The sequence below is a fragment of the Tardiphaga alba genome (assembly GCF_018279705.1).
Classification (GTDB): Bacteria; Pseudomonadota; Alphaproteobacteria; order Rhizobiales; family Xanthobacteraceae; genus Tardiphaga; species Tardiphaga alba.
This window is the reverse complement of the sequence record NZ_CP036498.1, coordinates 4185152-4242822: the sequence shown is the minus strand read 5'-3', so window position 1 is coordinate 4242822 and position 57671 is coordinate 4185152. Positions and strand designations below refer to the sequence as shown.

The following is a 57671-nucleotide window of genomic DNA, read 5'->3' as shown; positions in this document are numbered from 1 at the left end:
CTCGAGGCGCGCGCCTATGCGGTGGCGCGGGCGTTCTCGCCGCTGCTGGTGAACAGCGTGGTCGGCTTCATCGGCCCCGAATATCTCTATGACGGCAAGGAGATCATCCGCGCCGGACTCGAGGATCATTTCTGCGGGAAACTGCTCGGCCTGCCGCTTGGGGTGGACGTCTGTTACACCAACCATGCCGAAGCCGATCAGGACGACATGGACAATCTGCTGACGCTGCTGGCGGCTGCCGGCGTCAATTTCATCATGGGCGTGCCCGGCGCCGATGACGTGATGCTGAATTACCAATCGACCTCCTTCCACGACGCGCTCTATGTCCGCGACCTCTTCGGGCTCAAACGCGCACCGGAATTTGATGCCTGGCTGGTGCAGGCCGGGATCGCGGGAAGCGACCTGCGTGTCCGCGAGCGCAATGACCTGTTGCCGGGCATCGCCGCGCAACTGATTGCCTGAGCGGCGGAGCGCGCCGGCATCACGTCCGCGTCACCGCGCGTCACAATATTGAAGAATTTCTGGCCCAGATTCGCCCCGCGTGGTTAGATCGCGCCGAGGCATTGCGACGGAGTGGAACGGATTTATCTCGGCGACGTTATTACGGGTTCAGCGAGGGGACCGCTGATGCATTCGCAGAGGTTTTTTTAATGAGATCTGAGGGCAGGCAGACGGTTCGGCGCATCCTGTGCGTCTTCCCGCGATACACCTCGTCATTCGGCACGTTCGAATATTCCTATCCCCTGACCGACGGCGTCCAGGCCTTCATGCCACCGCAGGGCTTGCTCCTGATCGCGGCCTATATGCCGGAGAATTGGGAGGTCCGGTTCATCGACGAAAATATCCGCGACGCGACGCCTAATGATTTTCTTTGGGCCGAGGCGGTGCTTGTCAGCGGCATGCACATCCAGCGCGCGCAGATGAACGACATCTGCCACCGCTCGCATTCCTATGATCTTCCGGTCGCCATCGGCGGTCCGTCGGTGTCGTCCTGCCCGGATTACTATCCCGCTTTCGATTATCTCCATATCGGCGAACTCGGCGACGCCACCGACCAGCTGATCGACATTCTGGAGAAGGACACCAAGCGTCCCGCGCGGCAGGTCGTGCTCAAGACCGCCGATCGTCTGGACATGACCGAATTTCCGATCCCGGCCTATGAGCTGGCGGATATCCCGCGCTATTTCCTCGGCTCCATCCAGTATTCGTCGGGCTGCCCGTATCAGTGCGAGTTCTGCGATATTCCGGGCCTCTACGGGCGCAATCCGCGTTTGAAGTCGCCGCAGCAGATTACCGCCGAGCTCGACAAGCTGCTGGAATGCGGCATCAACGGCTCCGTCTATTTCGTCGATGACAACTTCATCGGCAACCGCAAGGCTGCGCTTGATCTGCTGCCGCATCTGGTCGAATGGCAGAAGAAGACCGGTTATGTGTTGCGCCTATCCTGCGAGGCCACGCTGAACATTGCCAAGCGGCCGGAGATCCTCGCGCTGATGCGCGATGCCTGGTTCGGCACCATCTTCTGCGGGATCGAGACGCCGGATCCCGTCGCTTTGAAGGCGATGAAGAAGGACCACAATATGGTCCTTCCGATCATGGAATCCATCGAGGTGCTGAACAGCTTTGGCATGGAGGTGGTGTCCGGCATCATTCTCGGCCTCGACACGGATCGTCCGGAAACCGGGCAGGCGCTGCTTGATTTCGTCGATGCGTCGCAAATCCCGCTTTTGACGATCAATCTGCTGCAGGCATTGCCGCAGACGCCGCTCTGGGATCGGCTGAAGAAGGAAGGGCGGCTCAACGAGGAAGAGGGACGCGATTCCAACGTCGATTTCCTGCTGCCTTACGAAGACGTCGTCCGCAGCTGGCGCCGCGCCATGGGGGCAGCCTATGTGCCCGAGAAACTGCTGGAGCGTTTCGAGTATCAGATCACGCATACCTATCCGCACCGCATCAAGCCGCCGGTCGGCGCCATGCTGACGGCGAAAAACATCCGCCTTGGTCTGGTGATGCTGCGCAACATCTTCTGGAAGGTCGGCGTGCTCGGCGATTACAAGAAGGCGTTCTGGAAATTCGCGTTCAAGCGCATTTCGCGCGGCGAGATCGAATATCTGATCTCGTCGATCATGGTCGCGCATCACCTGATCAACTTCGCCCGGGACGCCTCGGGCGGCGTGACCAATGCATCCTACTATTCCGTCAAGCTGCAGGATGCGGTCGTGCCTGCGGTGCCGGCAGAATAGAATGGTTCATGACGTCACGGGCGATCGCAGCGACATGACGTCACCTTCGATTGGTGGGCTGGCCGATTTGCGTCGGCTCACTCCTGCACGCGTCGGGCTTGGCCGCGCCGGTGCCAGCCTGAGGACGCAGGCGCTGCTCGATTTCACACTCGATCACGCCCGTGCCCGCGACGCCGTCCATGCACCTTTTGAAGCCGCAGCCATCGCAGCAGCATTGAACGCGCTGGGGCGATCGGCGGTGGTCGTATCGAGCCTGGTTGCCGATCGTGCTGACTACCTGAAGCGGCCGGATCTCGGTCGCAAGCTTGCGGCGGAATCGCGAAGCGCTCTCGACCGGGTGGGCGAGAACTGCGATGTGGCGCTTGTGATCGCCGATGGCTTGTCGCCGGCCGCTGTCAATGCGCATGCCATCTCGCTGGTCGCGGCGTTGTTGCCGCGGCTGGATGGATTGACGGTCGGTCCGCCGGTGGTTGCGACGGGCGCGCGGGTCGCGCTGGGCGACGAGATCGGCGCTCTTCTTAACGCGCGCATGACGATCATGGTGATCGGCGAGCGCCCCGGCCTCTCGGCGCCGCAAAGCCTCGGCGCCTATCTCACCGTCGCGCCGCAGCCGGGGCGGAGTGACGCGGAGCGCAATTGCGTGTCGAATATCCAGGTGGCGGGCCTCGGTTTCGACGAAGCGGCGATCAAGATTGCGTGGCTTGCACGTGAAGGCCTCCGGCGCGGCGTCACCGGTATCGCCTTGAAGGACGAAAGCGGTCTGCAACTGGCGGGGCCTGCGAATGCTGACTAAGACAGCTATTGCACCCTGATTTGTCGCGATGGCGAGGCGGGCGTGCGTCCGCGTCGCCTTGCGAGTCATTGTCGAGAACTGCTACACCTCGCGGGAAAATTTACTGCGTATTTTCAAAGGGTAGGGCGGCAGGGCTCTGCTGGTTCCCCCGCAATTGCGATCCGCGACGAAAGCCAGGCTGCGGCCTGTGACAGGACTGGACAAGGCATGGACGACATCAGCTCCCACGACGCCGATATCAAGAAATTGGGGCGTGGGCCGTCCAGCATCGCTTTTGGCCTGGAGCGCATCGGTCTGATCGCGGTCAAGGCTCCGATCCTGTCCTGCATCATCCTTCTGGTGCTGGTGATTGGCGCCGTGTTTGGCATCCAGCGCATCAAGATCGACGATTCGTTGAGCCAGCTGTTTCGCTCCGACAGCAAGGAATACAAGCAGTATGAGGAAGTGACGAAGCGCTTCCCGTCCACCGAATTCGACGTGCTGGTGGTGATCGAGGGCAAGACGCTGCTGGCCCGCGAGAATCTCGAAAAGATGCGCGACCTGGTCACCGACATGCAGCTGGTCGATGGCGTCCGTGGCCTGATCTCGATCTTCTCGGCGCGACAGACGCCTGCGCCCGGCAAGTTGCCGGCGGCTCTGTTCCCCAATGAGCTGCCCGAAGGCGCCGCCTATGACCAGTTCATCGAGACGGTGAAGCAGAACGAGCTGATCCGCGGCAAGCTGCTGTCGGAAGACGGGACGCTGGCGCTGGTGGTGCTGTCGCTCGATCCGGCCGTGGTCAGCAACAACAAGCTGTCAGGCGTCATTGCCGAGATCCGCAAGACCATGAACGAGGATCTGGCCAATTCCGGTCTCACCAAGGAATTGTCCGGCGTGCCGGTGATGCAGCTCGAAATCCGCAACGCGGTCGAGCGCGACGGCCTGATGTACAACATCATCGGCATTCTCGCCGGCTGCGTCATCGCCATCATCTTCTTCCGCAAGATCTCCTTCATGATCATCGCGGCCTTCCCGCCGCTGCTGGCGATCCTGCTGTCGCTCGGCGCCCTCGGCTGGGCTGGTTTCAGCCTCAACATGTTCCTGAATGTGATGACGCCGCTGATCATGGTGATCAGTTTTGCGGACTCCATGCAGCTCACCTTTGCCGCGCGCGATCGTCTGATCGCCGGCGAGGACAAGTATTCGGCCTTCACCAATGCGGTACGCGTGGTCGGCCCGGCCTGCGTGCTCACCCATGGCACCGCGAGCATTTCATTCCTGGCGCTGCAGTTCTCGGATTCCGATCTGATCCGCACTTTCGGCGAAGCCGGTCTCGCCGCGACCATCATCGCGCTGCTGGCGGTGCTGTCGCTGGTGCCGGTGTTCGGCGTCCTCCTGGTGCGCAACGAGAAGACCTTTGCCGCCAAATTCCAGACGGCCGATGCCGGCGTGCAGGCGCTGCGCGCCTTCTGCTACTGGATCGCGGTGCGCATGGTCGGCCGTCCCGGCCTGTTCAGCCTGATCTCGCTGATCGTCGTGGTCGGGCTCGGTGCGGTCTATGCCAATCTCGAACCGCGCTACCGTCTCGCCGATCAGGTGCCGGACAAGGAGCAGGCGGTGGCCGCGAGCGGCCGTCTCGACGCCAAGCTCACCGGCGCCAATCCCATCGACGTGCTGATCGAATTTCCCAAGGGGCAGGACCTGTATTCGGCGGAGACGCTGAAGACCATCGCCGAGGTGCATGCGATGGTGGAGAAGACGTCGGGTGTCGGCAATGTGTGGTCGCTGGAAACGCTGCGCCGTTGGCTGGCGGAGAAGGCGGGCTCCACCGATGTGGCGACGCTGAAGGAATATGTCGATGTGATCCCGGAGCATCTGGTGCGCCGGTTCATCTCGGCGGATAAGACGGCGGTGGTGGTGTCCGGCCGCGTGCCGGACAGCGATGCCAGCCAGATCCTGCCGGTGGTCGACAAGCTCGATGATGCGCTCAACAGCGTGCGCAAGGAGCATCCCGGTTACGAGATCGCAGTGACGGGTCTGTCGGCTATCGCCGCGCGTAACAGCGCCTCGATGATCAGCAAGCTCAATCACGGCCTCACCATTGAATTCGGCCTGGTGGCCGTGTTCATGGGCCTCGCTTTCCGGTCTTGGGTCGTGATGCTGGCCTGCATCCTGCCGGGTATTTTCCCGGTGGTGCTGTCGGGCTTCGTGCTGTGGCTGCTCGGGGAGGGGCTGCAATTCGCCAGCGTGGTGGCGCTCACCATTTCCTTCGGCCTCGGCCTGTCCGCGACCATTCACTTCCTGAATCGTCTGCGGCTGGAAGATACACCCGGCACCGACCCCGCCGTTGCCGTCGAGCGCGCCACCGTACTGGTCGGCCCAGCGCTGATCCTCACCACCGTGGTGCTGGCCTGCGGCCTCGTCGTGACGGTGTTCTCGGATCTGCCGTCGCTGCGCCTGTTCGGCTGGCTCAGCGCCTTCTCGATGGTGGCGGCATTGGCCGCCGACCTCTTCATCCTGCGCCCGACCTCCATGTGGCTCATCCAGCTGCAACAGAAGCTGACGGGCAAATCGACGCTGGCGAAAGAATAGAGATAGTCCGCAGCTGCGAAAGCAAGATGTACAAAAAAAGCCCCCGGAAAATCCGGGGGCTTTTTATTTGAATGATCGGTAAACGGGTCAGCCTTTGGTCATGCTGATTGCCACGCCGCGGATTTCGCCTTTCGAGGTGATCGAGACGTTCTGCTTGTTGCCCTTGGTGGTCAGCGTGATGTTGGCGGCGAAGCCGGCTGCTTCGACGAACACATCGATCTGGCCGCCACCGGCCTTGCCGTTGAGGTTGCCATAGACATTGCGACTCGCTTCGCTCCAGCTGCCGGAGACGTTGTTGCCCTGGCTGGTCACGTTCGCTGCGAGATCGAATTTGTAGCTGTCGCTGGCGCAGCGGAGGCTCTGATCAAGGGCGCTGCCGCCGCCGCCGACCTTGTAGCTCGCCCGGCAGCGAATGCGCTCCGTCGATCCGTCCGACATGGTCACGGTTCCGGTCCCGGTCCAGTTACCGTCAAAGCCCGCAAATGGGCCGGATTGGGCGTGGGATGCGGAAACGGACAGCATCAGCAATGCGCCGGCGCCTGCAGCCTTGAGGGCGTGTCCGAGCAGTTGGGCAGAATGAAACGTCATATATCGTGTCCCCAAGGGTTATGCGTCGTGGGTTATGCGTCGTGCCGGCAATATGGTGCCGTCATCTATCGATTGTGAGTGTTTCAGCCGTCAGATCAGGTTCAATTCCGCAGTCCGACCGTTGGTGGATCGCGTGCCGCGCCCCAACTCCGTTTTGGAGTTCCTCCTTGAAACATATCCGTAATCGATCGGCTGTGAATACAGTAGCAGTGCGACAAGCCTACACGCGCTACGGCATCCACAGGCCAATGCGCGGCCGTCCATCGACGCGATCACGCAGATTTCGGCGGTACCGCTGCAACGTTTGGCCGCATTCTCCAGCTTTGTGGGTTACCGCCCTGTGTCTCGCTTGCATCCCTTCGAATGAATGTGAGGAGAGAACTGTCCGTCTGGATCGCTCCGCAGGTGCGAACGTTAATGATTGTGCTATTGACCCTGCGGGCTGACTCCCGTTCGCTATATTGAAGGAAGACAATGCGTAAATTTCTCCTGGCTTTGACCGTGATCACCGCATCTGCCTCGACCGGCGCATTGGCCCAGCAAATGCAAGGCCGCGGCGGTACCGAAGCCGAACAGAAGGCTTGCTCGCGCGATGTGCAGAAGCTCTGCCGCAACGTGATGGATCAGGGCGATCTGGTGATTCTGTCCTGCCTGAAGGAAAATCGTCCCAAGATCAGCAAGGCTTGCAATGCCGTGCTGGTCAGCCACGGCCAGTAAGCGTTCTTCCTGCGCATAAGGCCTGTGGCTGATGCCGCAGGCCTCCCGGAAAGGTGTTCCGGCCCGGCGTCTGCCGCGGCCGCAGCTGGCACATTGGCATTGGTTTTGCTGGCCGATTTGGCCTATATGAGGCGCAGCGGCGTCTCGCTGCCGGTATTCCCGGACCGTGGCGGCCCCCAGTTTTCACCCCAGTCCTGATTGAACGAAGCCCAGATTGATGACCCCTGCGAGCGAGCTGCGATCCGGCAAGACCGATCGCGACGAGAATTTTCCGGTCGCGTCCTGGATCATCCACAAGCGCCACCGGGCGCTGATTCTGGCGTTCTATAATTTCGTCCGGACGGCGGACGATATCGCCGACCATGCGCTGCTCGATGCATCGACGAAGCTGAGCATGCTGGACGAGCTCGAGACCGGTCTGCTCGGCCAGCACGATGAGCAGGTTGAGGCGAACACCCTGCGCGCTGCCTTTGCCGAGCGCGGTATGGCCCCGCGCCATGCGCTGGATCTGCTGACGGCGTTCCGGATGGACGTCACCAAGCTGCGCTATGCCGATTGGGACGAACTGATCCACTACTGCTCGTTCTCGGCCATGCCTGTCGGCCGTTTCATGCTCGAAGTGCATGGCGAGGACAAAGCGACCTGGCCGGCTTCCGATGCGATCTGCGCGGCACTGCAGATCAACAATCACCTACAGGATTGCGCCAAGGATTATCGCGATCTCGATCGCGTCTATCTTCCGCAGGACATCATGCGACGTCACGGCGTCAGCGTCGAAGCGCTGGACAAGCCGAAGTCTTCGCCGGAATTGCTGGCCTGTCTGCGCGACCTCGTTGCCCGCAACGAGGCTTTGCTGCGCGAGGGCGACAGCCTGACCGTGCACATGGCAGACACACGCTTCGCCTGCAATATCGCGGTGATCGAGAAGTTCGCCTGGGAAATCTCCAAGCTGCTGCGGGTGCACGATCCGCTGAGCGAGAAGGTGCATCTCTCGAAAGGCAGCATGGCCGGTTACGCGCTTGCCGCCATGGCGGGCTGCCTGTGGCGCCGCGCCACCACTTCTGCGCCACTCTCACGCCCGGCGGCAGGCAAATGAATCAGATGAACACCCAGACCGAGACATCAGAAGTTCAGGGCGTTGCCGCGAGCTCGTCGTTCTATTCGGCGATGCGCATCCTGCCGCGCGAACAGCGCGACGCCATGTTCCAGATCTACAGCTTCTGCCGTCAGGTCGATGACATCGCCGACTCCTTCGAAGCGCGCGACCTGCGTCTCAGCCAGATGCAGCAGTGGCGCGAGGACATCGAGGCGCTCTATGCCGGCAATCCGCCGCCGCGCGTGCGCGACTATGTGGAGCCGATCAAGCGCTTCGGCATGCTGAAGGAAGACTATCTCGCCGTCATCGACGGCATGGAGATGGACATTCCCGCTGACATCCGCGCGCCGGATGAAGCGACTTTCGATCTTTATTGCGATCGCGTGGCGAGCGCCGTGGGCCGGCTGTCGGTGAAGGTGTTCGGCATGCCCGACGAAGATGGCGTGCTGCTCGCGCATCATCTCGGCCGCGCGCTGCAGATCACGAATATTCTCCGCGACATCGATGAAGACGCGACGCTCGGCCGTCTCTATCTGCCACGCGAGCTGCTCTATCACGCCGGCATCACCTCCAGCGATCCGCAGGTGGTGATCAAGGAGAAGGCGCTGCCGAAAGTCGCTGCGCCGCTGGTGCGTCGCGCGCAGGAGCATTTCAAAGAGTCCGACAAGATCATGGCCCGTAACAAGCGCCGCGCCGTGCGCGCGCCGCGGATCATGTCGAAATACTACCACGCCATCCTGGAATTGCTGGTGAAACGCGGCTTTGCTCTGCCGCGCGATCCCGTTCGTCTCGGCAAGGCCTCCAAGATAGCGATCCTGCTGCGATACGCGATCATCTGATGTCCAAAACCGCTCATATCATTGGCGCCGGTGTGTCCGGCCTCGCCGCTGCCGTTCGTCTTAGCGATGCCGGCTATCAGGTCCATGTGCATGAAGCCACGCAGCAGGCCGGTGGTCGCTGTCGCTCCTATTTCGATGCGCAGACCGGGCTGACCATCGACAACGGCAATCATCTTGTCCTGTCGGGCAACAGCCATGTCATCAATTACGCGAAATCGATCGGGACCGAAGCAGGTCTCGTCGGTCCAGCGCGTGCGCAGTTTGCCTTCGCCGATGTGAAGACGGGCAAGCACTGGCAGCTCGATCTCGGCGATGGCCGGATCCCGACCTGGCTGTTCGATGCCTCGCGTCGCGTGCCCGACACGTCGGTCGGCGATTACTTTGCGCTGACGCCGTTGATCTGGGCCGGCAATGACAAACTCGTCGGCGACACCATCAAATGCGAAGGTGTTCTGTATGATCGCCTCGTGCAGCCGCTGCTGCTGGCCGCGCTCAATGTCGATCCGCCGGAAGGTTCGGCCGGTCTTGCCGGCGCCATCGTGCGCGAAACGCTGCTGGCTGGCGGGCAGGCATGCCGTCCGCTGATTGCGCGCTCCGGCCTCAGCGACGTGCTGGTCGAGCCCGCCATCGAGCTGCTGCGCAAGAAGGGCGCCGGCGTTCATTTCGGCCACGAGCTGCGCGGCTACACGATGGCCGGCGAGCGCGTCAGCGAATTGAAGTTCGGCGAGGGCGATGTAATCGCGCTCGGCGCCGATGACGTCGTGGTGATGGCTGTGCCGGCGTGGTCGGCGAAGAACCTGCTGCCCGGCGTGAAGACGCCGACGGAAATGCGCGCCATCGTCAATGCGCATTTCAATTACGTTCCGCCCGCCGGCCATGCGCCGCTCATCGGTGTCGTCGGCGGCATCGTGGAATGGCTGTTCGCCTTCCACAATCGCCTGTCGATCACCATCAGCAATGCCGACCGTTTTGTAAACGTGCCGCGTGAAGAGTTCGCGCAACAGATCTGGGACGAGATCTGCAAGGTCTCGAATATCAAGGCGCCGCTGCCCGCCTGGCAGATCGTCCGCGAGCGTCGCGCGACATTCGCGGCCACGCCCGCGCAGAACGCTTTGCGCGCGGGCACGCGCACTGAATTCAAGAACCTGTTCCTGGCTGGCGACTGGACCGATACCGGTCTGCCCGCCACCATCGAAGGCTCGATCCGCTCCGGCGATCGCGCCGCCGACATGGCACTCGGAAAGGCCTGAACCAAAGCGCGGTTCAGGCACCCCAAGTGTCACGAGTTACGGAGATCAAGCAAACATCATGTCATCGATTACTTCTGAGATCACCATCGACAAGGCGAAGCTGGAAAGCAGCATCGCATCGGCCAAGCAGAGCCTGCAGAGCTTCCAGCAGAGCGATGGCCACTGGGTGTTCGAGCTCGAAGCCGATGCCACGATTCCGGCTGAATATGTGCTGATGCGGCACTTCCTGGCGGAGCCGGTCGATGCCGAGCTCGAAGGCAAGATCGCCAACTATCTCCGCCGCATCCAGGGCGAGCACGGCGGCTGGCCGCTGGTGCATGACGGCCCGTTCGACATGAGCGCGACGGTGAAGGCCTATTTCGCGCTGAAAATGATTGGCGACGATGTCGATGCGCCGCATATGAAACGTGCGCGCGAGGCGGCGCTGTCGCGCGGCGGTGCGATCAATGCCAACGTCTTCACGCGTTTCCTGCTGTCGATGTTCGGCGTGACCACCTGGAAGAGCGTTCCCGTGCTGCCGGTGGAAATCATGCATCTGCCGGCGTGGTTTCCGTTCCACCTCAACAAGATGTCCTACTGGGCGCGCACGACTGTCGTGACCTTGGTGGTGCTTGCGGCCAAGAAGGCGCGCGCCAAGAACCCCAAGGGGATCAGCGTCGATGAACTGTTCCTGCAGGATCCGAAAACGATCGGCACGCTGGCCCGTGCGCCGCATCAGAACCGCGGATGGTTTGCGTTTTTCTCAGGCGTCGATTGGCTGCTCCGTGTCGCCGAGCCGTATTTTCCGAAGAAGTTTCGCCAGGGCGCCATAGACAAGGCCGTCGCTTTCTTCGAAGAGCGCCTGAACGGCGAAGACGGCATCGGCGCCATCTTCCCGCCGATGGCCAATGCCGTGATGATCTATGACATCCTCGGCTATCCCGAGGACCATCCGAAGCGCGCGATCCAGCGCCGCGGCATCGACAAGCTGCTCGTGATCAAGGAGCACGAAGCTTACTGCCAGCCTTGTGTCTCTCCGGTGTGGGACACCGCGCTGACCGCGCATGCGATGCTGGAAGCCGGCGGCGAGGACACGTTTGCTCAGGCCAAGCGCGGCCTTGATTGGCTGGTGCCGCGCCAGGAGTTAGAGGTGAAGGGCGACTGGGCTGACAAGCGCCCGGATCTCCGACCCGGCGGCTGGGCGTTCCAGTACAACAACGCGCATTACCCCGATCTCGACGACACCGCCGTCGTGATGATGGCGATGGATCGTGCGCGTCGGCAGACCGGCAGCAAGGACTATGATGAGGCCATCGCGCGCGGCAAGGAGTGGATCCTTGGCATGCAGAGCAGCGACGGCGGCTTCGCGGCTTTCGACGTCGACAACCATCACTACTATCTCAACAACATCCCGTTCTCGGACCACGGCGCGCTGCTCGATCCGCCGACCGAGGACGTGACCGCACGCTGCGTCTCGATGCTGGCGCAGCTCGGCGATACCGTTCAGACCTCGAAGCCACTGGCCGATGCCGTGGAATATCTCCGCCGCACCCAGCTCGCCGAGGGCTCATGGTATGGCCGCTGGGGCCTCAACTACATCTACGGAACCTGGTCGGTTCTGTGCGGGCTGAACATGGCCGGCGTCAGCCATCAGGATCCTGCGTTCCGCAAGGCGGTCGCCTGGCTCTATTCGATTCAGAACGAGGATGGTGGCTGGGGCGAGGATGCCGTCAGTTACCGTCTCGACTACCAGGGCTTCGAGGCAGCCCCGTCCACGGCGTCGCAATCGGCATGGGCCTTGCTTGCATTGATGGCAGCGGGTGAAGCTGACAACCCGGCAGTGGAACGCGGAATGCGATACCTAATGGCCACACAGAACGAAAAAGGACTGTGGGACGAGGCGCGATACACTGCCACCGGCTTCCCGCGGGTGTTTTATCTGCGATATCATGGCTACTCGAAATTCTTCCCGCTCTGGGCTTTGGCGCGGTTCCGGAATTTGCAGAGCACCAATAGCAGGACGGTCGGAGTCGGAATGTGATTTTGGCGACTGGGGGCATTTCAGCTGCGGCGACGGCTTCTTCAGGCATGTCGCTCGATCCGCGGCCGGTATTGATCGTGACGGGACTGGTTCAGGAAGCGAAGATCGCAGCCGGGCCGGGGATGACCGTCATCTGTTCCTCCAGCGATCCCGTCCAGCTTCGCAGCCTGCTCGCCGATATCGATTCGACCAGCATCCGTGGCGTCATCTCCTTCGGCGTTGCCGGTGGCCTCGATCCCGCGCTCAAGACCGGCACCGTCGTGCTGGCGACCGAAGTGGTCGCTGCCGGGCAGGTCTGGCCGGCCTCCGAACAGCTCAGCGCCGAATTGCTGGCAGGCTCCAATGTCGGCAATCAGACCGTCGTGCGCGGTGGTCTCGTCGGCGTGGAGAAGGTCATCACCGGGCAGGCGGGTAAAGCCGCGCTGCGCTCGGAATTCGGCGCATCCGCCGTCGATATGGAAAGCCATATCGCTGCTGAATTCGCCGCCCTGGCCGGCCTGCCCTTCGCCGCTCTGCGCGTCGTCAGCGATCCCGCCACCCGCGCGCTGCCGGAAATCGCCACAACGGCGATCAAGCCGAATGGCGATGTGGATCTCGGCAAGGTTCTGCGCGGCATCGCCCGCAATCCCATGGTGATCCGCGCATTGGTCTCCACCGGTCGCGACTTCAATCGCGCCCTGCGCAGCCTGAAGGATTGCCGCAGCTATTTGCTGAGCCGGATCGGCATGGCGCAAGCCGAAGCGTGAGTTTTCGTAGCCCGGATGAAGCGTAGCGCAATCCGGGGACCGGCGTTTCATCTGCCTCTATAGTTCCCGGATTACGCTTCGTTTCATCCGGGCTACAGACAACAAAAAGGGCGCGATCTGCATCGCGCCCTTTTTGCTATCCATGTGCGATCGCCTTAGGCGGCGGTCGATGCCGATGCGGCGGCTTCGGCCTTGGCGGCCTTTGCAGCAGCCTTCTCGGCGGCAGCGGCGGCTTCTTCCTTGCGGATGTCCGATAGGCGCTTCTGCACTTCCGATGAGAACACATACTGCGCCGGGCGCTGCTTGCTCAGGTCGATTTCCGGCGCCATCGGGCCTTCGGTCTTCACGCCGCGGATGGCGACCCACATCGCCTTCAGCGGGTTGGCGAGGGCTGCGTCGGCCGCGGTCGGCTCGTAGCCGCAATGGGCCATACAGTCGGCGCACTTCTCGTACTTGCCGGTGCCGTAGGTGTCCCAATCGGTGGTGTCCATCAGCTCCTTGAAGGTCTTGGTATAGCCTTCACCGAGGAGATAGCAGGGCTTCTGCCAGCCGAAGATGTTGCGGGCAGGCATGCCCCATGGCTTGCACTCGTATTCCTGGTTGCCGGCGAGGAAGTCCAGGAACAGGCCGGAATGCATGAAGTTCCACTTCTTGCCCTTGCCGAGGGCGAAGACGTCGCGGAACAGCTTTTTGGTCTTCTTGCGGTTCAGGAAGTGCTCCTGATCCGGCGCGCGCTCATAGGCGTAGCCGGGCGACATCGAAACGCCGACGCCGAGCTCGGTGGTGAAGTCGAGATACTTTGCGATTTCTTCGGCCGAGTGGCCATCGAAGATGGTGGCGTTGACATTGACCGAGAAGCCGCGGGCCTTGGCGGCCTTGATCGCGGACACCGCCTTGTCGAACACGCCTTCCTGCGACACGGCCTTGTCGTGGTGGTCCTTGAGGCCGTCGAGATGCACCGAGAAGAACAGGTAGGGCGAGGGCTCGAACAGATCGAGCTTCTTTTCCAGCAGCAGCGCGTTGGTGCAGAGCGACACGAACTTCTTGCGCTCGACCAGGCCGCGCACAATCTCGCCGATCTCCTTGTGGATCAGCGGTTCGCCACCCGGGATCGCCACCATCGGCGCACCGCACTCTTCAGCGGCGTCCCAGCACTCCTGCGCGCTCATGCGGCGATTCAGGATCGCGTTGGGATAGTCGATCTTGCCGCAGCCGACGCAGGCCAGGTTGCAGCGGAACAAAGGCTCGAGCATCAGCACGAGCGGGTAGCGCTTCCGGCCCAGCAGCTTCTGCTTCATCAGATAGCCGCCGATTTTGATTTCTTTGAAGAACGGAATTGCCATTACAAGTTTCTCTCTGAGCAGCTTCGTTAAAGGCGAAGTGCGAAGGTGGATCAAACCGCGGTCAGTTCAGCGGGCAGTCGAAATTCAATCGTCTCTTCCAGGCCCGGCAATACCGAGACCGAGACCGGTCCGATCCGCCGCAGGGTTTCAATCACGTCGTCTACAAGCACTTCTGGCGCTGAAGCGCCAGCAGTTATGCCGACAGTGCGCGCGCCCCTCAACCATTCAGGGTCCAGCTGGCTGCCATCGGCGATGAGGTAACTCGCGACACCAACCTCCGTCCCGATCTCTCGGAGGCGGTTGGAATTGGAACTGTTGGCCGCCCCCACGACCAGGATCACGTCCACGAGCCGGCTGAGGTCTCTGACCGCAGATTGGCGGTTTTGTGTCGCATAGCATATATCCCGGGTATCGGGGCCCTGAATATCGCTAAATCTTGCGTGAAGAGCCGAAATGATGTCGCGTGTGTCATCCACGCTCAGGGTGGTCTGGGTAATATATGCCACCGGCTGGTCCATCGGGATGGTCAGCGCGGCAACATCGGCGATGCTCTGGACGATATGGATCGGGCCGGGAACCTGTCCCAGGGTACCATCGACCTCCGGATGTCCGGCGTGACCGATCAGGATCACGGTCCGGCCTTTGGCCACATAGCGCCTGCCTTGATTGTGAACCTTGGTCACCAGCGGGCAGGTGGCGTCGAGAACCGGCAATCCGCGGGCTTCGGCCTCTTCCTCGACGGTGCGGGCCACGCCATGGGCGCTGAACACCGTCATGGCCCCATCGGGCACTTCGGAGAGTTCTTCGACGAAAATGGCGCCTTTTGCCTTCAGGGTTTCGACCACATGCTTGTTGTGCACGATTTCGTGGCGGACATAGACCGGCGCCCCGTAGCGTTCGAGTGCCCGTTCCACGATCTCGATGGCCCGGATCACGCCCGCACAGAAACCGCGAGGCTGAGCCAGGTAGATTTCCAGGGGACGGGGGCGATCAAGCACGAGATACAAAATCCATTTCAAAGTCTGACAAACGATAAATGTGTACCATAATCAGGGACATATCCAGCCCGGCAAGGAATTTGAGCCGCTCTGTGTGACAAAAATCACTCAGTGGGCAATCACGAAGCGGGAACGCGGTTTCAGTCCGCGGGTTATGCTCTAAGCCTTTACGATATCTCGGATTTAGGCCAAAGAATGCTGCGAAATCTCACTGGTTCGTCATTTTACCCAATGCCTTGGCACGGGTAACAGGACGGTCGTCGTTTCCTTCAAGTTCCACTTTGCGTTTTGTGCCATCACGTCACGTTGCTGACTGCGGAGCCTGTCAGCTACGACACCACCGATTGCGCAACCCTCTGAAGCGCGCCGCATTCAGTGCGAGCCTCGTCCAGATAGAAAGATAAAGCGTGCTGACAAGACTAGTCGTCTCGATCGTGAATTTCTGCACCCGGTTCGCGCTTGCGACCGTCATCGTCGGTGTGCTGCTGTCGATCGGATCGGCCTATTACACCGCGCAGAATTTCTCCATCAACACTGACATCAACAAGCTGATCTCGCCGAATCTGGATTGGCGTCAGCGCGATATGGCGTTCGACAAGGCGTTCGATCAGGAGCGCCTGATCATCGCCGTGGTCGAGGCACCGACCCCGGAATTCGCCAATGCCGCGGCGAATGCGCTCGAGAAGAAGCTCTTACCGAACAAGAAGGACTTCGATTCGGTCCGCCGTCTCGATGGCGGTGAATTCTTTGAAAAGAATGGATTGCTGTTCCTGCCGACCAAGGAAGTGCAGGGCATGACGGCGCAATTCCAGCAGGCGGCGCCGCTTCTGGAAATCATGGCGGGGGATCCGAGCCTGCGGGGACTCACCGGCGCGCTGGAAACCGGCCTGACGGGTATTCGTCGCGGTCAGCTCCAACTCGACAATGCTGCGGTCACCTTCAATACCGTCGCAGGCACCATCGAAGATGTGCTGAAGAACGGCAAAGGCAGCTTCTCCTGGCGTGGGCTGGTCAACGACAAGCCGCTGACCGATTCCGACAAGCGCGCCTTCATCGAAGTGAAGCCGGTGCTGGACTTTACGGCACTGGAGCCTGGCAAGAACGCGACCGACGCGATCCGTCAGGCCGCCGTCGATCTCAACATCGCCGGCGAATATGGCGCACGTGTTCGCCTGACCGGTCCGGTGCCGATCGCCAATGAAGAATTTTCCACAGTGCAGGACGGTGCGGTGCTGCACGGCGTCGCCACTGTCGTCGCGGTGCTGCTCATCCTCTGGATGGCGCTGCACTCCGCCAAGATCATCGGCGCCGTGTTCATCAACCTGTTTGTCGGTCTCGCGCTCACGACAGCGCTCGGCCTGATGATGGTCGGCTCGCTGAACCTGCTGTCGATTGCCTTCGCCGTTCTGTTCATTGGACTCGGCGTTGATTTCGGCATCCAGTTCAGCGTGCGGTACCGTTCGGAACGCTACAAGCACGACGATCTGCGCGAGGCCCTGAGCCGGGCCGCACGATATTGCGCCGTGCCGATTTCGCTCGCAGCCTTCGGCACCGCGGCTGGCTTCCTGTCGTTCCTGCCCACCGACTACAAAGGCGTGTCGGAGCTCGGCAAGATTGCCGGTCTCGGCATGGTAATCGCGTTCCTGTCGAGCATCACCGTTTTGCCGGCGCTGCTCGATCTGTTCAATCCAGCCGGCGAGAAGGAGCCGGTCGGTTACGCCTTCCTGGCACCAGTCGATCGTTTTCTGGAAGAAAAACGGTTCTGGATCATCGGCGTGACGATGGCGCTGACCATTGCAGGTCTGCCGCTGCTCTATCACCTCCGCTTCGATTTCAATCCGATCAATCTGCGCAATCCCAATGTGGAGTCGATCGCGACCTTCCTCGATCTGCGCCGCGATCCGAATACGGGTGCCAACGCCGTCAACGTCATGGCTCCGAATGAAGCCGGTGCTAAACTGATCGAGGAGCGCCTGTCCAAGGTGCCCGAAGTCGCGCGCACCATTTCGCTCAACAGCTTCGTACCGGAAGACCAACAGGCGAAACTCGCTGCGATCCAGGCCGGTGCCAAGGTGCTTGAGCCGGCGCTTAATCCGGAGTCGGTCGATCAGGCGCCGACGGATGCCGAGAACGTGACGTCGTTGAAGGACTCCGCTGCCAGCCTGCGCAAGCTTGCGGGCAATCAGACTGGTCCGGGCGCTGTTGCCGCCAAGCGCCTGGCCGATGCGCTCGCCAAAACGGCCGATGCCAGCGAGACCGTGCGCAATCAGGTGCAGGCCACCTTCGTGGTGCCGCTAAAGATCGCGCTCGCGCAGCTCCGTAATCTGATGCAGGCATCTCCGGTCACGCTGGAAAATCTGCCGCCGGAGCTCGTCAATTCGTGGAAGACCAAGGATGGTCAGATCCGCGTCGAGGCACAGCCAAACGGCGATCCGAATGACAATGATACGCTGCGCAAGTTCGCGGACGCCGTGTTGAAGTCAGAGCCGCTTGCGGTTGGCGGTCCCGTATCGATCCTGAAGTCGGGCGATACCATCGTGACGGCCTTTATCCATGCCGGATTCTGGGCGCTGATCTCGATCTCGCTATTGCTGTGGCTGGCTTTGCGTCGCTTCACCGACGTGTTGATGACGCTGGTGCCACTGCTTGTCGCGGGCGCGGTGACGCTGGAGATCTGTGTATTGATCGGTCTGCCGCTCAACTTCGCCAATATCATCGCGCTGCCGCTGCTGCTCGGCGTCGGTGTGGCCTTCAAGATCTACTATGTGGTGGCGTGGCGCGCCGGCCATAAGAACCTCCTGCAGTCGTCGCTGACGCGCGCGATTTTCTTCAGCGCACTGGCGACGGCGACGGCATTCGGCAGCCTTTGGCTCTCGAACCATCCGGGTACGGCGAGCATGGGCAAGCTGCTGGCGATGTCATTTGTGGTGACGCTCGCGGCGGTGCTGCTGTTCCAGCCGGCGCTGATGGGCAAGCCGCGCGAGGACAGCAAGTAAGTTGCGGGCCACTCAAACGAAAAAAAGGCGACCCGGTTGGGTCGCCTTTTTGATTCCGAGGCGGACGCCTTAATCAGTGCGTTGCCTTGTTGATCTCCGGCAGCAGGCAGATATCGCCAATATCGGCGCTGGCGACGGCGCCGCCGGCTGGAGCTGCCTTCTGACCCGCAGGTGCTTTGGCGCCGGTGGTCGGAGCAGGGGCGGTCTTCGCCATCGTATTGCTGCCCGGCGCGGGAGCTGGCGCCATCTTGCCGCCGGCTGCACCCTTGGCGCCGCTCGCGATGGCGTTCTTCGCCGTGGCATTCGACGGGCTCGACGGGATCGAAGGCCCGACGCGCGTCCAGGTCTGGCCGCCGCACAGGAAGCCGAGAACACAACCTTCGATCTCAAGTTCGTCCGGCGTGTCGCCCAGCTTGAGGCTCGACTTGTAGAACTTGCCGTCCTTGGCGTTGTAAACCTGACCCGACCACTTGTCCTTCGCGGCATTGGGCTTCATGTCGAGCATCATGGCATGGGCAAGCGTTGGCCTGGATTTCTTCGACGCGTCAGGGTTGTTCTTGTCTGTACCGCCTGGGGTCTTTTCCCACGAAATGGCGCCCCACATGCTGCCGCCGCATTCAGCGACGCGGACATGTGCGACACCGTCTTCGACCTTCCAGTCGCCGGTTGGATCAGCTGCAAATGCGGGAGCCAGCCCTGCTGAAAACAAGCCTGCCGAAAAAAGGATTCCGCAATATGTGAGAGTGCGCGTAGGAATGCGTGGGCGCTGCAACATGTTCAGACCTATGCTTAAGTAGCGTTTCTCGGCGAATGACTTTGCGTGAAAGGTCAAATCGCCGCATTTTCCGTTTTCAGTTGACGAAGCGACCACCAACCGACGTATGTAACTCATGGTATATCCGAATCTAGATGTTTCCGAGATGTTTGTCGAAAGGGAGGCGCAGCGTAGCTCGATGCATACGCGCCACCTTAACGAGCAGATGGTCCGCGTCCTCAAGACCATCGGATACGACGTTGGCTTCCAGAAGGGCACCGGCCAGTATCTGTTTGATCGGGAAGGCGCCCGTTACCTCGATCTACTGAGCGGATTTGGCGTTTTTGCGATTGGTCGCAATCATCCTGTCATGCGGGATGCGATAAAGTCTGTACTGGATGCGGACCTGCCAAATCTGGTGCAGATGGACGTCTCGACACTCGCCGGTATTCTCTCCGAAAAATTGCTCGAAAATGTCCCTTACATGGACAAGGTGTTTTTCGCGAATTCGGGCGCGGAGACCGTCGAGGCGGCGATCAAATTTGCACGCAACGCGACGGGCCGCAACGAGATCATCTATTGCGATCACGCCTATCACGGCCTGACTTATGGCGCATTGTCGCTGACCGACGATACCAATTTCCGCTCCGGTTTCGGCCCGCTGTTGCAGGGATGCTCGGTGGTGCCGTTCAACGATCTCGAAGCGCTGGAGAAGGCGCTTTCGTCGAAGCAGGTAGCGGCGTTCATTGTCGAGCCTATTCAGGGCAAGGGCGTCAATCTGCCGTCCGATGATTTCCTGTCCGGCGCATTGGCGCTGTGCCGCAAATACGGCACGCTGTTCATTGCCGATGAAATCCAGACCGGCCTCGGCCGTACCGGCAAGTTCCTGGCGATCGAACACTGGAACATCGAGCCGGATATGATCCTGCTCGCCAAGGCGCTGTCAGGCGGTCATGTGCCGGTCGGTGCGCTGCTGACGCGCAAATCGATCTTCGACAAGATCTTCAACCGCATGGATCGCTCGCTGGTCCATGGCTCGACCTTCGGCAAGAACGATCTCGCAATGGCTGCGGGCATCGCCACGCTGGAGATTATGAAGCACGAGAAGCTGGTCGAGAACGCGGCCAAGCGCGGGGCCGAGATTCGTCTGGCGCTACAGAACATGATTCCGGATTTCGAGCTGCTCAAGGAAGTGCGCGGCAAGGGGCTGATGCTCGGCGTCGAATTCGGCCCGCCGAAGTCGCTGCGCCTGAAAGCGTCGTGGAACATCCTTGAATCGGCGAACAAGGGTCTGTTCTGCCAGTTGATCACGGTGCCGCTGTTCAAAGATCAGAAAATCCTGACCCAGGTGTCCGGCCATGGTAGCCACACCATCAAGCTGCTGCCGCCGCTGACGATCACTGAGGATGATACCAAGTGGATCGCGGATTCCTTCCGCACGGTGATCGCCGACAGCCACAAGGTTCCCGGTGCCATCTGGTCGCTCGGCAAGACACTGGTCGATAACGCGGTGCGCAAGTCGGCTTAGCTTTCTAGCCCTATACTAAACCGTCATCCTGAGGTGCTGCCGCGTAGCGGCAGCCTCGAAGGATGGCCACATGCGCCGTCGCTCGCGGCCATCCTTCGAGGCTCGCCGAAGTCGGCGAGCAACTCACAGCCAGAACGCTATTGCGTTCTGGCGGGGATGACGGAGAGTTCGCGGCGGTGTTATTTCCCATCCGCGACGATCATCGACGCACCCTTTTCCGCGATCATCGCGGTGGGCGTATTCGTGTTGCCCGACGTGATCGTCGGCATCACCGATGCATCGACGATGCGCAATCCATCGATACCGTAGAAGCGCAGGCGCTCATCGACCACCGCGCCTGGATCCGACGCCGCGCCCATTTTCGCGGTGCCGACGGGATGGAAGATCGTGGTGCCGATATCGCCCGCGGCCTTGGCCAGCGCTTCCGCATCGTCGCCGACCAACGGGCCCGGCAGATACTCTTCCGGCCGGTAAGCGCCGAGTGCCTTCTGCTTCATCAGTTTTCGCGTCACGCGGATTGCATCCGCTGCGACCTGGCGATCTTCATCCGTCGATAGATAATGCGGCGCGATGGCTGGCGCTTCATCGGGCTTGCCGGAGCGCAGCTTGATCTCGCCGCGCGAGGTTGGCCGCAAATTGCAGGCGCTGACGGTAATGGCCGGGAAACGGTGCAGGGGATCGCCGAACTTGTCGAGCGACAGCGGCTGCACGTGAAACTGGATATTGGCGCGCTCGCGATGCGGATCGGAGCGCGTGAAGATGCCGAGCTGGGATGGGGCCATGGTGAGCGGGCCTCGGCGGCGCAATGCGTAGTCGATACCCATCCAGCCGCGGCGGAACAGGTTGTAATAGGTTTCGTTCAGCGTGCGCACGCCCGAGACCTTGTAGATCGCGCGCTGCTGCAGATGGTCCTGCAGATTGCGCCCGACGCCCTGCTTGTCGAGCACGACATCGACGCCGGCGTCGGCAAGCCATTCGGCGGGCCCGATGCCTGAGCGTTGCAGCAGATGCGGCGAGCCCACGGCGCCCGCGCACAGCACGACCTCGCCCTTGGCACGCGCTTCCATCTGTTGGCCGTTCTGCCTGAACTGCACGCCAACGGCGCGGCCGTTCTCGACAATCAGTCGATCGACCATGACACCTGTTTCGAGCCGAAGATTGGAGCGGTTCAGCACCGGCTTGAGAAAGCCCCGCGCCGACGACCAGCGACGGCCGCGCTTCTGGTTGACGTGGAAATAGCCGATGCCTTCATTGTCGCCGGTGTTGAAATCATCGGTGCGGCGGATGCCCATTTCGGACGCTGCATTGGCAACGGCATCAAGCACGTCCCATGACAGCCGCGGCGCTTCGATGCGCCAGCCACCGCCGACGCCGTGATGTTCGCTCCTGCCGAGGAAATGATCTTCCAGCTTGAGGAAGGATTTGAGCACATCGTCATAGCCCCAGCCGGTGAGGCCGAGCTGGCGCCAGTGATCGTAATCCGCGGCCTGGCCGCGCATGGAGATCATGGCATTGATGGCGGAAGAGCCGCCGATCACCTTGCCGCGCGGATAGGCCAGCGAACGGCCATTGAGGCCCGGCTCCGGCTCGGTGCGAAACATCCAGTCGGAGCGGGGATTGCCGATGGCGAAGAGATAGCCCACCGGAATGTGAAACCAGATCCAGTTGTCGCGGCCGCCGGCTTCCAGCAGCAGCACGCGCTTCTTTGGATCGGCAGAGAGACGGTTGGCCACGATGCAACCTGCGGTGCCTGCGCCCACCACGATATAGTCAAAGTCGCCTTCGAGCCGCGTCATCGTTCCCCGCCAGTCACGGTTCATTGCCGTATTATGACGACTTAGCGGCCGGTTGCTGCGATGTACAGACGACCATTGCATGGGGGGGCGGGGTTGCCGGCTTGGGCAGTTGGCACGTCGCGTGCTAGGCTCCGGCCAGCTAATTTCATTGCCAGCGAGTTGACCTATGTCGATCATTGACCGCATCGCCGAATTGCAGCCCGAGATCACGGCCTGGCGCCGTGACCTGCATCAGCATCCGGAGCTGCTCTACGACGTGCACCGCACCGCGGCCTTCGTGGCGGAGAAGCTGAAGGCGTTCGGCTGCGACGAGGTGGTCGAGGGCATCGGCCGCACCGGCGTTGTCGGCGTGATCAAGGGTAAAAAAGGAACGGGCAGTGTCATCGGCCTGCGCGCCGACATGGACGCGCTGCCCATCGAGGAGCAGACCAACCTGCCTTATGCCTCGAAGACCCCCGGCAAGATGCATGCCTGCGGCCATGACGGCCACACCTCGATGCTGCTCGGCGCCGCGCAATATCTTGCCGAGACCCGCAACTTCGCCGGCGATGCGGTGGTGATCTTCCAGCCCGCCGAAGAGGGCGGCGCCGGTGCCGATGCCATGATCAAGGACGGGCTGATGGATCGCTTCGGCATCCAGAAGGTCTATGGCATGCACAACAATCCGGGCATGCCGATCGGCTCGTTCTCCATGCGCACCGGCCCGATCATGGCCGCAATGGATCGTATTTCGATTACTATCGAAGGCGTCGGTGGCCACGCCGCCTATCCGCACAAGACCATCGATCCCGTGATGGCCGGCTCGCAGCTCATCGTGGCGTTCCAGTCGATCGTGTCGCGCACCGTCAGCCCGCTGGATTCCGCGGTGATCTCGATCTGCGAATTCCACGCCGGCCATGCCAGCAATGTCATCCCGGCCTCGGCCGAGCTGCGCGGCACGGTGCGCACGCTCCGCAAGGAGGTCCGCGATCTCGTCGAGAAGCGCATGAACGAGGTCTGCGCCGGCATCGCGCTGCAGACCGGCGCGCGGATCGCGCTCAACTACGATCGCGGCTATCCGGTCGTGGTCAATCATCCCGCGGAAACCGAACTGGCAGCGAAGATCGCCGGCGAAGTCGGCGGCGCCACCAATGTCGCGACCGACATGGAGCCGGTGATGGGCGCCGAGGACTTCGCCTATATGCTGGAAGCGCGGCCCGGCGCCTTCATCTTCATGGGCAATGGCGACAGTGCCGGCCTGCATCACCCCGCTTATAACTTCAATGACGACGCCATCGTCTATGGCTCGTCCTATTGGGTGAAGCTGGTGGAGACGTCGCTGGCGGCCTAACGGCCCCAGCAGGTTTGAACGCGATCGGCCTTCGATCCGACCAAATGGGTGGAGACACCCATGGAAGCGCTCGAAGGCCTGCTGCACCTCATCGCATTTCTGTTTCGATGCGTCGCCGTGCTGTTCGACGTCGTGGATATCCTGCAGATTCTGCACGGCATCATCAGTTTTATCTGGGAGGTGATCTTCCGGGCCGTGACGGGCGTTCAATGGATGCTCGGTCGCGTGTCGGACTGCATTCTCCAGCGGCTGCGCGGACAGACATTTGAGGGCCCGGCCGCTCCGACGCCGGAACAAGAAAACAAAGGTCACGTTGAGCAGCGGGAAACAACCCGCTACCGCCAACGGAGTGCGTCATGGCCAAAGACAAAGATCTGAACGATCTCTTCCTCGATACGCTCAAGGACATCTACTTCGCCGAAAAGCAGATACTGAAGGCTCTGCCGAAAATGGCCAAGGCCGCAACTTCGGACAAGCTGCGCGCCGCCTTCGAAAAACACCACGACGAAACCGAAGGCCAGATCGATCGTCTCGAACAGATTTTCGAGCTGCTCGAAAAGCCCGCGCGCGGCAAGACCTGCGATGCCATCGTCGGCATTCTCGACGAAGGCAAGGAAATCATGGACGAGTACAAGGGTACGAGCTCGCTCGATGCCGGCCTGCTCGCCGCCGCCCAGGCGGTCGAGCATTATGAGATCTCGCGCTACGGCACGCTGAAGACCTGGGCCACAGAGCTCGGCATGAAAGATGCCGCCAAGTTGCTCGACCAGACGCTGAGCGAGGAAAAGAAGACCGACGACTCTCTCACTGTATTGGCGAAGTCGGCGGTGAATCTGGCTGCTGCTGCCTAGTCAAACTCACTTGTCACCACCCGCGAAAGCGGGTGGTCCAGTAATCGCAGGTTTTGCGACATTCATCGATAGCGGTGCGTACTGGGTCGCCCGGTCAAGCCGGGCGACGACAGTCGATTCTACTCCGCCGCCTGTGCGTAGTCCTCCATCGGCGGGCACGAGCAGACGAGGTTGCGGTCGCCATAGACATTATCGACGCGGCCGACCGGGCACCAGTATTTGTCGGTGCGCGACGTGCCGGCGGGGAAGCAACCTTCGGCGCGTGTATAGGCGCGCGTCCAGTCGTCTTCGGCGATGTCATGCACCGTATGCGGCGCATGACGCAGCGGCGAGGCTTCGATCTTGAAGCGACCGCCTTCCACGTCGGCGATTTCCTTGCGGATCGCGATCATTGCATCGCAGAAGCGATCCAGCTCCGCCTTCGATTCCGATTCCGTCGGTTCGATCATCAGCGTGCCCGCGACGGGGAAGCTCATGGTCGGCGCGTGGAAGCCGTAATCGATCAACCGTTTGGCGATGTCGTCCACGGTGACGCCCGATGTCGCCTTCAGCGGACGCGGATCGATGATGCATTCATGCGCCACGCGGCCATTGTGATTGCGATAGAGCACGGGGAAATGCGGATCGAGCCGGGCTGCCACGTAGTTCGCGTTCAGGATCGCGACTTCGGTGGCCGAGGTGAGGCCGGCGCCGCCCATCATCAGGATGTAGATATAGGAGATGGTCAGGATCGACGCCGAGCCGTAAGGCGCAGCCGAGACCGGACCGACCGGCGCATCCGCCTTGGTTGCGGGATGGCCGGGCAGGTAAGGCGCGAGATGCGCCTTGACGCCGATCGGGCCCATGCCGGGGCCGCCGCCGCCATGCGGGATGCAGAAAGTCTTGTGCAGGTTGAGATGGCTGACATCGGCGCCATATTCGCCGGGGCGCGAGAGGCCAACCTGTGCATTCATGTTGGCGCCGTCGAGATAGACCTGACCGCCATGTTCATGGACGATGTCGCAGATGTCGCGGATATGCTCCTCGAACACGCCATGGGTCGACGGATAGGTGATCATGATCGCCGCGAGATTGGCCGAATGCTTCTCGGCTTTCGCGCGCAGGTCGTTCACATCGACATTGCCATCCTTGTCGCAGGCCACGACGACGACGCTCATGCCGACCATCGCGGCGGAGGCCGGGTTGGTGCCGTGGGCGGAGGAGGGGATCAGGCAGATCGTGCGCTGATGATCGCCGCGCGCCGCATGATAGCCGCGGATGGCGAGCAGGCCGGCATATTCGCCCTGCGCGCCGGAGTTCGGCTGCAGCGACACGGCATCATAGCCGGTGATGTCGCACAGCCACTTCTCCAGCGTGGTGAAGAGCTGATGATAACCCTTGGCCTGATCGGCCGGCACGAACGGGTGCAGCGAGCCCCAGGCGGGCCAGGTCAGCGGCATCATTTCGGTGGTGGCGTTCAGCTTCATGGTGCAGGAGCCGAGCGGGATCATCGCGCGATCGAGCGCAAGATCGCGGTCCGAAAGTTTGCGCATGTAACGGAGCAGTTCGGTTTCCGAGCGGTGGCTGTGGAAGACCGGATGCGTCATGAACGGCGACGAGCGCTTCAGCGCAGCCGGCAGGCCATCGCTGACACCGTGTTCGACATCGCTATAGCCGAGCTTGCCGCCGAAGGCGCGCCAGATGGCTTCCACCGTTTCGGGCGTCGTCGTCTCGTCGAGCGCGATGCCGATGGTGCCGTTACCGATGTGCAGATTGATCTTCTCGGCCTGCGCGAGAGCGATGATGCCGGCCTGCTTGTCGCCGACCTTGAGCGTGATCGTGTCGAAGAAGGCTTCGCTTTCCGGTACGAAGCCGAGCTGTTTGAGGCCGGCCGCCAGCGTCAGCGCGCGACGATGCGTGGTGCGGGCGATGTGCTTGAGGCCTTCGGGCCATGATAGACCGCATACATGGAGGCGATGACGGCGAGCAGCACCTGCGCGGTGCAGATATTCGACGTCGCCTTTTCGCGGCGGATATGCTGTTCGCGGGTCTGCAGCGCTAGCCGATAGGCCGGCTCGCCGCGCGAATCGATGGACAGGCCGACGAGGCGGCCGGGAATCGAGCGCTTGATGGCATCGCGCACCGACATATAGCCGGCATGCGGACCGCCATAGCCCATCGGCACGCCAAAACGCTGCGCAGAACCGACGGCGATGTCGGCACCGAGATCGCCGGGCGACGCGAGCAGCGTGAGTGCCAGCAGATCAGCAGCAACAACAGCAAGCGCGCCCTTGGCCTTCAGCGTGGCGATCGCCGGCTTGAGATCGCGCACGACGCCCGTCGTGCCGGGATATTGCAGCAGCGCGCCGAACACATCGGCGCTGTCGAGATCGGTGAGGGGATTGCCCACCTGCAGTGACCAGCCGAGCGGCTCGGCGCGGGTCCGCAGCACCGCCAGCGTCTGCGGATGCACTTCGTGATCGACGAAGAAGGTCTTGGTCTGCACCGAGGACGCACGCTCGGCCAGCGCCATCGCTTCGGCGGCGGCAGTGCCTTCATCGAGCAGCGACGCGTTGGCGACATCGAGGCCGGTGAGGTCGCAGATCATGGTCTGGAAGTTGAACAGCGCTTCCAGGCGGCCCTGGCTGATCTCCGGCTGATACGGCGTATAGGCCGTGTACCAGGCCGGATTTTCCAGGATGTTGCGCTGGATCACGGTCGGCAGCACCGTGCCATGATAGCCTTGGCCGATCAGTGAGGTGAAGACCTTGTTGCCCTGTGCCAGCTCCGTCATATGCGCCAGTGCTTCGGTCTCGCTGAGCGCGCGGCCGGTGTCGAGCGGCGCCTTCTGGCGGATCGAGCCCGGCAGCGTCTCGCTCATCAGGCCGGACAGGCTCTTGGCGCTCACCGTCTCCAGCATCGCCTGGATATCGGACGGCGAGGGACCGAGATGGCGGCGCACGAAATCGGTGGCAACGTCAGCAGATGTGCTCGGGGTCATCAAATGTTCCTCGAATATCGTAGGGTGGGCAAAGGTGCGAAGCGACGTGCCCACCTTCAAGTGCAGTGCAGGTGAAGGTGGGCACGCTACGCTTTGCCCACCCTACGGATCACCGATCAGGCGCTGTGCGCCTTATAGGCTTCGGCATCCATCAGGCCGTCGAGTTCGCTCTTGTCGGCGAGCTTCAGCTTGAAGAACCAGGCCTTGCTTTCGGCATCGGAATTCACCAGCGCCGGTTCGGCCGCGAGGCCGTCATTGATCTCCACCACTTCGCCGGAGATCGGCGCATAGACGTCGGAGGCAGCCTTCACCGATTCCACCACGGCGGCGGCTTCGGCCTTCTTCAGCGTGCGGCCGATCTTGGGCAGTTCGACAAAGACGACATCGCCGAGCTGCGACTGCGCGAAATCGGTGATGCCGACGGTGACGATGTCGCCATCGATCTGCAGCCATTCGTGGTCTTCGGTGTAGAGGGTGGTCATGGGTCAGTTCCTCAACGCTTGTAGTTGTTCGGGACGAAAGGCATGGGGGCGACGGTCATCGGCATGCGTTGGCCGCGCAATTCGGCAAATACCGTAGTCCCCTCTTTGGCGTGTGACGTGGGCAGATAACCCATGGCGATCGGCGCCGAGATGCTCGGGCCGAAACCGCCGGACGTGACCTTGCCGATGGGATCGCTGGAGGTCGCATCCGCAAATAGCAGCACGCCTTCGCGGACCGGTGCGCGACCCTCGGGCTTCAACCCAACGCGCTGGCGCGACGCGCCGCCATCGAGCTGTGCGAGAATCGCCTCGCTGCCGAAAAAACCGCCGGCCCGCGCGCCGCCGGTGCGGCGGCTCTTCTGGATCGACCAGATCAGATTGCCTTCGACGGGCGTTGTCGTCGTATCGATGTCATGGCCGTAAAGGCACATGCCGGCTTCCAGCCGCAGGCTGTCGCGGGCGCCGAGGCCAATCGGCAGCACGTCGGGATGGTCGAGCAAAGCGGCGGTGAGCGCTTCGGCCTGATCATTCGGGATCGAGATTTCGTAGCCGTCCTCGCCCGTGTAGCCAGAGCGGGACACAAAGCAGGCGATTCCGTTCACCTGATGCGGACCGGCATCCATGAACTTCATGTCAGGCGCTTCCGGGCAGAATCTTGCGAGTACATCCGCAGCCTTCGGCCCCTGCAGCGCGATCAGTGCGCGGTCGGGCAGGGGCTCGATGATGCAGGTATCGGCGAGATGCTTGCGCAGATGCGCTTCGTCTTCCGATTTGCAGGCGGCGTTGACCACGAGAAACAGGTGATCGCCGAAATTCGCCACCATCAGGTCGTCGAGAATGCCGCCGGTCTCATTGGTGAACTGCGCATAGCGCTGGCGGCCCGGCGCGAGAGACAGGATGTCCATCGGCACCAGTTTTTCCAGCGCCAGCGCGGCATCCTCGACCTTGCCGGATTTGGCCCGCAGCACGATCTGTCCCATATGGGACACGTCGAACAGGCCTGCCGCTGTGCGGGTGTGGAGATGTTCCTTGAGCACGCCGGTGGCATATTGCACCGGCATGTCGTAGCCGGCGAAGGGCACCATCTTGCCGCCGCGCGCCACATGCAGCGCGTGGAGCGGCGTTTGTTTCAAAGTTGAATTTTTGTCGGTTGCAAGCATCGAATAGGGGCCCTCGCGGTTCCCCCGGGCAGATTCCCGGCGGGTGTCGCAGAAGCCCCATCTGTCGCTGTGCCTGAGAGTATTATCCCGTCGGCGGGCGCTCACGGGTCACCCGCAGCGCCTCTTTCCAGATGCTTAGTCCGTCACACGGTCCTTTTGCCTGAGAGTTTCCGGGGCGGTTGCTCCTTCGGCGCCGATCCCTCTCAGGATCGGTCTCTCCCGACGTGACGTCGTTCAACGTCGGCACAAGACCACACGTTCCCGGAAACTGTCAACGCGGTTGCAGCATCCATCCACGGCCCTGTGCTAGCGCGGCAACCCCATGATTCACCTGCACAGTTTCTGGACAGGCGTGTGCCCCCCGGTCTAAAAGCGACCGGTTGTGGCACGAGGCCGCGGGATTTGCCGCGGCCGTTTTCAGGCGTGATTGGACGGGTATGAGCGGCGTTAACGAGATCAGGTCGGCATTTCTGAATTACTTCGCCAAGAACGGCCACGACATCGTGTCGTCGTCGCCGCTGGTGCCGCGCAACGACCCCACGCTGATGTTCACCAATGCCGGCATGGTGCAGTTCAAGAACGTTTTTACCGGCATCGAAAAGCGGCCCTATCAGCGCGCCACCACCTCGCAGAAATGCGTGCGCGCCGGCGGCAAGCATAACGACCTCGACAATGTCGGCTATACCGCGCGCCATCACACCTTCTTCGAGATGCTCGGCAACTTCTCGTTCGGCGATTACTTCAAGGAACGCGCCATCGAGCTCGCCTGGAATCTGATCACCAAGGAATACGGCCTCCCGAAGGACAAGCTGCTCGTCACCGTCTATTCGGAAGACGATGAAGCCTTCGGCCTTTGGAAGAAGGTGGCTGGCCTTTCTGAATCGAAGATCATCCGCATCCCGACCTCGGACAACTTTTGGCAGATGGGCGATACCGGCCCCTGCGGTCCGTGCTCGGAAATCTTCTTCGATCATGGCGACAAGATCCCCGGTGGTCCTCCCGGCTCGCCCGATGAAGATGGTGACCGCTTCATCGAGATATGGAATCTCGTTTTCATGCAGTTCGAGCAGATCGCGCCGGGCAATCGCCTCGCACTGCCGAAGCCATCGATCGATACGGGCATGGGCCTCGAGCGCATCGCCGCGGTGCTGCAGGGCAAGCACGACAATTACGACATCGACCTGTTCGTCGCATTGATCCGCGCTATCGCCGATCTGACCGGCGCCGATCCGCAGGGCCCGATGAAGGCCTCGCTGCGCGTGATCGCCGACCATCTGCGTGCATCGTCCTTCCTCATCGCCGATGGCGTGCTGCCGTCCAATGAAGGCCGCGGCTACGTGCTCCGCCGCATTATGCGCCGCGCCATGCGCCACGGCCAGCTGCTGGGCGCACGCGAGCCCATCATGTGGAAGCTCGTCGCCACGCTGGTGCGCGAGATGGGTGAAGCCTATCCGGAGCTGCAGCGCGCGCGCTCGCTGATCGAGGAGACGCTGCGCCTCGAAGAGACCCGCTTCCGCCGCACGCTGGAAAAGGGCCTCGGCATTCTCGACACCAAGAGCGCCACGCTGAAGCAGGGCGACATGTTCGACGGCGAGACCGCCTTCACGCTCTACGACACCTTCGGCTTCCCGCTCGACCTCACCCAGGATGCGCTGCGCAATCGCGGCATCTCCGTCGATATCGCCTCCTTCACCGATGCGATGGAGCGGCAGAAGCAGAAGGCGCGTGCCTCTTGGTCTGGTTCAGGCGAAGCTGCCACCGAGACCGTGTGGTTCGGCCTGCGCGAAAAGCTCGGTGCAACTGAATTCCTCGGCTACGAGACCGAGAGCGCCGAAGGTGCTGTCACCGCGCTGGTGAAGGACGGCAACGAAGTCGAGAGCCTCAAGGCCGGCGAGACCGGCGCCATCGTGCTGAACCAGACGCCGTTCTATGCGGAGTCCGGTGGCCAGGTCGGCGATCTCGGCGTGCTCACCGGCGAGGGCGTCACCTTCCGCGTCACCGACACCCAGAAGCGTGCTGGCGACCTGTTCGTGCATCTCGGCACGGTCGAGAGCGGCGAACTCAAGCTCGGCACCGCGCTGGCGCTCGATGTCGATCACACCCGCCGCTCGGCGATCCGCGCCAATCACTCGGCAACGCATCTGTTGCATGAAGCGCTGCGTCAGGTTCTGGGCGATCACATCGCGCAAAAAGGCTCGTCGGTGGACGACAAGCGCCTGCGTTTCGACTTTGTGCATCAGAAGCCGATCACGCCCGAAGAGCTGCGTCAGGTCGAGGACATCGCCAACAATGTCGTGCTCGAAAACGACGAAGTGACCACGCGCCTGATGGCGGTGGACGATGCCCGCGAGGCTGGTGCGCGTGCGCTGTTCGGCGAAAAATATGGCGATGAAGTCCGTGTCGTCTCCATGGGCAAGATGCCGCGTGACTCAGGCACCAACGCACTCGGCTGGTCGGTCGAACTCTGCGGTGGCACCCATGTGAAGCGCACCGGCGATATCGGCATGATCTCGGTCACGGCCGAAAGCGCTGTCGCCTCCGGCGTACGCCGTATCGAGGCGCTGACCGGCACCCAGGCCCGTCATCACGCCAACGACACCATGGCGCTTGCCAAGAGCGCAGCGAATGAGCTGCGCACCACGCTCGACGACATGCCGGCGCGAATCGCAGCCCTGATGGAAGAGCGCAAGAAGCTCGAGCGCGAACTGTCGGAAGCCAAGAAGACCATCGCCATGGGCGGCAGCGCCGGCGCTGCGGCCGGCGCAGGTGGCGGCGATGTCCGCGATGTCGGCGGCACCAAGCTGATGGCGAAGTCCGTCTCGGGCATCGAGATGAAAGATCTCAAGAGCCTTGCGGATGCCGGCAAGAAGCAGCTCGGCTCCGGCGTGGTCGCGATCATCAATGTCGGTGAAGACGGCAAGGCTGGCGTCGTGGTCGGCGTCACCGAAGATCTGACCAAGCGCTTCAGCGCCGTCGATCTGGTGAAGATTGCGTCCGAGGCGCTGGGCGGCAAGGGCGGCGGTGGCCGGCCGGATATGGCGCAGGCCGGTGGTCCCGATGGCGGCAAGGCCGACGATGCGCTGAAGGCGATCGAGGCGAAGATCGCGGGCTAAAGGTCGTCATTGCGAGGAGCGCAGCGACGAAGCAATCCAGAAAGCCGCAAGAAGGCTGGATTGCTTCGCTGCGCTCGCAATGACGCTGAGAATTGAATGCCCTAACAGAGATAGTTAGGTATTCGGCCCCGCCATCACAACCATTCGCCGCGATAACGACATCGTTTGAGGCTGCGACCATGAGTAGCCTCATTTGACTCTGGCATCCCACGCTCCCATGCGGCAAAAAGCGGCATGGAGCACAATACCCCTCTGATTTCGACCGTCGTCGTCGGCCTCGTGCTGGCTTTCATTCTCGGTGTGGTTGCACAGCGCATACGCATCTCGCCGCTGGTTGGTTATCTCCTTGCCGGCGTGCTGATGGGGCCGTTCACTCCGGGCTATGTCGCGGATCAGGGGCTCGCCAACGAACTCGCTGAAATCGGCATCATTCTCCTGATGTTCGGTGTCGGCCTGCATTTCTCGTTGAAGGATCTGCTCTCGGTCAAGAACATCGCCATCCCCGGCGCGGTCGTGCAGATTGCGGTGGCGACGGTGCTCGGCATCGCGCTCGGCGAAGTGATGGGCTGGGGCCTCGGCGGCGGCCTCGTCTTCGGCCTCGCGCTGTCGGTCGCATCGACCGTCGTGCTGCTCCGCGCGCTGCAGGAGCGCCGCCTGCTCGATAGCGAGCGTGGACGCATCGCCATCGGCTGGCTGATCGTCGAAGATCTTGCGATGGTGTTGACGCTGGTGCTGCTGCCGGCCATCGCGCCGCTGCTGAAAGGCCAGGGCGGCGGCGATTTGTCGGCGCTGGTGACGCCGCTCCTCGTCACGCTCGGCAAGGTTGCCGGCTTCGTCATCTTCATGCTGGTGGTCGGCCGTCGCGTCATTCCCGCGATGCTGCATTACGTCGCCCACACCGGCTCACGTGAGCTGTTTCGCCTCGCCGTGTTCGCGATCTCGCTCGGCGTGGCTTTCGGTGCGGCCGTGGTGTTCGATGTGTCTTTCGCACTGGGCGCCTTCTTCGCCGGCATGATCCTCAGCGAATCCGAACTCAGCCAGCGCGCTGCCAACGAAACCCTGCCGCTGCGCGACGCGTTCGCGGTGCTGTTCTTCGTCTCGGTCGGCATGCTGGTCGATCCCAGCATCATCCTGCGCGATCCCTTGCCGCTGCTGGCCACCGTCTTCATCATCCTGATCGGCAAATCCGTCGCGGCCTTCGGCATCGTGCGCCTGTTCGGTTATCCGCAATCGACCGCGCTGACGATCTCGGCGTCGCTGGCGCAGATCGGCGAATTCTCTTTCATTCTCGTCGGCCTCGGCGTCAGCCTCGCGCTATTGCCGGATCGCGGCCGTGATCTGGTGCTGGCCGGGGCGATCATCTCGATCATGATCAACCCGGTCTTCTTCGCGATTCTCGATCGCATGGTGGCCAAGGAGGAAGCTGAACCGCAGCCGGTGGGCCCGCCCGATCCGGCCAAGCCGGTGGTGCGTGATCCCCCGCCGGTGTCCGAACTCACCAATCACGTCGTGCTGGTCGGCCACGGCCGCGTCGGCAGTGTGGTCTCGACGGCGCTGCGTGCCGCGTCGATGCCGTTCCTCGTCATCGAGGATACGCCGGGTGTGGTCGAGCGTTTGCGTGAAAGCCATGTGGACGTGATCACCGGCAATGCGGCGGCGCCGGACATGCTGCAGGCCGCCAATATCGGCCAGGCCCGCGGTCTTCTCGTTGCCATTCCGGATGCGTTCGAAGGTGGCCAGATCGTCGCCAAGGCCCGTGCGCTGGCGCCGACGCTGCCGATCATCGCTCGTGCGCATTCCGACGAGGAAGTCGCGCATCTCAAATATCACGGCGCCAATGTCGTGATCATGGGCGAACAGGAGATCGCCAAGGCGATGCTCCTGCAGATCGGCGCAACCGGCGTGGTGTAGTGCTATTGACGCGATCTATGACTAAACCGATCGCGTCATGCCGCCATCGACGCGGATGTTCTGGCCGGTGATATAGCCCGCACCATCGGACGCGAGGAAGGCGACGGTGGCCGCGATCTCCTCGCTTTTGCCATAGCGCTGCATCGGCACGCTTTGGCGGCGCTCTTCGGTGGCCGGCAGGCTGTCGATCCAGCCCGGCAGCACATTGTTCATTCGCACATTCGACGCGGCGAACGCATCGGCGAACAGTTTTGTGTAGGACGCCAGCCCTGCGCGAAACACCGCCGAGGTCGGAAACATCGCCGATGGCTCGAACGCCCATGCCGTGGAGATATTGATGATGCTTCCTGCCTTCTGCGCCTGCATGATCGGCGCGACCAGCCGCGTCGGCCGGATCACATTCATCAGGTAGACATCCATGCCGGTGTGCCACTGCTCGTCGGTGAGTTCGAGCACCGGCGCGCGCGGGCCGTGACCTGCGCTGTTCACCAGTGCATCGATGCGCCCCCATTTGGCCATGGTGCTGTCGATCAGACGCTTGAGATCGTCCTGCGACTGGTTGAAGCCGGTGACGCCGATGCCACCCAGCTCCTGCGCCAGCGCTTCGCCCTTGCCTGACGAGGACAGGATGGCGACGTAAAAACCGTCGGCTGCAAGGCGACGGGCGGCAGCGGCCCCCATGCCACTTCCGCCTGCAGTGATGATGGCGACTTTGCCGGCTGACATGGTGATGATCCTTTGCCTGCTAGGCTGTCATTCCGGGGCGCGCGGCAGGCGCGAACCCGGAATCCCGGCGTGTGAGGGAATGGAACGCGATCATATCGAGATTCCGGGTTCGCGCCATGCGCGCCCCGGAATGACGATGCTTTACTTCGCAATCGTCCGTCTCAGAAATGCGTAACCCAGCGCCTGGCTCTGCGCCTGCTTGCTGTTGTCCACTGCGCCCGAGTGTCCGCCCGCCACCGTCTCGTTGAACCAGGCCGGACAGCCCAGCTCCTGCAGACGCGCCACCATTTTTCGCGCGTGGCCGGGATGCACGCGGTCGTCGGTGCGGTTGGTGGTGATCAGGATCGGCGGATAGTTCTGGCCGGCCTTGGCGAGGTGATAGGGCGAGAACTTCTGCAGATAGGCCCACTCATCCGGAATTTCCGGATCGCCATATTCGGCGATCCAGCTTTGTCCCGCGAGTAGCTTGGTGTAGCGCGCCATGTCGAGCAGCGGCACGCTGCACCAGATCGCACCGAACAGGTTTGGATAGCGGGTCAGCATGTTGCCAACCAGAAGGCCGCCATTGCTGCCGCCGTGGCAGGCAAGTTTTGTGGCCGTGGTCACGCCGGAGTTAGCGAGGTCACGCGCCACCGCAGCGAAGTCGTCATGGGCCACATGCTTGGTATTCTTGCGCGAGGCCAGATGCCAGCTCGGGCCGAATTCGCCGCCGCCGCGGATGTTTGCGATGGCATAGGCATGGCCATGTTCGAGCCACAGCTTGCCGGCGATCGCCATATAGGACGGCGTCAGCGAGACTTCGAAACCGCCATAGCCGTAGAGAATGGTCGGCCGGGGCGCGGTCGCCATCGACAGGTTCTTGCCGATTAGGAAATACGGAATCTTCGTCCCGTCCTCCGCCACCGCATGGCGCTGCTGCACCTCGATGCCCTCGGGATCGAAATTGCGCGGGGCGCTCTTCAGTTTCTCCGGGGCGCTGCGCCCGTTCCACAGCGCCGTGGTTGTCGGCCGGGTGAAACCGGTGATGGTGAACAGCACGTCCTCGCCAAGCTTGGGATCATCCTCGCCGCCGAAATTCTGCGCGGAAATGGTGGCGTTGTCGGGCAGGCCGGGCAGGGGCGTCTCCCGCCAGCCCGCCTCGCTCCGCCGCAGCAGGGACAGGCGGCCGCGGACATTGTCCAGGAGCTCAAGCACGATGCCGTGTCGCGTCTCCGCCCATGACTGCAGCGCACGCTCCGGCGTCGGCTTGAAGACGATGTCGAAATCGCGGGCGCCCGAGAGGAAGCTGGCGAGATCGATCACGGCCAGCCCGCCGGCCGGGATGGTGAGATCGCCAACGGTCCAGTCCTGCTTCGGGCTGATCAGGAGGTCACTCGCTTCGGCGCCGACGCTGATTTCTTCCGGCAGCTCCAGCTGCAGACGCTGGCCTGCATGGGGGCCGTGCTTGCGCTCGACGAAGATCTGCGAGCGCGTAAAGTCCAGTGCGCGCCAGAACATCAGGCCTTCATGGCCGGGCCGGCGATTGACGCCGAACCACGCCGCGACATCCTGCTTCTCGACCTCGAACACGGTCTCCGCCGCCGTCAGCGGCGTGCCGCGGGTCCAGCGTTTCACGGTGCGGGTATAGCCGGCCTCGGTGCTGTCATCCGGCGTCTGCGCGCTGCCGACCAGCAGCGTGTTGTCATCGACCCACGACACCTGCGTCTTTGCCTTGGGGATCACGAAGCCGTCAGTGACAAAGCTCTTGGTCGCGATGTCGAATTCGCGCACCTCGATGGCGTCGGTGCCGTTGAAGGACAGGCTGACCAATGCGCGCGTCTTGTCCGGAGAACGTGCGGCACCAGCGAAGGCCCAGGAAATGCCCTCGGCCTTATTCAGTGCGTCGATGTCGAGCAGCACGTCCCAATCGGGCTTGTCCTTGCGATAGCTCTCCAGCGTCGTGCGTCGCCACAGGCCGCGCGGGTGCTCGGCGTCCTTCCAGAAATTGTAGAGGTAGTCGCCGGACTTGCCGACGAACGGGATGCGATCATCGGCATCCAGGATCTTCAGAACCGCATCGAAATCACGCTGGTAGCTTTCATCCACCAGGAAGCCGTCGGTACGGGTGTTCTGCGCATCGACCCAGGCGACCGCCCTTTCACCGTCGATCTCCTCGAGCCAGAGATAGGGATCGTCACGGCCGTCGGCGGGATTGGATAGGGTCATAAATACCTCGGAATGCAATGCAGTAAGCCTGCGTCGTTATGGGGCAAGGATGGGCAGAAAAAGGCAACCCGTTCCGGTTGTGGTTTTCGCGCTTCACTCATCTTGGTGATGCGAAGTGTCGCAGTCCCGACGAAAGTCGGAGGACATTCACGCCGATTCGAAGAAGCCCCATGATCAGCTCCAGCCTCGTGCCATGCCCCACCTGCCACCAGCGCCGCGAATTCGTGAGTGTTGAGGCGACCGGACCGAAGAAGGACGGGGCAGAGATCCGCACATTTGCCTGCCGGCCCTGTGAGGTCGAAACTCGCTACATCCTCACCCGCCACAGCGTCATGCCGCTGGCATCCTGAACAGAAAAGTCCGGGGCACCTGGGCGCCCCGGACTTCGATAGGTGTTGCGCTGAGGGCCGAAACTTAGGCCGCCAGTTCCTTGGTCAGGTTCTCGGCGACCTTGTCCAGGAAGCCCGTGGTCGAGAGCCAGCGCTGGTCGGCACCGACCAGAAGCGCGAGGTCCTTGGTCATGAAGCCGGCTTCGACAGTGTCGACGCAGACCTTTTCGAGGGTCTTGGCGAACTTGGCCAGTTCCGCATTGTTGTCGAGCTTGGCGCGGTGGGCGAGACCCTGGGTCCAGGCGAAGATCGACGCGATGGAGTTGGTCGAGGTTTCCTTGCCCTTCTGGTGCTCGCGATAGTGACGGGTCACCGTGCCGTGGGCGGCTTCGGCTTCCACCACCTGGCCATCCGGCGTCAGCAGCACCGAGGTCATCAGGCCGAGCGAGCCATAGCCCTGGGCCACGGTGTCGGACTGCACGTCGCCGTCATAGTTCTTACAGGCCCAGACATAGCCACCCGACCACTTCATCGCCGCGGCGACCATGTCGTCGATCAGGCGGTGCTCGTAGGTCAGGCCGGCGGCTTCGAACTTGGTCTTGAACTCGTTGTCGTAGATCTCCTGGAAGATGTCCTTGAAGCGACCGTCATAGACCTTGAGGATCGTGTTCTTCGTGGAGAGATAGACCGGGACCTTGCGGGTCAGGCCATAATTCATCGAGGCGCGGGCGAAGTCGCGGATCGAGTCGTCGAGATTGTACATGCTGAGCGCAACGCCGGCGCCCGGGGCCTGGAACACTTCGCGCTCGATGGTGGTGCCGTCTTCACCGACGAACTTCATCGTCAGCGTGCCCTTGCCCGGGAACTTGATGTCGGTGGCGCGGTACTGGTCGCCGAAAGCGTGGCGGCCGATGATGATCGGCTTGGTCCAGCCGGGGACCAGACGCGGCACGTTCGAGCAGATGATCGGCTCGCGGAAGATCACGCCGCCGAGAATGTTGCGGATGGTGCCGTTCGGCGACTTCCACATCTGCTTGAGGTTGAATTCCTTCACGCGCGCTTCATCGGGGGTGATGGTGGCGCACTTGACGCCGACGCCGTACTTCTTGATCGCGTTGGCGGCATCCACGGTGACCTGGTCGTCGGTCTTGTCGCGGTATTCCATCCCGAGGTCGTAATACATCAGGTTCACGTCAAGGAACGGGTTGATCAGCTTGTCCTTGATGTACTGCCAGATGATTCTCGTCATCTCGTCGCCGTCGAGTTCGACGACCGGGTTGGCGACCTTGATCTTTGCCATGTGGTTCGGGCCTTTAGCGCGTTGCGGGAAGGGTTCGTGACGCGGCTATAGCACCGGCCATGGCGGGGCGAAAGCGCAGGCGCTATGCAGTTTCGGCCCAAAATTCATGCCGGAATGCAATGTGATAGAACCGCTCGAAACCACGGCCGAAAACGCCCGTCTTGCGCTCAAAGCGATCCTCCCATAAGCCCCGCTGCGGCGATATGCGCGGCTCCGCAGGTCATATCCTGTTAAGGATTCACGGTTGCGGCCAAGTTCCTCATTTCATTCGGGAAAACGCCGCCTTGCGAGACTTCGCGCGAACACAGGTTAAGATCTCGAATCCAGTCCCCCAGAGGTTGATTCAGGATCTTCAGAGATTGAATCGGAAAGTGAAGACATGAGCGGCTCCGGCACCGATCGCAGCAAGACCCTGAGCGATCTCGTGGGCCCCGTGGTCATTCTGGTCGAGCCGCAGCTCGGCGAGAATATCGGCACCGCCGCGCGCGCCATGGGCAATTTCGGCCTGACCCGCCTGCGCCTGGTCAAGCCGCGCGACGGCTGGCCCAATGTCCACGCCCAGCGCGCCGCCTCCGGCGCCGACCATGTCCTGAACGCCGTCGAATTGTTCGACACCGTGGAAGAAGCCGTCGCCGACTGCACCCTCCTTTATGCCACCACCGCCCGCGCCCATGACCAGGCCAAGCCGGTGATGGCCCCGGACGCCGCCGCCAGCGAGACCATCGCCCATATCAAGACGGGCGCCACCGCCGGCATCCTGTTCGGCCGCGAGCGCTATGGCCTGCAGAACGAGGAGGTGGCGCTGGCCAACCGGATCATGACCTTCCCGGTCAATCCCGGCTTCTCCTCGCTGAACCTCGCCCAGGCGGTGCTCCTGTGCGGCTATGAATGGTTCAAGCAGGCGACCGCCAACGCGCTGCCTTACACCATGCCCGAGCGCTCCGAGCGTGCATCGCAGCATCAGATGACGGCCTTCTTCGACAACCTCGTCGCCGAACTCGACAAGGTCGAGTTCCTGCGCCCGCCGGAGAAGCGCGACACCATGCTGGTGAACCTGCGCAACATCTTTACCCGCATGGAGCCGTCCAAGCAGGACATGCACACGCTGCACGGCGTGGTGATGGCCATCGCCGAGGGCCGCAAGGGCCCGGCCAAGGGCGGCGTGCTCGACGGCGAACAGGCCACGCGCCTGCGCGCGCTGCTGGCCGAACACGGCGGCAAGGCGAAGGAGCATGAGAGCGGCACCGTCCGCGGCCTCGCCCGCATGCTCCGCCGCAACCCCACCGATGCCGAGCGGATTTTGTGGGAGCATCTGCGCGCCGACCGCCGCTTCGCCGGCCAGTTCAAGCGCCAGACCCCGGTCGGCCGCCACATCCCGGATTTCGTCAGTTTCCCCGAGCGCATCGCGGTGGAGCTGGTGAACCCCGACGAAACCGAGGTGATCGTCGCCGATCGCGCCTCCCGCCAGACCTGGCTGGAGGAGCGCGGCTATCGCGTCTGCGCGATCCGTGCGGATGACGTGACGCGGGATATCGCGCCGGAGCTGGACCGGCTGGCGATGCTGCTGGACAGCGGGATGCCGGGGCAGGGCTGATCAGGAAACGGGTGGCGGGTTCTGCGACGGCCCCGTAGCCCGGATGAAGCGCAGCGCAATCCGGGGACCGGCGGACATGCCGAGGCTCTGATTCCCGGATTACGCTTCGCTTCATCCGGGCTACGATAACGGCGATCAGCCGCGACCAACGCGGCGGCCGCAACACAGGGAGCCACCCATGACCCTTTCCCCCGCCGAGAAGCACGCCAATTTCCGCAAGCTCCACGCCGCCGGCTGCTTCGTCCTCCCCAATCCCTGGGATGTCGGCTCGGCGCGCTATCTCGCGCATTGCGGCTTCAAGGCGCTGGCCTCCACCTCGGCCGGTTATGCCTGGTCCACCGGCCGCCCCGACAACAAGGTCACGGCCGACGATGTCATCGAACATCTCGTCCAGCTCTCCGCCGCCACCGACTTGCCGGTGAATGCCGATTTCGAGAACGGCTTTGCCGATGACCCCGCCGGCGTCGCCGCGCATGTCGCCCGCGCCGCGGCCAGCGGCATCTCCGGCCTGTCCATCGAGAATTCCACCGGCCGCGCGGACGCGCCGCTCTATGACGACATGCTGGCGGTGGAGCGTATCAAGGCCGCCCGCGCCGCCATCGACGGCGTCGATCCCGCCATCATGCTGGTGGCGCGCTGCGAGGGATATCTCCATGGCGAGCGCGACCTGAAGAAGACCACCGCGCGGCTGGTCGCCTTTGCCGAGGCCGGCGCCGATTGCCTCTATGCGCCCGGCGTCGCCTCGGATGAGGAGATCACCACGCTGGTGAAAGCGCTGGGCGGCAAGCCGCTCAACGTGCTCACCGTGCAGCCGACCATGACCGTCCAGCATCTGGCCTCGCTCGGCGTGCGTCGAATCTCGGTCGGCGGCGCACTGGCGCGTGTGGCCTGGGCCGGGTTCATTGGGGCGGCGCAGGAGATTGCCGGGCAGGGGACGTTTACGAGCTTTGCCAATGGCGCGAAGGGCGGGGAGTTGAATAAGTTGTTTGGAAGCTAGCCGTAGAGATCTGTAGCCCGCATGAGCGTAGCGACATGCGGGGCGATGTTTTGATCCGCCCGGCCTTCCCGCATATCGCTGCGCTCATGCGGGCTACGCTCTGCGGCCATCCGCCCGTTGCGTCACGGCTTGGCGAGCAGCGCTCATCATGATAAGAACAAAATAAGAACTTTCGCCATCCGATTGTGATCATCCCAGAACTGGGATATTGTCATGCGCAGGCATCTTGCGACCGGTGAGAGGCCGCTCGACTGGGTCGGCTCATCTAAAGACGACTTTTGCGCCTTCCCGTTGCCGGTGCAGCGGGACATCGGCAACGCGCTCGGTCTGGCCCAGTTCGGCGGTAAGCATCCGCGCGCCAAGCCGTGGAAGGGCGAGGGGCCCGGTGTGTTCGAGGTGGTCGATGACTATGACGGCGACACCTACCGGGCGGTCTATACCGTGCGCTTTCGGCATGCGGTTTATGTGCTGCACGCGTTTCAGAAAAAGTCGCCGCGCGGCATCAGGACAGCGCGCAACGATATCGAACTCATTGCGCGGCGGTTGAAGCTTGCGCGACAGGATGACGAGGCCCGTCATGGCAAGAGCGAGCGCTGACAAAAGCAATGCAGCCGACATTACACGCGGCAGCGGCAACGTGTTCGCGGATCTGGGCTTGCCCGATGCCGAGGAGCGGCAGACGAAGCTCAGGCTCGCTTACGCGCTGAATACGGTGATCGATCGGGCACGGCTGAGCCAGGCAACCGCCGCCATTCGGCTCGGGCTGAACCAGCCCAAGGTCTCGGCGCTGCGCAACTACAAACTGGAGGGGTTTTCCGTGGAGCGGCTGATGACGCTGCTCAACGCGCTTGATCAGGACGTTGAGATCGTCATCCGCAAAAAGCCGCGCTCGCGCGTTGCTGCCCGGATCAGCGTCATCGCGGCGTGAGTGATAAGCTGAAGTCTGCTGCTTTAGATTTGACAAAGAGAATGGCGAATCAAGATGGCACATCGACCGTTCAGTGTTGTCCAGCCGACATGCATGGTGGCCGAGATGTACGTATATGTAAGCTTCGATGTACGTTTTGGTAAACGAAAAGAACGTCTTAATTTGCGTGTTCGCGAAGAGTTCTGAGATTCACGCCGTGAACTTAAAAAATTGCTCTCAACTCGGTCAGAATTGGCGCTGAACACGGTTTGGACTCTTGCCAAGGTCTGCAATATCCCGCCCAATATCTAAGTCGCCCCGAAAGAACTGCTCTTCGAGATTGAATGGAGAGCTATGTCATGCGCGAACCTCCCAAATTTGAGGTCAGATTTATTGGGTTGATCGTTTCGGCGGAAGGCGGGGCGGGCATTGTAGCCGCGGTGCTAGTTGTGTTTGGTGTGTTCTTTCTTCTAGGGCGGTAGATGTTCCATTTCGGGCAAGGTCTATCAAGCCCCCGCGCTGTTTGCCGGCCTGCGCAGCTATAACATCCGCCACAGCCGCAATCATAGTCGTGAAGCACCAGTTGGGCACCCCGTTCACGTCATCTTTTATCGTCTACAAAGCGCTGGTGAGATCATCGAGGTCGTCAGGGTGCTGCATGAGCGGATGCTGCCGACGCGGCGTGTGGGTGGCTGACACGGGTGCCGGAACGCTTCACGCAGAAGGTATTCGAGCATTTTGTCCTGCAAAACGAGAGTTTGGGAATCCAAGCGATTCGTTTATGCATGGCGGAACGCGACCCTGTGATCGGGTCCACGGGGGCAGCATGAAGGAAATCAAAGCGTTCGTTGGGCACAGCTTTACGCCGGCGGACGAAGGTGTTGTGCGAAAGTTTACCGATTACTTCGACGCACTATCTCGATCACATCCGCAATTCAGTTGGGAGCACGCTGAAAGCGCCGAACCGCGAATTCTTACGGAAAAAGTGCTCCGCATTATCTCTGATAAGAACACCTTTATCGGAATTTGTACTCGCAAAGAACAGGTTACGCAGCCTTCAAATTTTCTCGGACTGTTGCTCCGCCCCGACCACTGGAAAATTAGAAAAGACGCCGTCGCGTGGAAGACGTCGGATTGGATCATTCAAGAAATCGGTCTGGCAATCGGGAAGGGGCTCAACGTTATTCTCCTGGTTGAAGAGGGCATACGCGACCCGGGCGGACTACAAGGGGATATTGAGTACATTCCATTTCGGCGAGAAACGCCTGAGCAGTCGTTCGGAAAAATACTACAGATGCTAACGGCGCTCTCGCCAAAGACACCCAGTTTGTTGCCCGCAGTATCTGAAGACCTATCTCAAAAGGACCCAGAACCATCCGACCAAGAAAGTTCAAAGAGCAAGGAGCCTCCGGACACAACTTGGGACCGAGAAACCTATGAGATGGCTGCTTTCATCGCTATACGGAACGATGACAATGAACGCCTGACTGATTTGAGCGCCGCATACCGCGGCAGCTCCGTCTTTTCTGAATCGAGTGATGTGGTCGCATGGGACATATTAGTCGAATTTTTCCGACTGCGAGTAGGCAAAGGTGGAAAGCTGGAGCGCCTGAGAGAACTTGTTGATCGGTATCCCAGCAGCGAAGCGTCGAGATATCTAGGGATTGTCTATTCGGGTTTCGACCAGCACGAACAGAGTGCGGACGCATTCTTGAATGCGGCTAAGGCAGCCAAGAGCGTCGAGCAGAAAGCAGTGCTCATAAGTAAAGGGATCAAGCAGCTTTCAAAAGGTAAACAACTTCCACGATTGCAAGAGCAGCTCTCTGAACTTCGGAGCCTCGCGCTACAAGATGTGTCCGCCGAGGGCGTTCTTCTCACATCTCTTGCAGATTTGGCTGAGGATCAGCAGGATCACAAAGCTCAATTAGCGCTGCTCGAACGGCTTATTGAAATCCAGCCTGATAATCACGAGGCTCGCTTTAACCTTGCATACAAACACGGTGAGCAATCGGAGAATGGTTTGGCGGCCTACCACTATTCGCTCATTCCTGAGGCGGAACGATCATCGACGGCGTGGAACAATTTAGGTGCTGCTTTGGACCAAGCAAAAATGCCCGTACGGGCGGTTCAAGCCTACACAGTAGCATCAGGGATGGGCGATACGCTTGCTATGAGCAACTTAGGATACAAGCTCATGAATGCAGGGTTCGTGACGGAAGCGAAAGCCGAGTGCGAGAAAGCGACAGACTTCAAAGAACCCCATAAGAACGTCGGACAATTAATGACGGCTCTGCAAGCAACGCCAGAGCAGGAAAGCGAGATTGCGAAGGAGCTATTTGAAGCTGCAAAGCGGCGGGTTGTGTTCCTTCAACAGATTGGCGCTGCCGCAGCCTCTGAAGAACCGGCGGAGCTCGCAGCCACTTGGCAAGGCCCCGACTGCTCCCTTCAACTATCCCGAACTGGCCAGAGCCTCCGGATCGCGGGAACGTACGAGCGCAAGAATCCCTTTGGAAGCTTGGGTCTCCTGGGAATGTCGCCATCTGCTCCGGAAGTGAAAAGTCGTTACAGCGTCGCGTATGTCGGGACGATTAAGGGGCGAGCTCTATTCGGAGAATTTCACCGGGCTAGGGATGGAGGGGCCGCCTTGTTTGATCCTGCGAATACTCAGCAAGCTCTGATGTTCTTCAGCGTAGACGGAAGCGAGATTTTCGTTATGCGCGACGCTGACAGCGATAGTCCAACCTATGAGCGGTTACGGAGAATACAGTTGGTGACCTGACAATATCCACCGAAGACGAATTTCGACCCGGTACATTTAAGTGGGGCAAAGGGATTGATACACTGATGCCCTGATAAAGAGACAATCAATTTACTTCCTCCTTCTCGGCCCCCTCGCTATGCGCGGTCGCAGCGCCGGATGATCCTCCGGCGGCGTGTGCGCGTCTTCCAGCAGGGCCATCGCTTCCTCGGGATGTGCTCGATATTGACGCCGCCCCAGCGCAGGTCCTTCAGCGCCCTTCGCGATCGCGGCGTCGCGGTCGAGCCAGTCCTGGCCGGTGCGCGCGCGGGGCTCGGGATGGCGGCGCGGGCGGCGGCTGCCCATCGCCATCAGGCGCGCCACCTTGAACGCCTCCATGGCCTTGATCAGCCGCTCGTAGTCCACCGTGGGGCTGGCCCACAGCTCATTGACGCAGCGCTCGGCCACCTCCTGCAGTTTCACGCCCAGCATGCGCAGTTTGAGCCGGCGGCCGGCGCGGGCGGTCGGCACCGTGTCGGTGGCGCGGGCCGCAAAGGGATGGCGCTTCCAGCCGAATTCGCGGGCCCAGCGGCCGACGGTGCCGTGGGTCGCGCCGGTGCGCTGCGCGATCTGCTTGTAGCTCAGCGTCGTCTCCTCGATCAGCCGGCGCGTCGTGGCCACCGTGGCATTGGTGTGCAGCCGCTTGGAGCCCTTCGGGCGGTCGGGAATGGGCGGCTGGCCGTCGTCGTCCACATCAGGCCGGATCCGCAGGCGCAGCACCGGCTCCTCGGAGGCGTCGTGGACGCGGTGCCAGTTGTTGAAGAGAGGATTGAGGGGATGTGCCATGAAGGGGACTATATGCCTATTCGCGGAGGTTGCAAGAGGCGGAGCGGGTTGCATCGCAGCAACGAATTTGCGCGACGCGCGCGGATGAAATCGCGACACTCCGTGTTTCCAACCAGACAACAAAAATTGGGGGAAACACATGCGTTCACTGACACTCGCGGCCGTGCTGGCCGCAGGCTTCGCCATGCCTGCTTTCGCGCAGGCGCCGCAGATGGAGAAGAACATCTCCATGGGCCTCGCCATGGCCATCATGCAGGGCACGATCGATCAATGCACCAAGGATGGCTACAAGGTCTCGGTCACCATCGTCGATAAGGCCGGCAATGTGGCCGGGCAGATCCGCGGTGACGGCACCAATCCGCATACGATGGAATTCAGCCGGCTCAAGGCCTGGACCTCGCGCACCCGCGGCCAGACCTCGCTGGAATTCATGAAGCTCGTGGCCGATCCCGCCAATGCCTATCTGAAGCAGATCCCCAATGTGGTCGCCGTCGGCGGCGGCGTGCCGATCAAGGCAGGGAATGAAGTGATCGGCGCCGTCGGCGTCTCCGGCGCGCCGGGCGGCGAGAAGGATGAAGTGTGCGCGGTGGCGGGGATTGCGAAGGTGGAGGCGGCGCTGAAGTAGGGCGCAGGCCTGTAGCCTGCATGGAGCGCAGCGTAATGCAGGGACCGGCGCTATGTTGATACGCCGGTCCCCGGATTGCGCTGCGCTCCATCCGGGCTACGGCTTCGCCTCGATCCCCAGCACCTTCATCCGCGACGCCAGCGTTGTCGGCTTCATGTCGAGCAGTTCGGCCGCGCCATGGCGGCCGAACACTTTTCCGGATGTGGCGGCAAGCGCCGCGAGGATGTTGCTGCGCTCGTGATCGCGCAGCTCGCCGGATGTCATCACCGCCGGCCGTGTCTCGGTCCTGGCGCGGGCGCCGGTGGCGGCTTGCGGGCCGGCGCTGTCGGGCAGGTCGATCCGTAATCTCCCATGCTGCGCGAGAATCACCGCGCGCTCGATCACGTTCTGCAGCTCGCGCACATTACCCGGCCAATCATAGCGCGACAGTTTTCGCGCATCGCCTTCGGAGAGGCGCAGGTCCGAATTCAATTTCTCGCTGAGCAGGAAGTGTTGCGCCAGCAGCGGAATGTCCTCGCGGCGATCGCGCAGCGGCACGGACTCCACGGGAAACACGTTGAGCCGGAAATACAAATCCTCGCGGAATTTTCCGCGTGCCACTTCCTGTTTGAGGTTGCAATTGGTGGCGGCGATGACGCGGACATCGACGTCACGGGTGCGCTCCTCGCCGACGCGTTCGAAATTGCCTTCCTGCAGCACGCGGAGCAGCTTGCCCTGCAGCTCCAGCGGGATTTCGCCGACCTCGTCGAGGAACAGCGTGCCGCCATCGGCCAGTTCGAAACGGCCGATGCGGTCGCGCACCGCACCGGTGAAGGCGCCGCGCACATGGCCGAAGAATTCGCTCTCGAAGAGTTCGCGCGGGATGGCGGCGCAGTTCACGCGGATCAGCGGGCGGTCGCGGCGGCTGGAGGCTTCGTGGATAGCGCGCGCGATCAGCTCCTTGCCGGTGCCGCTCTCGCCGGTGATCAGCACGGCGGCGGTGGTGGGCGCCACGAGCTTGACCTGCCTTAGCGTCTTCTGAATCGCCGCCGACTGCCCGATGATGCCGCGTGGATTGGTCTCGATGCGGATTTCCTCCTGCAGATAGGCGTTTTCGAGTTCGAGCCGTTCGCGCAGGCGATCGACTTCGGCGAGGGCCGCATGCAGTTTCTCATCCGCCTCGCGGCGCTGGCTGACATCGCGAAACACGATCACGGCGCCCACCACCATGTGGCGGTCGCGGATCGGCGTCGATGTGTATTCGACCCAGACCGGCGTGCCGTCTTTGCGCCAGAACACCTCGTTGTCGATCTTGTGCACGGCGCCGTCGCGGAAGGCGGCATAGATCGGGCAGTCGTGATCGTGATAGTGGCTGCCATCGGCGTGGCTGTGATGCATGATGGCGTGGATCTCGCGGCCGACCAGCTCCTCCGCCGTCCAGCCCAGCATGCGTTCGGCGGCAGGATTGACGAAGGTCGCCTTGCCCTCGGCATTGACGCCGTAGATGCCTTCACCGGCGGCGCGCAGGATCAGCTGGTTTTCTCTTTCAATATCTTGAAAGACACGTTCAACGCGTTGCCACGCGGCGATGCCGCCATGCATGTAGTCTTCCGCATCGGCATCGACATGGCGGCGGCGGCGTTCTTCGAGATCGCTCATGGTGAGCGTCACCAGCGTGCGCCCGCCGACTTCCAGCAGCGCGCCGGCATATTCGAGTTGCAGCGCCTGGCCCGTCGCATGGCGCGGGGTGAGCGTGCGGGTGAAATAGCTGCCCTTGGCGAGGACGGCTTGCGTGAACACGATGAGGGCAGGGAGCTGCCCCTTATGCAGCGCGCTGATCTTGATCTCGCGCAGGGTCATGCGGTCATAGCCGAGCAGCGAACAGGCTGCGAGATTGCCATCGATAATCTGGTCGCTGTGCGGATCGAGCAGCAAGGTTGGCTCGATGGCGTAATCGAAGGCGATCAGGCGCAGATCGGGCTCGCGCAGCGGCGCATCCATGGTTGACTCCGAGATTTCGTAGTCGTGCTACGAAATCTCGTGTAGCACGAAATCTCGTGATTTCCAATCAGATGCGAAAACGCCTGCGGCACTTGGACTTCTCAGCGTGGCCGCGGCTGGCACACTCCTTGAATACTCCTCGGGAGCATCACCGGAGGAGTCACATGTCCACATTCGACAATCCGTTCGACCCCAATCGCCGCCTGGGCCGCTGCAGCTGCGGACAGCACGACAGCGACGCCGCCCATGAGGCTTCGTTGCAGCTGCAATGCGATGCCTCCGAGAGCGCGGAGAAACGCTACGAGGGCGTGGTCGCTTCCGCCGTGATGCGTCAGCTGTTTCCGCAGCAGGCCACCCGCCGCGCCTTCCTCACATCGGTGGGCGCGTCCTCGGCGCTGGCGGCGCTGTCGCAGTTCTTCCCGATCAAGACGGCCACTGAAGTCTTCGCGCAGGGCGCGGGCAAACTTGAGAAGACCGAGCTCAAGGTCGGCTTCATTCCGATCACCTGCGCGACGCCAATCATCATGGCGGATCCGCTCGGCTTCTATCAGAAGCAGGGGCTGAAGGTGGAGGTGGTGAAGACCGCCGGCTGGGCCGTCATTCGCGACAAGACCATCAACAAGGAATATGACGCCGCGCATATGCTGGCGCCGATGCCGATCGCGATCTCATTGGGGCTTGGCTCGCAGCCGATCCCGTTCACGGTGCCGGCGATCGAGAACATCAACGGGCAGGGCATCACGCTCGCCATGAAGCACAAGGACAAGCGCGATCCGAAGGACTGGAAGGGCTTCAAGATCGCCGTCCCGTTCGACTATTCGATGCACAACTATCTCTTGCGCTACTATCTCGCCGAACACGGCATCGATCCCGATGCGGATATCCAGATCCGCTCGGTGCCGCCGCCGGAGATGGTCGCGAACCTGCGCGCCGACAATATCGATGGCTTCCTCGCGCCGGATAATATCTGCCAGCGCGCGATCTATGACGGCGTCGGCTTCATGCATATCCTGTCGAAGGAAATCTGGGACGGGCATCCGTGTTGTTCGTTCGCCGCCAGCCGCGAGTTTATCACCACTGCGCCAAATTCCTTTGCCGCGCTGACGCGCGCCATCGTCGATGCCACGGCCTATGCCTCGAAGGCGGAGAACCGCAAGTCGATCGCGGAAGCGATTGCGCCCGCCGCCTATCTCAACGCGCCGCCGGTGGTGCTGGAGCAGGTGCTCACCGGCACCTATGCGGACGGGCTCGGCGGCATCAAGACCGATCCCAAGCGCGTCGATTTCGATCCGTTCCCCTGGCAGAGCTTTGCGGTGTGGATGATGACCCAGATGAAACGCTGGGGCCAGATCAAGGGCGACGTCGACTACAAGGGCGTGGCCGAGCAAATCTATCTCGCGACGGACACCGCGAAGGTGATGAAGGAGATGGGGCTGACACCGCCGACCACCAGCTACAAGTCTTTCGCGGTGATGGGCAAGACCTTCGATCCGACCAAGCCGGATGACTATGTGGCGAGCTTCAAGATCAAGAAGGCGTCGTGACGTGATGATGTCGGTGTTGTTCTTCACCTCCCCCTGCAGGGGGGAGGTCGACGATACGCAGTATCGGCGGGTGGGGGTGGCGGAGCGTGCGTCACCCCACCCCGGCCGCTGCGCAGCCGACCCTCCCCCTGCAGGGGAGGGTGGAGACCAGCGATGACAAAATCCCTTCGTTTTCGCGCGGCCGTCGTGTCGCTCGCGATCTTTCTCGCCTTCATCGGCGTCTGGCATCTCGCCACGCGGCAGACCGCTGCGACCACCACCATGTCGCCGGAATACGCAAAGCTCATGGGCATCACTGCGACCCAGGGTAAATCCGCGATGCCCGGTCCGCTCGATGTTGGCGCAAAACTCTGGGAACATCTCAAGCGGCCGTTCTATGACAACGGGCCGAACGACAAGGGCCTCGGCATCCAGCTCGCTTATTCCATCGGCCGCGTCGGGCTGGGCTATCTCATCGCCGTGCTGGTCGCGATCCCGCTCGGCTTTCTCATCGGCATGTCACCGCTGATGAACAAGGCGCTCGATCCCTTCATCCAGGTGCTCAAGCCGATCTCGCCTTTGGCCTGGATGCCGCTCGCGCTCTACACGATCAAGGATTCCTCGCTGTCCGCGATTTTCGTGATCTTCATCTGCTCGGTCTGGCCGATGCTGTTGAACACGGCGTTCGGCGTGGCGTCCGTGCGCAAGGAATGGGTGAATGTCGCGCGCACGCTGGAAGTCGGCACCTTCCGCCGCGCCTTCACCGTGATCCTGCCGGCGGCCGCGCCCACCATCCTCACCGGCATGCGCATTTCCATCGGTATCGCCTGGCTCGTCATCGTCGCCGCCGAGATGCTCGTGGGTGGCACCGGCATCGGTTACTTCGTCTGGAACGAATGGAATAATTTGTCGATCACCAATGTGATCATCGCGATCCTGATGATCGGGCTGGTCGGCATGCTGCTCGATCAGATCCTCGCGCGTTTCACCCGCCTCGTGACGTTTCCGGAGTGAAGATGATGCGATTTGAAATGTCAGCTAGCGCCCATTTCTTCACCTCCCCTGCAGGGGGAGGTCGCCGCGATCAGGCGCGCGGCAGCGCGCGTGAGTGCGGCGGGTGGGGGTGAATGCGCCACCCCACCCCGATCGGCCTGCGGCCGCTCGACCCTCCCCCTGCAGGGGAGGGTGCAACCATGACCGCCAGGTTCATTTCCATCGAAGGCATCGCCAGGCGCTATCCGCAGCCGGCGGGCGGCACCACCACGATTTTCGAGGATCTCTGGCTATCCCTGGCGCCCGGCGAATTCGGCTGCATCATCGGCCATTCCGGCTGCGGCAAGACTACGGTGCTCAACATTCTCGCCGGGCTCGACGAGCCCAGTGAGGGCACCGTGATCGTCGATGGCCAGGCGATCTCCGGCACCAGCCTCGACCGCGCGGTGATCTTCCAGAGCCACGCGCTGCTGCCGTGGATGACCGTCATGGGCAACATCGCCTATGCGGTCTCGTCGAAATGGCGCAAATGGGACAAGGCAAAGATCCGGACACACGCGCAGACCTTCATCGACAAGGTCGGCCTTACAGGCTCTGAGCACAAACGGCCGTCCGAGCTCTCTGGCGGCATGAAACAGCGTGTCGGCATCGCGCGCGCGCTGTCGATCACGCCGAAGATCATGCTGATGGACGAGCCGTTTTCGGCGCTGGACGCGCTGACCCGCGGCACGCTGCAGGATGAGGTCCGCCGCGTCACGCTGGAGACCGGGCAGACGACGTTCATGATCACCCATGACGTCGACGAGGCGATGTATCTCGCCGACAAGATCTTTCTGATGACCAACGGCCCCGGCGCGGTGCTGGCGGAGATCGTCGAGAACCCGCTGCCGAAGGACCGTGCCCGCATCGATCTGCACAAGCACCCGCATTACTACGCGCTGCGCAACCACATCATCGATTTCCTGGTGACGCGCAGCAAGACGTTTACCGCCACCACGCCGGACCACGATCCGCGCAACGTCCCCGTGGTGCGGCCCACATTCACCGAGGCGCCAACGATGCCGTCTCTTCACAGCGCTGCGCGCTGATCATCTGCAAAGGAGAAGACCATGCTGCGATCCGACCTCACCGAAAAGCTGCTCGACATCAAGCGCGAGAAGGAATGGAGCTGGAAATATATCTGCGGCAAGATCGGCGGCTATTCCGATGTGCTGATCGTCGGCGCCATTCTCGGCAACATGAAGCTGACAAAACCGCAGGCGGCCAATGCGGGCGAACTGTTCGGCCTCACCAAGGCCGAGACCGCGATGCTCAACGAAATCCCGATGCGCGCCGAAACCATGCAGATGCCGCCGCAGGACCCGCTGATCTATCGCTTCTATGAGATGGTGATGGTGAACGGCCCGGCCTGGAAGATGCTGATCGAGGAAGAATTCGGCGACGGCATCATGTCGGCCATCGATTTCGACTTCGATTTCGAGCGCGTGGCAAACCCCAAGGGCGACCGCGTGAAGATCACGATGAGCGGAAAATTCCTGCCGTATAAATATTACGGCGCGAGCGGGAACGTGCCGGAATATGGGTTCAAGGAGGAGTGAGGGCGTAGGGCGACGGTTGATGATCGTGCGTCATGGCCGGGCTTGTCCCGGCCATTTCCATCTCGCCTGCTAAATTTGGCTTGTATGCATATATATTGACGAGAAATATAATACGGTATATTCATAGATATACGTTGTGATGTTTTCGTATAGTTATGGATTGACGCATGAGTGTCAGGCAGCTCGTTCAGCAGCAATATCAGCGGGTTGCCGATCGCAACGCTGCGCAAGACTGGGAGGCGCCTCCGCCGGAGGGCTGGCTACGCACCGTGCGCAAGTCGCTGGGCATGTCCGGCGCCCAACTGGCGCGGCGGATGGGGGTAACCCGTGCCCGGATCGCGCAGGCGGAGACTTCTGAGGGCGAGGGCGGCATCACACTGAAATCCATGCAGGCGACGGCCGAGGCGATGGGGTGTCGCTTTGTCTATGCTGTCGTGCCTGAAGGCGGGCGCATCGAGGACGTCATCCTCGCGCAGGCGCGCAGGAAGGCGACGGCGCTGGTCCATGCAGCGAGCAAGCATATGGCGCTGGAAAGCCAGGTGCTGCCGGATGAGAGCATCGCCAGGGAGATCGATCGCCTCAAACATCAGCTCGCGCGCGACATGCCGGCCGATTTCTGGAACGAGCCATGAAGGCGGCCGAGCATCCGGAAGGCGCGACGCCGCTGGACCCGGATGAACTCGGCGGGCTCAAGCACAAGCATGTCACCACGCGCCTCCAGCTCGACGAGCTGGAGCAGGTGAATATCCAGTCGGGCATGGCCTGGGCGGCGCGGCAGCGCGGCGAAGTGCTGACCGACAGATTTGTGGTCACGCTGCACAAGCGCCTGTTCGGCGAGGTGTGGGATTGGGCCGGCCGCTTTCGCACCACGGGCAAGAATATCGGCGTCGATCCCATCCGCATCGCCGTCGAGCTGCGCAGCCTGATGGATGATGCGCGGTACTGGGTCGAACACAAAACCTATCCACCGTCGGAAGCAGCCATCAGGCTGCATCATCGGCTGGTGGCGATCCATCCCTTCGCCAACGGCAATGGCCGCCACGCGCGCATCATGGCCGATACGGTGCTGACGCGGGTCTACAAGGTGGCGCCGATCGACTGGGCAGGCGGCTATGACCTGCAGCAGATGAATGAGCGGCGGGTCGCATATATCGCGGCGCTGAAGGCGGCGGATCGTGGGGATTTGGGGGCGTTGATGAAGTTTGTTGAGGAAGGTGACCGTTCGAATGCGTAGTATCAAATCGTGCCGAGCAGTTCGTGATACATTGACGGCATACCATGATATCCGCCGTCAGATCGCTTTTCCTATTTGAAAGTTAGCACAATGGATCCAATTTCTATCGCGCTATCATCATCTGCTTTGCTGATATCGGGTGCGACGGCATGGCTCACTCTCTTCCGTCGCGGAAAAGTCAAAATGACCCAGCCCACGATTATCTATTTCGGACCAGATGGACGCAATAATCGACGAGGATCTGCTCCTCCAAAAGTCTTTCTCCGAGCGTTACTTTTCGCCACCTCGAAACGTGGCAGAATCATTGAGAGCATGCATGTTAGGCTTGCTCGGAATGAAGCCCGGCAAAACTTCAATATTTGGGTGTATGGCGACGAACGTATGGTTCGCGGCAGTGGTTTGTTTGTTGGGGAGAGTGGCGTCGCGGTCAATCATCACTTCCTCTTGCCGCGCGACGACAAATCTTTTCAGTTTCTCGCTGGTAAGTACAGGCTTGAGGTCTTCGCTCGTCTTCTAGGGGACCGCGAACAGACGTGTTTATGGTCCCAAGAACTTGAGGTTTCTGAGGAGGCGGCTCGTAGATTGCTGGAATCCGCCTCCGGACTTTATTTCGATTGGGGACCAGATGCCGCTCGATACATGCCGCATATCGATGAGCAGCCAGAAAGGACCGAGAACCCTTGGAATGGTTTGAACTTGCCGCAGCGAATGGAAAAGTGAGCTAGAGTTCACAGAGTTTTAGCTTTGAGCTCAACCGGCGGATGACGCTCTGCTTATCAGCCCTACGGTCGGAATTTTTGAAACAGCAAGACCGATCAAGACGCATCTATCGCGTCATGCCATACACCCCGCATGACCACGCTACGCTCCGCACCTCTCGATCTCCCAGCCACCGTGCAATGGATCGAGCATCATCTCGACACCCCGCTCAGCGTCGAGGTGATCGCCGAGGTCGCCGGCCTGTCGCCCTATCACTTCTCGCGGTTGTTTTCCGCCCGCATGGGGCGGGGCGTGATGGCGCATGTGCGGGGGCGGCGGCTGGTGCGCGCGGCGCAGCGGCTTGCGACCGATCCCGAACTGCGCCTGATCGATCTCGCGGTCGATTGCGGCTTCGACTCGCAGGAGGCGTTTACCCGCGCGTTCTCCCGCACCTTCGGCGTGGCGCCCGGACGGTTTCGTCGCGGCTTTAGTGTCACGCCCATTGAAGGACAATACCCCATGACCATGCCAGAGACCGATGTCACCCTGACGCAATTGCCGGAGCTGGCGACGCTGGAGGCCTTCACTGTCGCCGGGCCGCAGCGGCGGTTTGACGAGGGCAACAAGGCGGAGATTCCGCAGCTGTGGTCGCAGATGATGGGCGCGCTGCCTTTTGCTGGCCAGGCGCCGGAATGGACCACCTATGGCGTGGTCTGGAATGTGGACCGCGCCGAGGGGCATTTCGATTATCTGGCCGGCGTCGGTGTGGCTGACGAAGCGACACTGCCGGCGGGGTTTTCCGCATTGCGCATTCCCGCTGGGCACTATGCGGTGTTTCGCATCACGTTGAATGGTGGTCCCGTGCATCAGCAGCTGAAAAGCGCGATGGCAAGGATCTGGGGCGAACTGGTGCCAGCGGCTGGCTTGAACGTGGCGGGGGGCCAGACTTCGAGCGCTATGACAGCGAATTCGCCCCAACGATGAAAGGCGCGGTCATTGATTTTTATCTGCCCGTCGCAACGTAAGGCACGCGGATGGAAACGCATCGTTTCCATCCGCGCGCTGGTCCTGTCGCGGATACGGCTTAAATTGCCGGCAACAGAGTTACTCCTCGAAACCAAATTCCTGAAGACTCCATCACATTCGCGCGTTGATGTAGCACGAGAGTGCTTTATGCAGCCGCATGCCTTGCGGCTGCTTGGGGATAGCAGGATCCGGTTGGCATGGCCGGGCTTCGAAGCGCCGTGATCCGTGTGGGAGGAGGGCGGTGTGGCCAGAAAATTTTGTTGGGCGCGGCCGCCGCACAAAAACCTGCCGGTTGTCACAGAGCTGTATCGACAGGCATGTCACCGTGATCACTCGATCACTTACGTTGAAGGACCTAGTGTTGATGGACCTACCCAAGAGCTTTCGCTTCGCGTCGATTTCTGCGGCATTGCTGGCAGTGACCCTCGTTCTGCCGAGCGCACACGCGCAGCAGGCAGCTTCACGAGATCCCGCGGCCGTGAAGGCGGGCAACTACAAGATCGATCCCGACCACACCCAGATCACTTTCTCGCTGTCGCATCTCGGCTTCAGTGAATTTTCCGGACAATTCTCGGGCGCGTCCGGCAGCCTCAAGATCGATCCCGCCAAACCCGAGGCGTCGCAGCTCAAGGTGACGGTATCGGCTGCATCGATCCAGACCACCGTTCCGGAATTGACCGAGAAGCTCAAGGGCAAGGAATGGTTCGACACCGCTGCTTATCCGCAAGCGACCTTCAACGCCTCGAAGATCACGCCGACCGGCGCTGACACCGCGACCATTTCCGGGGACCTGACCCTGCATGGCGTTACCAAGCCCGTGACACTCACCGCGCGATTGGTCGGTTCGGGAATCAATCCCATCGACAAGGCCGTCACCGTCGGCTTCCAGGCGAAGGGAACGATCAAACGCGGCGATTTCGGCATCAAGCAGTATTTGCCGGTCCTCGGGGATGACGTTCAACTCTTGATAGACGCCGCCTTCGTTCTGGAGTGATTCCAGCGCGATCCTGCGTGGAGGGAGCTTCTCTCTGAGAGAGCGGTTCCCTCCGATTTGGTTGTGAGTGCGGCATCAGGCACCCGGGGCATTTGTCCGGTCGCGACTGGCGGCGCCGACCTGATCTCCGGCGGATGCATCCGGAAACCCATCGTTTCCATGCCTGCGCTGTTCCTTTGGCGGAAAGCGCCTAGATAGGTCTCAACACACCCACCCCGAGACCATTCCCATGAAGAAAATCGGCTTTCTCTCTTTCGGCCACTGGACGCCGCAGGCCTCGTCGCAGACGCGCTCGGCCGGTGATGCGCTGCTGCAATCCATCGATCTCGCCGTTGCCGCCGAAGAGCTCGGCGCTGACGGCGCCTATGTCCGCGTGCATCATTTTGCGCGCCAGCTGGCGGCGCCGTTTCCGCTGCTGGCGGCCATCGGCGCCCGCACCAAGACAATCGAGATCGGTACCGCCGTGATCGACATGCGCTACGAGAACCCGCTCTATATGGCGGAGGATGCCGGTGCTGCGGATCTCATCGCGGGCGGACGGCTGCAACTCGGCATCTCGCGCGGTTCGCCGGAGCAGGTGATCGATGGCTATCGCTATTTCGGCTACGCGCCGGCGGAAGGGCAGACCGATGCCGACATGGCGCGACGGCATACCGAAGTGTTTCTCGACGTGCTGAAGGGCAAGGGCTTTGCGCAGCCCAATCCGTCGCCGATGTTTCCGAACCCGCCGGGCCTGCTGCGGCTGGAGCCGCATAGCGAAGGCCTGCGCGAGCGCATCTGGTGGGGCGCTGCCACCAATGCGACGGCGGAATGGGCGGCCAAGATGGGCATGAACCTGCAGTCCTCAACGCTGAAGATCGACGAGACCGGCAAGCCGTTCCATGTGCAGCAGGCGGAGCAGATCCGGCTCTATCGCGAAGCGTGGAAGAGTGCAGGGCACGCGGGGACACCACGTGTCTCGGTGTCGCGCAGCATCTTCGCGCTGGTGAACGATCAGGACCGCATGTATTTCGGCCGTAGCGGCGACGAGGACAAGGTCGGGATGCTGAGCGCCACCGAGCGCGCCATCTTCGGTCGCAGTTTTGCGGCGGAGCCCGACAAGCTGATCGACCAGCTCAAGGGCGACGAGGCGATTGCCGAAGCCGATACGCTGCTGCTGACGGTGCCGAACCAACTCGGTGTCGATTACAACGCCCATGTGATCGAGGCGATCCTCAAGCACGTGGCGCCGGGCATGGGCTGGCGGTGAGCCA

The 57671-nt window shown here is 61.8% G+C and carries 47 protein-coding genes, 1 pseudogene and 1 riboswitch (1 of these 49 cut by a window edge); of the genes and pseudogenes, 35 read left to right on the top strand and 13 right to left on the bottom strand.

The genetic code is table 11. The features are described from left to right. The 4 genes from RPMA_RS20325 to RPMA_RS20310 all read left to right on the top strand — a co-directional run. Positions 1 to 462: the end of an ethanolamine ammonia-lyase subunit EutB gene (locus RPMA_RS20325; protein WP_211913750.1), read on the top strand. The gene continues 921 nt to the left of window position 1, outside the view; 462 of the gene's 1383 nt are visible here — the last part of the coding sequence; the start codon falls outside the window, past its left edge; the stop codon is at positions 460 to 462. A 188-nt stretch (positions 463 to 650) separates the two neighbouring features. Then, positions 651 to 2243, top strand: a complete 1593-nt coding sequence (locus RPMA_RS20320) for a B12-binding domain-containing radical SAM protein (protein WP_211909476.1) — start codon at positions 651 to 653, stop codon at positions 2241 to 2243. Between the two features lie 34 nt (positions 2244 to 2277). Beyond that, positions 2278 to 3036, top strand: a complete 759-nt coding sequence (gene eutC / locus RPMA_RS20315) for an ethanolamine ammonia-lyase subunit EutC (protein ID WP_211913749.1) — start codon at positions 2278 to 2280, stop codon at positions 3034 to 3036. 207 nt (positions 3037 to 3243) lie between these two features. Next, positions 3244 to 5607 carry an efflux RND transporter permease subunit gene (locus tag RPMA_RS20310; protein WP_211909475.1) on the top strand — a complete coding sequence of 788 codons (2364 nt, stop codon included), beginning with the start codon at positions 3244 to 3246 and terminating at the stop codon, positions 5605 to 5607. A gap of 87 nt (positions 5608 to 5694) precedes the next feature. Here RPMA_RS20310 and RPMA_RS20305 read toward each other — a convergent pair whose 3' ends face one another. Further along, the gene (locus RPMA_RS20305; protein WP_211909474.1) at positions 5695 to 6195 is read right to left on the bottom strand and encodes a hypothetical protein; all 501 of its coding nucleotides are present in this window, start codon (positions 6193 to 6195) and stop codon (positions 5695 to 5697) included. Positions 6196 to 6669: 474 nt separating this feature from the next. Here RPMA_RS20305 and RPMA_RS20300 point away from each other — a divergent pair, with 474 nt between their 5' ends. From RPMA_RS20300 to RPMA_RS20275, 6 genes are all read left to right on the top strand, one after another. Next, a complete protein-coding gene (locus RPMA_RS20300; protein ID WP_211909473.1) occupies positions 6670 to 6912 on the top strand; it encodes a cysteine rich repeat-containing protein in 243 nt (80 codons plus the stop codon). A gap of 217 nt (positions 6913 to 7129) precedes the next feature. Next, a complete protein-coding gene (hpnC, locus tag RPMA_RS20295; RefSeq protein ID WP_211909472.1) occupies positions 7130 to 8008 on the top strand; it encodes a squalene synthase HpnC in 879 nt (292 codons plus the stop codon). Next, complete coding sequence (hpnD, locus tag RPMA_RS20290) at positions 8005 to 8847, top strand: presqualene diphosphate synthase HpnD (protein WP_211909471.1); 843 nt, start codon at positions 8005 to 8007, stop codon at positions 8845 to 8847. Before hpnC ends, hpnD begins: the two co-directional genes overlap by 4 nt. Beyond that, entirely contained in the window at positions 8847 to 10097 is a 1251-nt protein-coding gene (hpnE, locus tag RPMA_RS20285; protein WP_211909470.1) for a hydroxysqualene dehydroxylase HpnE, read from the top strand. The genes hpnD and hpnE overlap by 1 nt, the downstream gene beginning before the upstream one ends. 58 nt (positions 10098 to 10155) lie before the next feature. Then, on the top strand, positions 10156 to 12117 hold the full coding sequence (gene shc, locus RPMA_RS20280) for a squalene--hopene cyclase (RefSeq protein ID WP_211909469.1): 1962 nt from the start codon (positions 10156 to 10158) through the stop codon (positions 12115 to 12117). Positions 12118 to 12164: 47 nt separating this feature from the next. Further along, the gene (locus tag RPMA_RS20275) at positions 12165 to 12863 is read left to right on the top strand and encodes a phosphorylase (RefSeq protein WP_211909468.1); all 699 of its coding nucleotides are present in this window, start codon (positions 12165 to 12167) and stop codon (positions 12861 to 12863) included. Between the two features lie 155 nt (positions 12864 to 13018). On the opposite strand, the gene hpnH is transcribed toward RPMA_RS20275, so the two are convergent. Both hpnH and ispH read right to left on the bottom strand, forming a co-directional pair. Next, positions 13019 to 14206: an adenosyl-hopene transferase HpnH gene (gene hpnH, locus RPMA_RS20270; protein WP_211909467.1), complete on the bottom strand. Its 1188-nt coding sequence runs from the start codon at positions 14204 to 14206 to the stop codon at positions 13019 to 13021. A 50-nt stretch (positions 14207 to 14256) separates the two neighbouring features. Further along, positions 14257 to 15183, bottom strand: a complete 927-nt coding sequence (gene ispH / locus RPMA_RS20265; RefSeq protein WP_211913748.1) for a 4-hydroxy-3-methylbut-2-enyl diphosphate reductase — start codon at positions 15181 to 15183, stop codon at positions 14257 to 14259. Between the two features lie 428 nt (positions 15184 to 15611). Between ispH and hpnN the strand changes: the two genes are divergently transcribed. Beyond that, entirely contained in the window at positions 15612 to 18200 is a 2589-nt protein-coding gene (gene hpnN / locus RPMA_RS20260) for a hopanoid transporter HpnN (RefSeq protein WP_211909466.1), read from the top strand. Between the two features lie 73 nt (positions 18201 to 18273). On the opposite strand, the gene RPMA_RS20255 is transcribed toward hpnN, so the two are convergent. Beyond that, positions 18274 to 18975, bottom strand: coding sequence for a DUF2147 domain-containing protein (locus tag RPMA_RS20255; RefSeq protein ID WP_211909465.1), 702 nt, complete (start codon positions 18973 to 18975; stop codon positions 18274 to 18276). A gap of 115 nt (positions 18976 to 19090) precedes the next feature. Here RPMA_RS20255 and hpnO point away from each other — a divergent pair, with 115 nt between their 5' ends. After that, entirely contained in the window at positions 19091 to 20482 is a 1392-nt protein-coding gene (gene hpnO, locus RPMA_RS20250) for an aminobacteriohopanetriol synthase HpnO (protein ID WP_211909464.1), read from the top strand. A 179-nt stretch (positions 20483 to 20661) separates the two neighbouring features. On the opposite strand, the gene RPMA_RS20245 is transcribed toward hpnO, so the two are convergent. After that, positions 20662 to 22278, bottom strand: coding sequence for a GMC family oxidoreductase (locus RPMA_RS20245; protein WP_211909463.1), 1617 nt, complete (start codon positions 22276 to 22278; stop codon positions 20662 to 20664). A gap of 166 nt (positions 22279 to 22444) precedes the next feature. On the opposite strand from RPMA_RS20245, the gene RPMA_RS20240 reads away from it, so the two are divergent. Genes RPMA_RS20240 through RPMA_RS20230 form a run of 3 tightly spaced genes read left to right on the top strand, consistent with a single transcriptional unit; the run spans position 22445 to position 24459 of the window. Continuing rightward, positions 22445 to 23608: a M20 aminoacylase family protein gene (locus RPMA_RS20240; RefSeq protein WP_211909462.1), complete on the top strand. Its 1164-nt coding sequence runs from the start codon at positions 22445 to 22447 to the stop codon at positions 23606 to 23608. A gap of 60 nt (positions 23609 to 23668) precedes the next feature. Next, positions 23669 to 23986, top strand: coding sequence for a hypothetical protein (locus RPMA_RS20235; RefSeq protein WP_211909461.1), 318 nt, complete (start codon positions 23669 to 23671; stop codon positions 23984 to 23986). Beyond that, entirely contained in the window at positions 23965 to 24459 is a 495-nt protein-coding gene (locus RPMA_RS20230; RefSeq protein ID WP_211909460.1) for a YciE/YciF ferroxidase family protein, read from the top strand. The genes RPMA_RS20235 and RPMA_RS20230 overlap by 22 nt, the downstream gene beginning before the upstream one ends. Positions 24460 to 24578: 119 nt before the next feature. Here the strand turns inward: RPMA_RS20230 and gcvP are convergent. The 3 genes and pseudogenes from gcvP to gcvT all read right to left on the bottom strand — a co-directional run bounded on the left by gcvP (position 24579) and on the right by gcvT (position 29081). Next, a pseudogene (gene gcvP / locus RPMA_RS20225) lies at positions 24579 to 27439 on the bottom strand (aminomethyl-transferring glycine dehydrogenase). 116 nt (positions 27440 to 27555) lie between these two features. After that, positions 27556 to 27921, bottom strand: coding sequence for a glycine cleavage system protein GcvH (gcvH, locus tag RPMA_RS20220; protein WP_211909459.1), 366 nt, complete (start codon positions 27919 to 27921; stop codon positions 27556 to 27558). 11 nt (positions 27922 to 27932) lie between these two features. Further along, on the bottom strand, positions 27933 to 29081 hold the full coding sequence (gene gcvT, locus RPMA_RS20215) for a glycine cleavage system aminomethyltransferase GcvT (protein WP_211909458.1): 1149 nt from the start codon (positions 29079 to 29081) through the stop codon (positions 27933 to 27935). A gap of 138 nt (positions 29082 to 29219) precedes the next feature. Beyond that, positions 29220 to 29314, bottom strand: a riboswitch (glycine riboswitch). Between the two features lie 204 nt (positions 29315 to 29518). Here gcvT and alaS point away from each other — a divergent pair. Further along, a complete protein-coding gene (alaS, locus tag RPMA_RS20210; RefSeq protein WP_211909457.1) occupies positions 29519 to 32194 on the top strand; it encodes an alanine--tRNA ligase in 2676 nt (891 codons plus the stop codon). A gap of 234 nt (positions 32195 to 32428) precedes the next feature. After that, positions 32429 to 34105, top strand: coding sequence for a YbaL family putative K(+) efflux transporter (gene ybaL / locus RPMA_RS20205; RefSeq protein ID WP_211909456.1), 1677 nt, complete (start codon positions 32429 to 32431; stop codon positions 34103 to 34105). A gap of 21 nt (positions 34106 to 34126) precedes the next feature. Here the strand turns inward: ybaL and RPMA_RS20200 are convergent, their stop codons facing one another. Both RPMA_RS20200 and RPMA_RS20195 read right to left on the bottom strand, forming a co-directional pair. Next, complete coding sequence (locus tag RPMA_RS20200; RefSeq protein WP_211909455.1) at positions 34127 to 34831, bottom strand: SDR family oxidoreductase; 705 nt, start codon at positions 34829 to 34831, stop codon at positions 34127 to 34129. Between the two features lie 141 nt (positions 34832 to 34972). After that, positions 34973 to 37036 carry a prolyl oligopeptidase family serine peptidase gene (locus tag RPMA_RS20195; RefSeq protein WP_211909454.1) on the bottom strand — a complete coding sequence of 688 codons (2064 nt, stop codon included), beginning with the start codon at positions 37034 to 37036 and terminating at the stop codon, positions 34973 to 34975. Positions 37037 to 37206: 170 nt separating this feature from the next. Here RPMA_RS20195 and RPMA_RS20190 point away from each other — a divergent pair, with 170 nt between their 5' ends. After that, positions 37207 to 37386, top strand: a complete 180-nt coding sequence (locus RPMA_RS20190; protein ID WP_211909453.1) for a hypothetical protein — start codon at positions 37207 to 37209, stop codon at positions 37384 to 37386. Positions 37387 to 37450: 64 nt separating this feature from the next. Here RPMA_RS20190 and RPMA_RS20185 read toward each other — a convergent pair whose 3' ends face one another. Continuing rightward, positions 37451 to 38665: an NADP-dependent isocitrate dehydrogenase gene (locus RPMA_RS20185; protein ID WP_211909452.1), complete on the bottom strand. Its 1215-nt coding sequence runs from the start codon at positions 38663 to 38665 to the stop codon at positions 37451 to 37453. 379 nt (positions 38666 to 39044) lie between these two features. Between RPMA_RS20185 and RPMA_RS20180 the strand changes: the two genes are divergently transcribed. The 6 genes from RPMA_RS20180 (at position 39045) to RPMA_RS20155 (ending at position 44942) form a co-directional block, all read left to right on the top strand. Continuing rightward, positions 39045 to 40259 carry a TrmJ/YjtD family RNA methyltransferase gene (locus RPMA_RS20180; RefSeq protein WP_211909451.1) on the top strand — a complete coding sequence of 405 codons (1215 nt, stop codon included), beginning with the start codon at positions 39045 to 39047 and terminating at the stop codon, positions 40257 to 40259. A gap of 178 nt (positions 40260 to 40437) precedes the next feature. Beyond that, entirely contained in the window at positions 40438 to 41256 is an 819-nt protein-coding gene (locus tag RPMA_RS20175; protein WP_211909450.1) for an isocitrate lyase/PEP mutase family protein, read from the top strand. Between the two features lie 213 nt (positions 41257 to 41469). Then, the gene (locus tag RPMA_RS20170) at positions 41470 to 41853 is read left to right on the top strand and encodes a type II toxin-antitoxin system RelE/ParE family toxin (protein WP_211909449.1); all 384 of its coding nucleotides are present in this window, start codon (positions 41470 to 41472) and stop codon (positions 41851 to 41853) included. Between the two features lie 40 nt (positions 41854 to 41893). Continuing rightward, the gene (locus RPMA_RS20165) at positions 41894 to 42184 is read left to right on the top strand and encodes a helix-turn-helix domain-containing protein (RefSeq protein WP_249225316.1); all 291 of its coding nucleotides are present in this window, start codon (positions 41894 to 41896) and stop codon (positions 42182 to 42184) included. 468 nt (positions 42185 to 42652) lie between these two features. Then, the gene (locus RPMA_RS28595) at positions 42653 to 42859 is read left to right on the top strand and encodes a type II toxin-antitoxin system RelE/ParE family toxin (RefSeq protein ID WP_211913746.1); all 207 of its coding nucleotides are present in this window, start codon (positions 42653 to 42655) and stop codon (positions 42857 to 42859) included. Between the two features lie 130 nt (positions 42860 to 42989). After that, entirely contained in the window at positions 42990 to 44942 is a 1953-nt protein-coding gene (locus RPMA_RS20155; protein WP_211909448.1) for a tetratricopeptide repeat protein, read from the top strand. Positions 44943 to 45032: 90 nt separating this feature from the next. Here RPMA_RS20155 and RPMA_RS20150 read toward each other — a convergent pair whose 3' ends face one another. After that, positions 45033 to 45746 carry a hypothetical protein gene (locus tag RPMA_RS20150; protein WP_211909447.1) on the bottom strand — a complete coding sequence of 238 codons (714 nt, stop codon included), beginning with the start codon at positions 45744 to 45746 and terminating at the stop codon, positions 45033 to 45035. A gap of 139 nt (positions 45747 to 45885) precedes the next feature. Between RPMA_RS20150 and RPMA_RS20145 the strand changes: the two genes are divergently transcribed. Beyond that, complete coding sequence (locus tag RPMA_RS20145; protein WP_211909446.1) at positions 45886 to 46371, top strand: GlcG/HbpS family heme-binding protein; 486 nt, start codon at positions 45886 to 45888, stop codon at positions 46369 to 46371. 96 nt (positions 46372 to 46467) lie between these two features. Here RPMA_RS20145 and RPMA_RS20140 read toward each other — a convergent pair whose 3' ends face one another. Further along, entirely contained in the window at positions 46468 to 48351 is a 1884-nt protein-coding gene (locus RPMA_RS20140; protein ID WP_211909445.1) for a sigma 54-interacting transcriptional regulator, read from the bottom strand. Positions 48352 to 48515: 164 nt separating this feature from the next. Between RPMA_RS20140 and RPMA_RS20135 the strand changes: the two genes are divergently transcribed. The 10 genes from RPMA_RS20135 to RPMA_RS20090 all read left to right on the top strand — a co-directional run bounded on the left by RPMA_RS20135 (position 48516) and on the right by RPMA_RS20090 (position 57667). Next, positions 48516 to 49895: a CmpA/NrtA family ABC transporter substrate-binding protein gene (locus tag RPMA_RS20135; protein ID WP_211909444.1), complete on the top strand. Its 1380-nt coding sequence runs from the start codon at positions 48516 to 48518 to the stop codon at positions 49893 to 49895. Between the two features lie 153 nt (positions 49896 to 50048). Further along, positions 50049 to 50888: a nitrate ABC transporter permease gene (ntrB, locus tag RPMA_RS20130; protein WP_211909443.1), complete on the top strand. Its 840-nt coding sequence runs from the start codon at positions 50049 to 50051 to the stop codon at positions 50886 to 50888. Between the two features lie 179 nt (positions 50889 to 51067). After that, positions 51068 to 51955 carry an ABC transporter ATP-binding protein gene (locus tag RPMA_RS20125; RefSeq protein ID WP_211909442.1) on the top strand — a complete coding sequence of 296 codons (888 nt, stop codon included), beginning with the start codon at positions 51068 to 51070 and terminating at the stop codon, positions 51953 to 51955. A gap of 21 nt (positions 51956 to 51976) precedes the next feature. After that, entirely contained in the window at positions 51977 to 52465 is a 489-nt protein-coding gene (cynS, locus tag RPMA_RS20120; protein WP_211909441.1) for a cyanase, read from the top strand. Positions 52466 to 52632: 167 nt separating this feature from the next. Next, complete coding sequence (locus tag RPMA_RS20115; RefSeq protein WP_211909440.1) at positions 52633 to 53097, top strand: mobile mystery protein A; 465 nt, start codon at positions 52633 to 52635, stop codon at positions 53095 to 53097. Next, complete coding sequence (locus tag RPMA_RS20110; RefSeq protein WP_211909439.1) at positions 53094 to 53699, top strand: mobile mystery protein B; 606 nt, start codon at positions 53094 to 53096, stop codon at positions 53697 to 53699. The genes RPMA_RS20115 and RPMA_RS20110 overlap by 4 nt, the downstream gene beginning before the upstream one ends. A 183-nt stretch (positions 53700 to 53882) precedes the next feature. Then, entirely contained in the window at positions 53883 to 54419 is a 537-nt protein-coding gene (locus RPMA_RS20105) for a hypothetical protein (protein WP_211909438.1), read from the top strand. Between the two features lie 132 nt (positions 54420 to 54551). Continuing rightward, the gene (locus RPMA_RS20100) at positions 54552 to 55382 is read left to right on the top strand and encodes an AraC family transcriptional regulator (RefSeq protein WP_211909437.1); all 831 of its coding nucleotides are present in this window, start codon (positions 54552 to 54554) and stop codon (positions 55380 to 55382) included. A gap of 406 nt (positions 55383 to 55788) precedes the next feature. Then, complete coding sequence (locus RPMA_RS20095) at positions 55789 to 56418, top strand: YceI family protein (RefSeq protein WP_211909436.1); 630 nt, start codon at positions 55789 to 55791, stop codon at positions 56416 to 56418. A 229-nt stretch (positions 56419 to 56647) separates the two neighbouring features. Continuing rightward, entirely contained in the window at positions 56648 to 57667 is a 1020-nt protein-coding gene (locus tag RPMA_RS20090; protein WP_211909435.1) for an LLM class flavin-dependent oxidoreductase, read from the top strand. Positions 57668 to 57671 lie beyond the last annotated feature (4 nt).

What these genes read in the sequence shown, in the direction of transcription:
- RPMA_RS20180 (WP_211909451.1), top strand. Translation starts at nt 39,045, where the DNA reads ATGAGCGGCTCCGGCACCGATCGCAGCAAGACCCTGAGCGATCTCGTG.
- RPMA_RS20135 (WP_211909444.1), top strand. Translation starts at nt 48,516, where the DNA reads ATGTCCACATTCGACAATCCGTTCGACCCCAATCGCCGCCTGGGCCGC.
- hpnH (WP_211909467.1), bottom strand. Translation starts at nt 14,206, where the DNA reads ATGGCAATTCCGTTCTTCAAAGAAATCAAAATCGGCGGCTATCTGATG.
- RPMA_RS20230 (WP_211909460.1), top strand. Translation starts at nt 23,965, where the DNA reads ATGGCCAAAGACAAAGATCTGAACGATCTCTTCCTCGATACGCTCAAG.
- RPMA_RS20235 (WP_211909461.1), top strand. Translation starts at nt 23,669, where the DNA reads ATGGAAGCGCTCGAAGGCCTGCTGCACCTCATCGCATTTCTGTTTCGA.
- RPMA_RS20300 (WP_211909473.1), top strand. Translation starts at nt 6,670, where the DNA reads ATGCGTAAATTTCTCCTGGCTTTGACCGTGATCACCGCATCTGCCTCG.
- hpnE (WP_211909470.1), top strand. Translation starts at nt 8,847, where the DNA reads ATGTCCAAAACCGCTCATATCATTGGCGCCGGTGTGTCCGGCCTCGCC.
- RPMA_RS20310 (WP_211909475.1), top strand. Translation starts at nt 3,244, where the DNA reads ATGGACGACATCAGCTCCCACGACGCCGATATCAAGAAATTGGGGCGT.
- RPMA_RS20155 (WP_211909448.1), top strand. Translation starts at nt 42,990, where the DNA reads ATGAAGGAAATCAAAGCGTTCGTTGGGCACAGCTTTACGCCGGCGGAC.
- RPMA_RS20115 (WP_211909440.1), top strand. Translation starts at nt 52,633, where the DNA reads ATGAGTGTCAGGCAGCTCGTTCAGCAGCAATATCAGCGGGTTGCCGAT.
- RPMA_RS20185 (WP_211909452.1), bottom strand. Translation starts at nt 38,665, where the DNA reads ATGGCAAAGATCAAGGTCGCCAACCCGGTCGTCGAACTCGACGGCGAC.
- ybaL (WP_211909456.1), top strand. Translation starts at nt 32,429, where the DNA reads ATGGAGCACAATACCCCTCTGATTTCGACCGTCGTCGTCGGCCTCGTG.
- hpnD (WP_211909471.1), top strand. Translation starts at nt 8,005, where the DNA reads ATGAATCAGATGAACACCCAGACCGAGACATCAGAAGTTCAGGGCGTT.
- RPMA_RS20090 (WP_211909435.1), top strand. Translation starts at nt 56,648, where the DNA reads ATGAAGAAAATCGGCTTTCTCTCTTTCGGCCACTGGACGCCGCAGGCC.
- RPMA_RS20255 (WP_211909465.1), bottom strand. Translation starts at nt 18,975, where the DNA reads ATGTTGCAGCGCCCACGCATTCCTACGCGCACTCTCACATATTGCGGA.
- RPMA_RS20110 (WP_211909439.1), top strand. Translation starts at nt 53,094, where the DNA reads ATGAAGGCGGCCGAGCATCCGGAAGGCGCGACGCCGCTGGACCCGGAT.
- RPMA_RS20150 (WP_211909447.1), bottom strand. Translation starts at nt 45,746, where the DNA reads ATGGCACATCCCCTCAATCCTCTCTTCAACAACTGGCACCGCGTCCAC.
- eutC (WP_211913749.1), top strand. Translation starts at nt 2,278, where the DNA reads ATGACGTCACCTTCGATTGGTGGGCTGGCCGATTTGCGTCGGCTCACT.
- RPMA_RS20305 (WP_211909474.1), bottom strand. Translation starts at nt 6,195, where the DNA reads ATGACGTTTCATTCTGCCCAACTGCTCGGACACGCCCTCAAGGCTGCA.
- RPMA_RS20125 (WP_211909442.1), top strand. Translation starts at nt 51,068, where the DNA reads ATGACCGCCAGGTTCATTTCCATCGAAGGCATCGCCAGGCGCTATCCG.
- RPMA_RS20095 (WP_211909436.1), top strand. Translation starts at nt 55,789, where the DNA reads ATGGACCTACCCAAGAGCTTTCGCTTCGCGTCGATTTCTGCGGCATTG.
- alaS (WP_211909457.1), top strand. Translation starts at nt 29,519, where the DNA reads ATGAGCGGCGTTAACGAGATCAGGTCGGCATTTCTGAATTACTTCGCC.
- shc (WP_211909469.1), top strand. Translation starts at nt 10,156, where the DNA reads ATGTCATCGATTACTTCTGAGATCACCATCGACAAGGCGAAGCTGGAA.
- gcvT (WP_211909458.1), bottom strand. Translation starts at nt 29,081, where the DNA reads ATGCTTGCAACCGACAAAAATTCAACTTTGAAACAAACGCCGCTCCAC.
- gcvH (WP_211909459.1), bottom strand. Translation starts at nt 27,921, where the DNA reads ATGACCACCCTCTACACCGAAGACCACGAATGGCTGCAGATCGATGGC.
- RPMA_RS20140 (WP_211909445.1), bottom strand. Translation starts at nt 48,351, where the DNA reads ATGGATGCGCCGCTGCGCGAGCCCGATCTGCGCCTGATCGCCTTCGAT.
- RPMA_RS20175 (WP_211909450.1), top strand. Translation starts at nt 40,438, where the DNA reads ATGACCCTTTCCCCCGCCGAGAAGCACGCCAATTTCCGCAAGCTCCAC.
- RPMA_RS20100 (WP_211909437.1), top strand. Translation starts at nt 54,552, where the DNA reads ATGACCACGCTACGCTCCGCACCTCTCGATCTCCCAGCCACCGTGCAA.
- RPMA_RS20275 (WP_211909468.1), top strand. Translation starts at nt 12,165, where the DNA reads ATGTCGCTCGATCCGCGGCCGGTATTGATCGTGACGGGACTGGTTCAG.
- hpnC (WP_211909472.1), top strand. Translation starts at nt 7,130, where the DNA reads ATGACCCCTGCGAGCGAGCTGCGATCCGGCAAGACCGATCGCGACGAG.
- cynS (WP_211909441.1), top strand. Translation starts at nt 51,977, where the DNA reads ATGCTGCGATCCGACCTCACCGAAAAGCTGCTCGACATCAAGCGCGAG.
- RPMA_RS20240 (WP_211909462.1), top strand. Translation starts at nt 22,445, where the DNA reads ATGTCGATCATTGACCGCATCGCCGAATTGCAGCCCGAGATCACGGCC.
- RPMA_RS20320 (WP_211909476.1), top strand. Translation starts at nt 651, where the DNA reads ATGAGATCTGAGGGCAGGCAGACGGTTCGGCGCATCCTGTGCGTCTTC.
- hpnO (WP_211909464.1), top strand. Translation starts at nt 19,091, where the DNA reads ATGGTATATCCGAATCTAGATGTTTCCGAGATGTTTGTCGAAAGGGAG.
- RPMA_RS20190 (WP_211909453.1), top strand. Translation starts at nt 37,207, where the DNA reads ATGATCAGCTCCAGCCTCGTGCCATGCCCCACCTGCCACCAGCGCCGC.
- RPMA_RS20245 (WP_211909463.1), bottom strand. Translation starts at nt 22,278, where the DNA reads ATGACGCGGCTCGAAGGCGACTTTGACTATATCGTGGTGGGCGCAGGC.
- RPMA_RS20200 (WP_211909455.1), bottom strand. Translation starts at nt 34,831, where the DNA reads ATGTCAGCCGGCAAAGTCGCCATCATCACTGCAGGCGGAAGTGGCATG.
- RPMA_RS20195 (WP_211909454.1), bottom strand. Translation starts at nt 37,036, where the DNA reads ATGACCCTATCCAATCCCGCCGACGGCCGTGACGATCCCTATCTCTGG.
- RPMA_RS20105 (WP_211909438.1), top strand. Translation starts at nt 53,883, where the DNA reads ATGACCCAGCCCACGATTATCTATTTCGGACCAGATGGACGCAATAAT.
- RPMA_RS20145 (WP_211909446.1), top strand. Translation starts at nt 45,886, where the DNA reads ATGCGTTCACTGACACTCGCGGCCGTGCTGGCCGCAGGCTTCGCCATG.
- ntrB (WP_211909443.1), top strand. Translation starts at nt 50,049, where the DNA reads ATGACAAAATCCCTTCGTTTTCGCGCGGCCGTCGTGTCGCTCGCGATC.
- RPMA_RS20170 (WP_211909449.1), top strand. Translation starts at nt 41,470, where the DNA reads ATGCGCAGGCATCTTGCGACCGGTGAGAGGCCGCTCGACTGGGTCGGC.